Source organism: Burkholderia sp. Bp9012 (genome assembly GCF_003853825.1).
Taxonomy (GTDB): Bacteria; Pseudomonadota; Gammaproteobacteria; order Burkholderiales; family Burkholderiaceae; genus Burkholderia; species Burkholderia diffusa.
Window position 1 is genome coordinate 54,272 of record NZ_QTQA01000010.1, and the last position, 55,718, is coordinate 109,989.

The window sequence follows — 55,718 nt, forward strand, 5'->3', positions numbered from 1 at the left end:
TGATCGATTCGACTCCTGCACGTTCGCGCCGGTCCGCACCTGCCGCTCAGCGCGGCAACGCGGCAGGATCGTAGCGATTGCGCGGATTCCACAGCATCCAGCCGTCCGTGCCCGCCGCATCGGCCGCATCGACCTGTGCGCGGATCTCGTCGGCATCGAACGGCCGGCGATCGAACGCATAGTCGCGAAACGCCTGGAGCCACGGCCGAAACCGGACACCGTCCAGTCCGGTCCGGCGCTTCGCCTCGGCCAGCGACCGTGCGACGATCTCGCCGGAATGTTCGGTGGGCTTCCGGCAGCCGGGCAAACCCCACGTAAAGCCTGATGGATAGAGCATCGGCGACACATAGTCGACGACCGGTCCGAGCGCATCGAGCCGCTGCCCGATCGAGGTGTCGTCGCTGTTCCAGCAGACGTACCCGAAAATGTCCGCCGACACGTAGAGGTTGTACGGACGCAGCCGTTCCCGCGCACCGATCAGGAATCCGGTGATCGCCGCGACCCGGTTGGCCTCGGTATTGGGCTCGGCGAACCGGAGGCCGTTGGCGTCGGGAAAACGCAGGTAGTCGAACTGGATTTCGTCGAAACCCATGCGGGCGGCCTCTTCCGCGACGTCGTAGTTGTGTTGCCAGGCCGCGCGCGACGTCGGGTCGATCCAGCGCTGATGCTCGCGGTCCTGCCAGATCTCGCCGGCTGCATCGCGCACGGCCCACTCGGGATGAGCGCGAGCCAGCGGGTCGTCCTTGAACACGACGATGCGGGCAATCAGGTAGAGACCGCGCGCGTGGAACGTCCGCAGCAGATCCGGCAGATCGGGCGGACGAACGATGGCACCGGCGACATTGCTCGCGGCACCGGAGATCTCACGCGCCAGGCTGCGATATGGCGTCACGCCGCTGTCGCCCTTCACGTCGATGACGAGCGCGTTGATCGCCGTCTTGTCCTGAAGGGACAGCGCCGCCTCGCGCAGCGTGCGGTCCGCGACGCCGTAAGCGGACAGATAGACGGCTTTCGGACGCATCGGGGTCATGCGGATCGTTTGTGCGCCCACGGCGGGTGCCAGTGTGACTTCGGTTCGCGCGTAGCCCGGCGCACGCACGCTCAGGCGTGTAACCGCCGCGTCGATCTCCAGTGAAAACGCGCCATCTCGATCCGCGGTACGGTTCGCGCCCGACGCATGGCCGATCGCGCCGGCCAGCGGGTGCCCGTTCGTCGCATCGACGACGGTGATCGTGACGGGCGCCGCGTGGGCGGCGAATCCGGCGAGCGACACGAGCAGACAGGCGATCAGGCGTTCAATCATGACTTCCCCCGGCGGTTCTCAGCAATCCGTTCATGCATCGTGTGTCGCAGGCGTCCGTCATCAGATATCGTGGCAGCGCCATTGCCCGGTCGGTGACGCGCACGGGGCGCGCATCGAGCGTGAATGCCGCGATGTAGCCCTGGCGAGCGGCCAACTGGTCGGTCTGCGCATCATGGACGCCGAACGGCCAAGCCAGCATCCGGATCGGCTGGCCGGTTTCGGACTCGAGCCGTTCGCGGGACCGGCTCAACTGGATCGACACGAAGCGCAGATAGTCGTCCGGCGTGAGTCGGGCGCGTTCGGTGCGGAAATTCGGATGCCAGTACGTGTGGGACTCGATGTCGAACCCGCCGGACTGCCCGAGCACGCGCAACTGGTCCCATGTCATCGCATAGCTGGCGTTGGAAATGGCCGAGGGATAGATGAACAGCGTGACCGGCACGGGATGTGCAGCCAGCAATGGGCGCAGCACGTCGTAGACGGAGCGATGGCCGTCGTCGACGGTGATCGCGACCGCTCGCGCCGGCACGGCATCGGCCTGGCCGCTGTGCCAGCGCACGACGTCGGCGAGCGGCACGATGCGGTAGCCGTTCGCCTCGATCGCCTGCAACTGGTGGCGGAACGTTTCGGTACGGACCGTCATCGAATCCAGTCGCGCGGTGGCGAACCGGTGGTAGACCAGGATCAGCACACGCTGGGATGGCGAATCGACGGTCGCGACGTCGGCGGACGAAACCGGCGGCACGCACGACAACAGGAGCAGGCAGGCGAGCAGGCGAAAGGCCATGGAAGATCTCGTGGAATGGCTGCCCCATTTTTCGCGATCGCGGCGCGAAAACCGCTGAGCCAGATCAACGATTGATCGTACGGGGACGCGATCGTGCTCGCGTCAGGCCACCTGGTCGTCAGCTTGCCTGCGCAACCAGTTCGGCATGAATCCGTTCGACGTCGTCGCGCGTGCACAGCGCCGTGCCCGGGTGCTCGACCGACGCAGCCGATGCCGCCAGCGCATAGCGGCACGCTTCGTCGAACGGCACGCCGCGCGCCAGCGCCCAGACCATGCCGCCGACGAAACTGTCGCCGGCGCCGACCGTGCTGCACACCGCAGCCGGCCTGCCGGGCAGGCGCAGCGCGCCGTCGCGCGTGACGACCCATGCGCCGCGCGCACCGAGCGTCAACGCGACGATGTCGGCTTGCCCGCGCGCCACGAGTTCGCTCGCCTTCCGGCATGCCGACGTGTCGTCGAGCGGTTCGCCGGCCAGCGCGCTCAGTTCGCCGAGACTGGGCTTCACGAGATGAACACCGGCCTCGAGGGCCGCTTGCAGCGCCCGGCCCGCCGCATCGACCACGACCCGGCTGCCCCTTGCCCGGGCCGTCCGCGCGAGCGTTGCATAGAGGTCGTCGGGCGCGCCGGGCGGCAAGCTGCCGCTCAGCACGAGATAGCGCGGCGCAGGTTGCATGGCGTCGATGCGGGCTGCGCAGTCGCGCCACTCGGCCTCTGTGACCAACGGCCCCGGCATCAGGAACCGGTATTCGCGCCCGGTCGCGGTCTCGGTCACGCAGACGTTCTCTCGCGTCTCGCCGGCGATCCTGATGCGCACGGCCGGCAGGCGCTCGGCTTCCAGCAGCAGCGTCAATACGTCGCCGGTCGGCCCGCCTGCCAGGTACAGCGCGACGCAGTCGCCCCCGAGGCGGTGAATGGTTCGGGCGACGTTGATCCCGCCGCCGCCGGGGTCACGCCGCGGGCGTGCGCAGCGCAGCTTGTGCGTATCGACGATGTGCTCGACGGACGTCGCGACATCGACGGCTGGATTCAAGGTAACGGTAACGATATCGGTCATGTGCGTGGTTCGCAGTCGATGGCTGGCGCGACGGCGCGGCGATTCGCGGCAACCGCCGCGTGCCGGCCGTGGCTCTACCTTACGTTCGACGCCGGTTAAGGCGTTGACCGCCGTCAAGCGATGTCGCGAAGGGACACGGTTGCGCTCGATCAACGACACGTTCGGGCAGGCTCCTACAGTGAGTCATTCATCGTCGCCGAGCCCCGTCATGGACGAGCAGCCGCTTTGCACCACCGTGTTCGCCGAACGCTACGCGCAGCCCGGCGAGACGTCCCGCGCGGCCGTTTTCCATCGCGTCGCCCGTGCACTGTCGCTCGCCGAGCCGGCCGAGCTCCGTGCACAGGTGGAGCGCGCGTTTTTCGTGAACCTGCAGCGTGGCGCGATCGGCGCGGGCCGCATCCTCGCGAATGCCGGCGCGCATACCGGCGGCACGATGATCAATTGCTTCGTCCATCCGCTCGCGATTCCGGCCGACACGCCCGTTCATGGCCTCGACGCAGCGCTCGCGCATGCACTCGACGACGCACGGGTCACGCTGGCGATGGGCGGCGGCATTGGCTACGACTTCTCGCCGGTACCGCCCGCCGACGCGTACGAACGGCACCTGTCATCCGGGCGCGGCGCATGCGCGGCGATTGACCGCTTCGATACGATGTGCCGGGCGCTGCCGTTTTCCGGCCCGCGCCGGGGCGCGCAAATGGGTGTGCTGCGCTGCGATCATCCGGACCTCGTCGCATTCGTCGCGGCCAAGCGCGGGCGCTCGCGCTGGCCGACGTTCAACCTGTCGGTCGGCGTCACGGACGCGTTCATGCAGGCGGTCCGGCACGACCTGCCATGGGCGCTCGTCCATCACGCACCGCCAGGCTACGTATCCGGCACACCGCCGCGGCGGCCGGACGGACGTTACCTTTACGCGACGGTTCAGGCCCGCACGCTCTGGCACGAGATCGTCAACGCCGCGCGCGACAGCGCCGAACCCGGGCTGCTGTTCCTCGACACGATCCGCGACGCGAATCCGCTGCGCGAGCACGAGCGGATCGACGCGACGAACCCGTGCGGCGAACAGCCGCTGCCGTCGTACGGCAGCTGTGTGCTCGGGCCGATCGACCTGTCGCGGTTCGTTCTACATCCGTTCGGTGTCGACAGGAAGCCGCGCTTCGACTTCGCGACACTCGCCGACGCGGTGCGCATCCAGGTCCGCATGCTCGACAACGTGCTCGACCTGACCGCGTGGCCGCTCGCCGCGCACGAGCACGAGGCGCGGCGGACACGGCGCATCGGGGTCGGCGTGACCGGGCTGGCCGACGCGCTGACGATGCTGCGGCTGCGCTACGACAGCGTGGAGGCACGCACGCTCGCACGCGGGATCGTGCTGACGATGCGCGAGCATGCGTTTGCCGCATCGGCCGCGCTTGCAGCCGAGCGCGGCGTGTTTCCGGCCTACGACCCGGCCGCCTATCTGACCGGTCCCGCATATCGCACGCTGTTGCCGCTGAAGGTGCATCACGCGATCGCGCGGCACGGGCTGCGCAACAGCCATCTGCTGTCGTTCGCGCCGGCCGGCAGCGTGAGCCTCGCGTTCTGCGACAACTGCTCGAACGGGATCGAGCCGGCCGTCGGCTGGACGCAGCGTCGCATGGTCCGCACCGCCGACGGGCAGGTCCGGTCGTTTCGTGCGGAGAATCACGCTTACCGGCTGTTCCGCGAGCTGCATGGCGAGAGCGTCAAGCTGCCGGGCTATTTCGTCACGGCCGCGGACATCGCGCCGGAGGATCATGTCGCGATGCTCGCGGCGCTGCAGCCGTGTGTCGACGCCGGCATCTCGAAGACCGTGACGATGCCCGGCCAGTGTTCGCTCGCGGAGGTCGACGCGTTGTTCTTCCAGGCGTGGCGCGACGGGCTCAAGGGCATCACGGTTTTCCGGCCCGATCCGCGGCTCGCGTCGGTCGTGACCGATGACGCGGCGCACGCGCGGCGCGACGGCCCTGTCTGCATCGGTTGTTGAACGATAACGATAGCCGACGGCAGGCGTCGGGCGCGATCGCGGCGGTCGTTCCTTCAGGCGGAGACGCCCGTGGTCGTTTCCGAGTCGGTTTCCGCCGGCCGGGGCATGTCGCCGGCATCGTCCGCCGGCGCGATGAGCGCCACCAGCATGTCGTGATCGATCGATTCGTGCTGCAGCAAGCTGCGCGCGATCCGTTCGAGCGCATCGCGCTGCTCGCCGAGCGTTACCGTGACCCGCGCATGCGCATCCTCGAGCAGCGCGCGCACCTCTTCGTCGATCAGTTGCGCCGTGTGCTCGCTGCAGTGACCGTCGCCCGGCGTCCACACGCCCGGCGCCGCGCCCTGGCGCGCGCCATCGTCGAGCGTCGCGAGGCCCACCTTCTCGCTCATTCCGTACTGCATCACCATGTGACGCGCCAGCGCGGTCGCCCGTTCGAGATCGTTCTGCGCGCCGGTCGACACGTCGCCGAATATGATCTCCTCGGCCACGCGTCCGCCGAGCAATACGTCGAGCCGGTCGAGCAATTCGCTCCTGCGCAGCACGTAGCGATCCTCGGTCGGTACCTGCTGTGTGTAACCTAGCGCCGCGATTCCGCGCGGGATGATCGACACCTTCTTCACCGGATCGCAGTGCGCGCGGCTTTGCGCGACGAGCGCATGCCCCGACTCGTGGTACGCGATGGTCCGCTTCTCCTGTTCGTTCATCACGCGGCTCTTGCGCTCCATGCCGGTCATCGCGCGATCGATGGCTTCGTCGAAATCGGCCATCCCGATCGCGGGCTTGCCCAGTTCGGCCGCACGCAACGCGGCTTCGTTGACGACGTTCGCGAGATCGGCGCCGACGAAGCCCGGCGTGCGCTGCGCCAGCTCGGCCAGGTCGACTTCCGGCGCGAGCTTCACGTGCTTCGTATGCACGGCCAGGATCTGCTTGCGCCCGGTCAGGTCCGGCCGGTCGATCGCGATGTGACGGTCGAAACGCCCGGGGCGCAGCAGCGCGGGATCCAGGATCTCCGGCCGGTTGGTCGCGGCCATGATGATGACGCCCGAATTGGCCCGAAAGCCGTCCATCTCGACGAGCAACTGGTTCAGCGTCTGCTCACGCTCGTCGTTGCCCGACATCAGGCCGACACCGCGCGCCTTGCCGAGCGCATCGAGCTCGTCGATGAACACGATGCACGGCGCGCTCTGCTGGGCCTGCTCGAAGAGATCGCGCACGCGCGCCGCGCCGACGCCGACGAACATCTCGACGAACGCCGAGCCGCTGATCGTGAAGAACGGCACCGCGGCCTCGCCGGCGACCGCACGGGCCAGCAGCGTCTTGCCGGTACCGGGCGCACCGACGATCAGCACGCCCTTCGGGATCTTGCCCCCGAGCCGCTGGTAGCGTTCGGGGTTGCGCAGGAACGCGACGATCTGCTGCAACTCGGCCTTCGCCTCGTCGATGCCCGCGATATCGTCGAACGTGATGCCGGTTTCCTTCTGCACGTACACGCGGGCGCGGCTTTTGCCCATGCCGCTCAGGTCCCTCATCCCGCCCGGCCTTCGCATCATGAAATTCCAGATCAGGACGAAGCCGATCAACGGGAAGATCCATGACGCGAGCGTCCCGATCCAGCCCGTATCCGTCGCGCCGCGGTAGCGAATCCCGGCAGTCGTCAGCGTGGCGACCAGGCCTTCGTCGCTCACCCGGTTCGTCGTGAAGCGCCACGGCGGGCCGGCTTCCTTCACCTCGGCCGCGTCGGACGCGGGCAGCGCGGCGCCGGCCGCCGGCATGCGGAGCGTGCCAGAGATCGACGATTGGCCGATCTCGAGATCGTCGACGAGCCGTGCGTCCACCAGGTGGTGAAAATCGCTGTAGGAAATCGACGTCGCCGCCGGCTGGCGCGCCAGCAGTTGAACCGCCACCAGCACGGCGAACGCGATCGGGATCAGCAGCCCGGAGTAGTCGAATGATTTTTTCATGGGATCGAACCTGACCGGTGGACTACCATCCGCTCACGCGTCGTCGCGCTTCCAGTGCGCTCGCAGCACGTCCTCGCCGTCGCGATAGTTGATCTTGAGATCGCCGTGGTGCGCATGCAGCAACGCTTCGCCGAGGCGCCGGACCATATGCACGCCCGTCGTTCGAACGATGAGCGAGTCGGCGGATTTCTCGATGTCCATGATGCGTTCGAGCGCGTGCTCGCTCGTCTCCAGATCGGCCTGACGCTCCAGCAACTCGAGAATCGTCGACCGGTGCGCGCGCAGATACTCGCCGTTCAACACCAGCTCGCCCGCTGGCACGTTTTCCCGCATGCGCTTGCAGGCCGGGCATTCGAGCTGGCGCCGGTCGAGCGTGGTCGCGGACCAGGTCCAGCGGCCCGCCTCGCAGACCGCGCCGCAGCCTTCGCAGATGTGGTCGCCTGTCGGCCGCTTCGGATCACGGTAACTGTCCTTCGTATGCGGCTGCATGCGCTTGTCGCGGCGCAGATGGTTTCGGCCGGGGCCGGTATGCGAACGGTTCATCGCTGTTTCTCCTGGTAGTAGACAGCACGTGCAAGCGGGTCAGGAAACGGTCAGCCGGTCGACGACCTGCCGGACCCCCTTCACCGACCCGGCCGCGCCGCATGCGGCGCGCTTTTCGGCCAGCGACGCGACCGTGCCCGTCAGCGTGACGATGCCGTCGGTTGCGTCGATCGAAATTCCCGCTGTTTCGCGCTGCGCACGACGCGCAAGCGCCTCGGCGATCCGGACGCCGACGTCCGGCACCGTATGGTCGGCGCGCACCCGGATGCGGTTCGCCACGCCGACGACGCCGATCATCCGGCTCACCATCGCTTCCGCTGCCCGGCTCTGATACGCATGATCGACTTCGCCGTCGAGCGTCACGCAGCCGTGATCGACCTCGACGCCGATCTTGTGATCGCGCAGCGCATCCTGCCATCCGAGCGCGAACGTGATTGCGATCGCCAGTTCCTGGTCCGCGCAGGCGTTCTCCGGCGGGTCGACATTCAGCTCGAGCACCAGCGCACGCGCATCGGCGATGTGCAGTGCCGTTTTCTGCGCCTCGAGCTTCTGGGCCCAGCTGTCGACCGTGCCGCGCAACGTCACGATCCGGTCGCGGACCTCGACGTCGATCCGGCGCGCATCGATCGCCGGATTCCAGAACAACGCCTGCTCGACATCCTGCTTGAGTACTGCATCGGACTTCATGTCGGTCTCCCGTCGGCCCGTGCCGGCCGCAAAGCTCGCGAGCGAATGCGTGCGACACCGTGTTCAGCATCGCCCACGGCCGCGCCGGCGGCTTGACGAGGATCAATCAAAGGCGGGCTGGCGGCAGAGTCTGGCGGGCAGGCGATGGCCGGTTTGCCCGTTGACGCAGATCAACCGCGCGACGAGGCGCGACGCGATCATGAATCCGCCGGCGTCGCGAAAACCGCAGCAACACGGACGTTTCGCATTCGTATGACCGTCGACGTCCACCGCTTTCCGGGAGACCGTCATGATCCACAAGCAGTACCGCATCATGCTCGCGACGCTCAGCGTGTTCATCGCGATTGCGTCGCTGGTCGGCATCGTTCACGGGATGCTGTTCGACGAGGAAGTGTTCAGGTACTCGATCGTCACGCTGATCTCCAGCATCCTCGCGTTCGTCGTGCTGCTCAATCTCAGGCCGGGCGACCGCCCGTGACGGGCACCGCGTGGTTCGGTCCGGCACGCCATCACGAAACCGGCCGAGGCACGCGGCGACCCGCGCGTCAAGCGAGGGGCCGCTCGAAACGCATTCCCGCCCAAGTGACACAGATCAAGGGGAAACCCGGCATTCGTCGGATATAAGTGAATCCGAATCGGCGACGCCTGGAGGGCTGCGCCATCCCGTATTCCTGCATTTTCGTATTCGACGAGGCATCCCATGCGCGCTGCCGCGCCTCCCGTTCGCTTTCATCCTGCCGCCGTGCGGCGCCTGCGTGCCATTGCGCTCGCGGCGGGCATGGGGCTGCTGTCGGGCTGCCTGTCGCTTGCGCCACCGGACGAGCGTCCGGTCGCGCCGATTCCCGCATCCTTTCCGGATCCTTCCGCCGACGCGACAGCGGCGGCGCCCGTGCCCGAGTGGCAGGCTTACTTCGTCGACGCGCGCCTGCGCGCGTTGATCGGGCAGGCGCTCGCAAACAACCGGGATCTGCGCGCGGCGGTTGCACGCGTCGAGCAGGCTCGCGCGGTCTACGGCATCCGCAGCGCGGATCAATGGCCGACGATCGGTGCGGGCGCGGCCTATGCACGGTTTCGCACGCCGGGCGGCTTCCTCTCCCCGGCGCCCGTCATCGGCCAGGTCTATGAAGTCCAGCTGGCCGAGACGCAATGGGAAATCGATTTCTGGGGCCGCGTGCGCAACCTGAAAGCAGCGGCGCTCCAGCGCTACCTCGCGAGTGATGCAGCCCGGCAGGCGGTGACGCTGAGCGTCGTCACCGGCGTAGCGGACGCGTATCTGACGCTGTGCGAGATCGACGAACGCATCGCGCTGACCCGCGCGACGATCGACACACGCCGCGAATCGCTGCGGATTTTCCGGCTCCGTCACGCGGCCGGCGCGATCTCGCGCCTCGACCTGACGCAATCGGAGATCCTGCTGCAGCAGGCGGAATCGCTCGGCGTCCAGTTGCAGCAAGCCCGCGCGGCGGCGGCCGATGCGCTGGCGTTGCTCGTCGGTGCGCCGCCCGCGCTGGCCGCCACGCCGCTCGCGCTGGACGACGGTGCGGTGCTGCCGTCGCTCGCCCCCGGCCTGCCTTCGTCGCTGCTGACCCGGCGTCCGGACGTGATCGCGGCGGAGCATGAACTCGAGGCGACCCGCGCGAACATCGGCGCGGCGCGTGCGGCATTCTTTCCGCGCATCGCATTGACGAGCGCGATCGGTTCGGGAAGCAGCGCGCTGCATGACCTGCTGTCGTCCGGAGCGGGCGTGTGGTCGGTGATTCCCAACGTCACGCTGCCGCTCGTCGACGGCGGCCGCAATCGGTCGAATCTCGCGCTCTCGCACGCGCAACGCGACGAGGCGCTCGCGCAATACGAGAAGACGCTCCAGCGCGCGTTCCGTGACGTGTCCGATGCGCTCGCGGCGCGCCACTGGCTGGCCGATCAGGTCGCCATCGAGCGCGCCACGCTGGCGTCGCAGGCCGAGCGGGCACGCCTCGCGAAGCTGCGCTACGACAGCGGGGCGACCCGCTTCCTCGAAGTGCTCGATGCGCAACGGGACCTGATGAACGCCGAGCAGCAACTGGTCATGACCCGTCGTGCGCTGCTCTCGAGCCGCGTCGCGCTGTACGGCGCGCTCGGCGGCGGCGTGATCGACACCGGCAAGACCGCCGCGGCAACGGCTCCCCTTTCGACAGACTCGGACAACACACCATGAAAACCATCCCGCGCCCTCTTCTGATCGGTGTCGGTGCGGCCGTGCTCGCGATCGGCCTCGCGTACTACGGGTGGACGCGCTGGCGCGACGGCCAGACGGATGCGGGGCTCGTCAGCGGCAACGGCCGCATCGAGGCGACCGAAATCGACGTCGCGACCAAGCTGCCGGGGCGCGTCACCGCCATGCTCGTCGACGAAGGCGACTTCGTGACGGCCGGCCAGCCGCTCGCCCGCATGGACGTCGTCGTGCTGCAGGCGCAGCTCGACGAGGCACGGGCGCGGGAGCAACAGGCCGTGAACACCGCGGCGAGCGTCGACGCGCAGGTCGCGCAGCGCCGCAGCGACAAGGCCGCGGCCGCGGCCGTCGTCGTGCAGCGGGAAAGCGAGCTGGACGCGGCCTCGCGGCGGCTCGCGCGGTCCGAAACGCTGTCGCGCGACGGGGCGTCATCGATGCAGGAACTGGACGACGATCGCGCGCGCGCCGGCAGCCTGCGCGCGACGGTGAACGCCGCACGCGCCCAGGTGGAAGCGGCCCAGGCCGCTGTCGACGCAACCCGGGCCCAGCTCGTCGCGGCGCGCTCGGCCGTGACGGCCGCGCAGGCGACCGTGGCGCGCGTGCAGGCCGACATCTCGGACAGCGAACTGACGTCGCCGCGCGACGGGCGCGTCCAGTACCGGATTGCCGAGTCGGGCGAAGTCCTGCCGGCAGGCGGCAAGGTGCTCAACGTCGTCGACCTGTCCGACGTCTACATGACGTTCTTCCTGCCCGAAGCGGTCGTCGGCCGGGTCCCGCTCGGCGCCGACGTGCGGATCGTGCTCGATGCGGCACCGGAATACGTGATTCCCGCACGCGTGTCCTATGTGTCGAGCACCGCGCAGTTCACCCCGAAGACGGTCGAGACGGCCACCGAGCGGCAGAAGCTGATGTTCCGGGTCAAGGCGCGCATCGATCGCGATCTGTTGCAGCGCCACCTGAAACTCGTGAAGACCGGGTTGCCGGGCGTCGCGTGGCTGAAGACCGATCCGCACGCGGGCTGGCCGGATCGCCTCGCGATCAGGGTGCCGCAATGAATGCGACGACGCCCGTCGAGACGGATGCAGGATCGATCGACGGTTCGCCGGTGTCGGCCGAGCCGCGCATGGTCGCCCGGCTGTCCGGCGTCTCGCTGCGCTACGGCGACAAGTACGCGCTCGACGACGTGACCCTCGACATCCCCGCCGGCTGCATGATCGGGCTGATCGGGCCGGACGGCGTCGGCAAGTCGAGCCTGCTCGCGCTCGTGTCCGGCGCGCGCGCGATCCAGCAGGGCCGCGTATGGACGCTCGACGGCGACCTGTCGTCGCGCCGTCATCGCGCACGCGTATGCCGGCGCATCGCCTACATGCCGCAAGGCCTCGGCCGGAACCTGTACGCGACGCTGTCGGTCGAGGAAAACCTGCAGTTCTTCGCGAGACTGTTCGGCCACGATGCCGCGGAGCGCCGCCGCCGGATCGACGCGCTGACACGCAGCACCGGCCTGCAGCCGTTCCTGGATCGCCCGGCCGGCAAGCTGTCCGGCGGCATGAAGCAGAAACTCGGCCTGTGCTGCGCGTTGATCCATGATCCCGACCTGCTGATCCTGGACGAACCGACGACCGGCGTCGATCCGCTGTCGCGCGCGCAGTTCTGGGAGCTGATCGGACGCATTCGCGCCGCCCGCCCGGCGATGAGCGTGCTGGTCGCCACCGCGTACATGGACGAGGCTCGACGTTTTGACCGGCTGATCGCGATGGACGCGGGCCGCGTGCTGGCAACCGGCAGCCCCGGCGAGCTGCTCGAACGCACCGGTTGCGACACGCTGGAAGCCGCGTTCATCGCGTTGCTGCCGGAGGCCCGCCGGCGCGGACACCAGCCGGTCGTGATCGAGCCGTTCCAGCCCGATCAGGCGGCCGGCTACGCGATCGAGGCCGACGCGCTGACGATGCGGTTCGGCGATTTCGTCGCGGTCGACCACGTGAGCCTGCAGATCCGCCGCGGCGAAATCTTCGGCTTTCTCGGCTCCAACGGCTGCGGCAAGTCGACGACCATGAAGATGCTCACCGGCCTGCTGCCCGCGTCTGAAGGTACGGCGACGCTGTTCGGCCGGCCGATCACCGCGAACGACATCGACACGCGCAGGCGCGTCGGCTACATGTCGCAAGGGTTTTCGCTCTATGGCGAACTGACCGTCCGGCAAAACCTCGTGCTGCACGCGCGCCTGTTCGGCGTACCGGAACCGGATGTGCCCGCACGCGTGACCGAAATGATCGCGCGCTTCGGGCTCACGGACGCACTCGACGCGCTGCCCGAGCGCCTGCCGCTCGGGATGCGGCAGCGGCTGTCCCTCGCGGTGGCGATGGTGCACAAGCCCGAGCTGCTGATCCTGGACGAGCCGACGTCGGGCGTGGACCCGGTCGCGCGAGACGACTTCTGGCGGCTGATGATCGAGCTCGCGCGCAACGATCGCGTCACCATCTTCATTTCGACGCACTTCATGAACGAGGCCGCGCGGTGCGACCGCATCTCGCTGATGCATGCGGGCCGCGTGCTCGCGAGCGCCGCGCCCGAGGAACTGGTGCGCCTGCGCGGCGCGGCCACGCTCGAGGACGCGTTCATCGGCTACCTGAGCGACGCGCAGAAAGCGGATGGCGCGGGCGCTTCGGACGGCACGACGGCCGATGCGCCGTCCGACGCCGGCTGGCTCGCCGCGCCGCCCGCCGCGGCCGGCGCCGGCCATGCGGCCGCATGGTTCAGCCCGGCGCGCGCCGGCAGCTATCTGTGGCGCGAAGTGCTGGAACTGAGACGCGACCCGTTGCGCGCGACGCTGGCGCTGTTCGGCTCGCTCGTGCTGATGTGCGTGATCAGCATCGGGATCAGTCTCGACGTCGACAACCTGACGTTCGCGGTGCTCGACCGCGATCAGTCGATCCTGAGCCAGGACTATGCGCAGAATCTCGCCGGTTCCCGCTATTTCGTGCCGCGCGCACCGCTCGCGGACGACCGCGACATCGAGCGCCGCATGCGCAACGGCCAGCTGTCGCTCGCGCTCGAGATCCCGCCCGGTTTCGCGCGCGACGTCGCGCGGGGCCGCCGCGTGGAGATCGGCGCATGGGTCGATGGCGCGATGCCGATGCGCGCGGAGACGATCCGCGGCTACGTGGCCGGCATGCACGAAAACTGGCTGCGCGACCAGGCGAAGCGCCGGCTCGGCGTGTCGCTCGTCCCCGCCGTGGACATCGCGATCCGCTATCGCTACAACCCCGACGTCAAGAGCCTGCCGGCGATGATTCCGGCGATCATGCCGATGCTGCTGCTGATGCTGCCCGCGATGCTGACCGCGCTCGCCGTCGTGCGGGAACGCGAGCTCGGGTCGATCGTCAACCTGTACGTGACCCCCGTCACGCGGGCCGAATTCCTGCTCGGCAAGCAGGCGCCGTACGTCATGCTGGCCATGTTGAACTTCCTGCTGATGGTCGTGCTGGCCGACGTCGTGTTCGGCGTGCGGATCAAGGGCAGTTTCGCGACGCTGGCGGCCGCGGTGCTGATATTCAACGTCGTGGCCACCGGCATCGGGCTGTTCGCGTCGACGTTCACCCGCAGCCAGATCGCCGCGATCTTCATGACGATCGTCGGCACGCTGATTCCCGTCGTGCAGTTTTCGGGCCTGCTCACGCCGCTGTCATCGCTCGAGGGCAGCGGCAAGTGGATCGGCACCGTCTATCCGGCCACCTACATGCTCGCGATCAGCCGCGGCGTCTACAACAAGGCGCTCGGGCTGGCCGACCTGTCGTCCCAGTTCTGGCCGATGCTCGCGGCCGTGCCGGTCATCCTGGTCATGACCGGCGTGCTGCTGCGCAAGCAGGAGCGCTGACCATGTCCCGCCTGCTCGTCGTTTTCCGGCTCGGGGTCAAGGAACTGTGGAGCCTCGCTCGCGACCCGATCCTGCTCGCGCTCATCGTCTATACGTTCAGCGCGTCGATCTACGTCGCCGCCACCGCCCGCCCGGAAACGCTGCACAAGGTGCCGATCGCGATCGTCGACGAGGATGCGTCGCCGCTGTCGGCGCGCATCGCGGCGGCGTTCTTCCCGCCGCAATTCGCACCGCCGCCGATCGTCGACGCCGGCGCGGCCGATCGCGGGCTGGACAACGGCGACTACACATTCTCGCTCGACATTCCGCCCGACTTCCAGCGCGACGTGCTCGCCGGCCGCCACGCGACGGTCCAGCTCAACGTCGATGCGACCCGCATGACGCAGGCGTTCACCGGCGGCGGTTACGTCCAGCAGATCGTGGCGGGCGAGATCGATGCCTTCGTGCGGCGCCATCGCGGCACGTCCTTGCCGCCCGTCGATCTCGCGATGCGGATGCGCTTCAACCCGAATCTCGACGAAGTCTGGTTCGGCGCGCTGATGGAGCTGATCAACAACGTGACGATGCTGTCGATGATCCTCACCGGGGCCGCGCTGATTCGCGAGCGCGAGCACGGCACGATCGAGCATCTGCTCGTCATGCCGGTGACCGCGGCGGAAATCATGCTCGCGAAGGTCTGGTCGATGGGGCTCGTCGTCGCGACGGCGGCAGTCGCGTCGCTGACGCTCGTCGTGGGCGGCGCGCTACACGTGCCGATTCCCGGGTCGGTGCCGCTGTTCGTGGCCGGCATGGCGTTGCACCTGTTCGCGACCACGTCGATGGGGATCTTTCTCGCGACGCTCGTGCGCAGCATGCCGCAGTTCGGCATGCTGCTCGTCCTCGTGCTGCTGCCGCTGCAACTGCTGTCGGGCGGACTGACGCCGCGCGAAAGCATGCCGCCCGTCGTGCAGGACATCATGCTGGCCGCGCCGACCACCCATTTCGTCGAGCTCGCGCAGCGCATCCTGTATCGCGGCGCCGGGCTCGATGCGGTGTGGACCCAGTTTGCCGCGCTGTTCGCGATCGGCTGCGTGCTGTTCCTGCTGTCGCTCACGCGATTCCGCAAGACGATTGGTCAGATGACTTGATCGACGCGTCGCGCCCGTGACACCGGAATTTGTCCGTTGATACAGATCAATCGTGCCGGAGCGCGGCACGCGATCATGACGCCATGTCTTGCGCAACCAGTGGCAGCTACGTTGACGGCAACGCCGTCCACGGCGGCCGCTTCCCGGGAGAACGTCATGATGGGTCTGCCATACCGAAGCGCGCTTGCGACGCTCTGCGTGTTCATCGCGCTCGCTTCGCTGCTGGGCGTCGTGCATGCGATGCTGATCGACGAGACGGTCGTTCCGTACGCGATCATTGCGCTGGTGTCGGGCATCGTCGCGTTCATCGCGCAGCTCGATCCCGCGTCGTCCGGACATCAGCGGCACGGACCGGACGCGCTGGATTCGTCATCGTGAACGGTATCCTCCGTCTCGCGTTCAAACTGCTCGTCAACGACAGTGCGAAATTCACGGCGTTGACCGTCGGCATCACCTTCTCGGTACTGCTGATGATCGAGATGACGTCGCTATTCGCCGGCATCCTGAACAAGTCGTCGGCGTCGGTCATCAATATTGGCGCGAAGGTCTGGGTAATGGACCCGGCCGTGAAGACGATCGCGAACAGCATCGGCATGCCCGACTACGTGCTCGACGCCGTGCGCAGCATCGACGGCGTCAAGTATGCGGTGCCGCTCTATTCCGGCGGCGCGCTCGTCAAGCTGCGTTCCGGCACCTACCAGGCCGTGACGGTCGTCGGCCTCGACGACGCCAGCCTGTTCGGCCGCCCGTCGATGCTGCAGGGCCGCATCGAGGACATCTACGCGGAAAACGGCTTCATCGCGATTCAGGATCCCGAGTTTCGGAAGCTCGAGAATCCGTCCGTCGGCACCGATTTCGAACTGAACGACCATCGCGGCGTGATCGTCGGCATCGCGAAGGTCGCCGCGAGCGGCCTGTTCGGCACGCCGACGCTCTACACCACGTACGCGCGCGCGATCCGCTACATTCCGTCGCCGCGCTTCACGACCTCGTACATCCTCGTCGAGCCGAAGTCCGATGCGGACGTTGCACACATCAAGGCAGTGGTGACGTCGCTCGGCTATCGCGCGTACACGCGCGACGAATTCATCGCGCAGATCGCGCGCTTCTACAAGTACGAGACGGGCCTCGGCACCAACATCATGCTGATGACGATCATCAGCTTCATCATCGGCCTGTCGATCTCAGGGCAGACGTTCTACGCGTTCATCCTCGAGAACCTGGACAAGTTCGGCGCGCTGAAGGCGATCGGCGCGAAGAGTCGCGAGCTGGTCGCGATGATCCTGTTCCAGGCGACCTTCACCGCGCTGACCGGCTACGGTATCGGCGTCGGGCTGTGCGTGCTGATGATCACGGTCGCCAAGCTGAGGATTCCGGACTACGCGGCGCTCATCACTTACGGCAATCTGTCGCTCGCATTCGGCATGGTGGTCGTGATCGCAACGATCTCGAGCTATCTCGGCGTGCGGCGCGTGCTGCGCATCGAGCCGTTCGACATCTTCCGGGGCTGACGATGGCCGGCATCGCGATCGACGCGCGCGGCGTCAGCAAATGGTTCGGCGAAGGCGATGCACGCACGCAGGCGCTGCGCGACGTATCGATCCAGGCGAACTTCGGCGAGATGCTGCTGATCGTCGGGCCGTCCGGCAGCGGCAAGACCACGCTGCTCAGCGTGATCTCGGGCATCCTTCGGCCCGACGACGGCTCAGTGTCGATCGACGGCGTCGATCTGTGGGCGCAGTCGAACGATTCGATCGCCGATTTCCGGCTGAACCGGATCGGCTTCGTGTTCCAGGACTACCACCTGTTCCCGCGGCTCACGACCGCGGAAAACGTCGCGATCCCGCTGATCCTGAAGCGCCGGCCGTGGGACGACGCGATCAAGGAAGCGCACACGTACCTGGACGTCGTCGGGCTCGCGAACCGCGCGCAACTCCCGCCCGTCAAGCTGTCCGGCGGCGAGCAGCAGCGCGTCGCGATCGCGCGCGCGATCGTCAGCCAGCCCGACCTGCTGATCCTCGACGAGCCCACCGCGTCGCTCGACGGCGACACGGGCCGCATGATCATCGACTTCGTCAAGCACAAGGTGCTGAGCGACACGCGCTGCATCGTGATCGTCACGCACGACGCGCGGATCTTCGAATACGCGGATCGCATCCTGCGGATGGAAGACGGCAGGCTGAACGGGATCGAGCGCGGAGGTGCGCGATGAAGCACCGCCTCGTGTTCGTGCTGGCCGTGCTCGGCTTCCTGGCAAGCGTCGCCGCCGCGTGGCTCTACAGCCGCCAGGAACCGCCGCAACCGCCGGTATTCAAGCCGGCCGCCAATCCGTACGCGCGCGGCGTCTATGCGAACGGCATCGTCGAGAGCGAGCAACCCGCCGGCGCGAACGTGAACGTCTATCCGGACGTCTCGGGCGCAGTGACGCGCATCCTCGTGCACGACGGCGATCCGGTGAAGGCCGGCGACGCGTTGCTGACGATCGACGACGCGGTACAGCGCGCCACCGCCGCCCAGCTCGCGGCGCAGGCCGACGCGGCCGTCGCCCTGCTCGACGAACTGAAGGCGCAGCCGCGCCGCGAGGTGCTTGACGTTGCCAGTGCGCAGACCGCGGCCGCGCAGGCGAGCCTGAAGCTCGCCCAGGACCAGTACGACAAGCAGCGGCACGCGTACGACATCGATCCGAAGGCGGTGAGCCGCGACGCGCTCGACACGGCCGCAAACGCGGTGCGCGTCGCGGCGGCCAACCTGGACGTCGTCACGCGGCAGTATCGCCTGACGAAAGCCGGTGCCTGGGGCTACGACGTGCGCAACCAGGAAGCGCAGGCCATCGCGCTGCGGCGCGCGGCGGATGCGGCGGCCGCCCTGCTCGCCCGCTACACGCTGCGCGCGCCGGCCGACGGGACCGTTCTGGCGATGAACGCGGCGGTCGGGGCCTACCTGAACTCGCAGGGGCTCTACGACACCTATACGCGCGGCAGCACACCGGTCGTGGTGCTCGGCACACCGGCCGACCAGCTGCAGGTGCGCTGCTACATCGACGAAATCCTGATCCACCAGCTACCCGATCTGCATGCGTTGAAGGCGCACATGTTCGTGCGCGGCACGTCGGTCGAGGCCGATCTCCAGTTCGTGCGCGTGCAGCCGTACGTCACGCCGAAGATCGAGCTGTCCGACCAGCGCACCGAGCGCGTCGACGTGCGCGTGCTGCCGGTCATTTTCCGTATCGTGCCGAACAGGAACGTGCGGCTGTTTCCCGGGCAGATCGTCGATGTCTACGTCGCAGGCAAATAACGGAGCCCGTCGCGCACCCGCGCTGCGCCGCGGAGCCGGCGCGCTGGCCGTCGCCGTGCTGCTCGCCGGATGCACGGTCGGGCCGAATTTCGTCCCGCCGCCCGCGCCGCGCGTCGCGCACTTCGTGCCGCCCGACGATCCGGGCGCGGCGTCCGGCCCCTGGACCGGCGATGGACGGACGCAGGCGTTGTCGGCGGACACGGCGCTCACGCGCGACTGGTGGACGCGCTTCGGCAGCCGCGCGATCGACTTGACCGTCGACGAAGCACTGACCGGCAGCCCGACGCTCGATCTCGCCGAAGCGACGCTGCGGCGCAGCGAGCACGCGCTGCGGGCCGGCCAGGGGATCTTCTTTCCGCAGCTGGATGCACAGGCCGGCGCGTCGCGCCAGCGCGCCACGCCGCTGCGCACCGGCCAGGCATTGCCGGCATCGATCTTCAACCTGTTCACGCTGTCGGCGACGGTCAGCTACACGCTCGACCTGTGGGGCGGCGAACGGCGCCAGGTCGAAGCGCTCAAGGCCGACGTCGATGCGCAACGGCAGGCGCTGGCGGGCGCGTATCTGATGCTGACCGCGAACGTCGTCAATACGATGGTCGCGCGCGCGGCCTATCACGACGAAGCCGCGGCGACGCGCGAGATGATCGGCCTGCTCGACGAGCAGATTCGTCTGACGCGCATACAGGTGGCGGCCGGTGCGGCGGCCTACGTCGCGGTGCTGACGCTGGAATCGCAGCGGGCATCGCTCGAGGCGACGCTGCCCGCGCTCGACCAGAAGCGTGCGCAGGCCGACGATCTGCTCGCGCTACTGGCCGGCCGCTACCCGGTCGACTGGCGGACGCCGGATCTGTCGCTCGACGGGATCGAATTGCCCGCCAGCCTGCCGGACACGGCGCCGTCGTCGCTGGTGCGCCGCCGCCCCGACATTCTGCGGGCCGAAGCCGAACTGCACGTGGCCAGCGCGCAGGTCGGTGTCGCGACGGCCGCGCTCTACCCGAACCTCACGCTGTCCGCATCGGGCGGGTTCGAAAGCGTCGTCGCCGGCACGCTGTTCGCGCCGGCCAGCCGCGCATGGAGTGTCGGCGCCGGGCTCGCCGCGCCGCTCTTTCATGGCGGCACGCTGCTGAACCAGCGGCGCGCCGCGCAGGATGCGTACGACGAAGCCGATGCGACCTATCGGCAGGTCGTCCTGTCGGCGTTCTCGCAGGTGGCCGACACGTTGCGCGCGCTTGCGAACGACGCGGCGGCGCTCGATGCGCAGGCGCGCGCAATGGCCGCGGCCCGTGACGCGCTGAAACTCACGCAAGCCGGTTACGACGCGGGGATCGCCGGCTACGTCCAGTTGCTGGTCGCCGACGTGCAATACCATCAGGCGCGGATTGCGTGGCTGCAAACGGTCGCGCAGCGCCTGCAGGACACGGTCGCGTTCTACGTCGCGCTCGGCGGCGGCTGGGGCGATGCGGGCTGACACGCGCGCCGCACGGGCATTCAGCTCCGTTTCAGGCCCATTCAAGCCCGTCTGGCCCCATTCAGCCCGTCTGCGCCGCGACGTCGGGCCGCTGCCACGGCGGCAATTCCGCCCAGCCGAGCGGCCCGTAGACGGTGCCGCCGGCGGCCTCGATCCTTTCGACGAACGTGGCGAGCGTCGCCCCGGCCGGCACGGTCAGTGTCAACGCATCGACGAAATCCTCGCTGCGCAGCCATGGCGCCGCGCCGTGATTGATCTGCTGGACGCTCCACGCGTGCCCGTGCCGCCCGGCCTCGGGCGGCAAAAGACTCGGCGCGTCGAACGCGACCCGGAGCAATTGCGCGCGCGAATCGCTGTACGGCGGTTTCGCGGCATTCTGGTACGGCACGTCCGCCCAGCGCTCGCCGCATTGCTCGTCGAGCGGCAAGCATGTGAACCACGCCCACGGCGAGCGGACGAAGCACAGCCGGTAAAGGGGCCCGGCGCCATCCAGATTGGCGATCAACGTCATGATGGGTTCATCCCGAAAGACTCGTGATGCCGATACGCATCGCGCGCACGGCATGCGCGGATAACGGGTCACGACACGACACCGCATGCGCGCACGAAATCACTATCCTGCCGCCGCCGCGGCTCGCAGTTGATCGTCGTCAAACCGGGCGCCGTCGGGGATTCTCGCCCGGACGGCATGGTGATCCCTCAATTCCTGATTTCGGTCAACCGCTGCCCGCGCGTTCGGAATCTAATCGACTTACTGTTCCGTCGACTTCCGGTGAGGCAATCCATGAAACTGACATTTCTCGGCGCGACCGAGACGGTGACCGGCTCGAAGTATCTGGTCGAGCACGGCGGCCGGCGCGTCCTGGTCGATTGCGGCCTGTTCCAGGGGACGAAGAACCTGCGGCTGCGCAACTGGGGAGCGCTGCCGCTCGCGCCCGACACGCTGAGTGCGGTCGTGCTCACGCACGCGCACATCGATCACACCGGCTATCTTCCGGTGCTGGTACGCGAAGGCTATCGCGGGCCGGTGTACTGCACGGCGGCCACGGCCGAACTCTGCGACATCATGCTGCGCGACAGCGCGCGGCTGCAGGAAGAGGAAGCCGACTTCGCGAACCGGCACGGTTACTCGAAGCATCATCCGGCGCAACCGCTCTACACGCTGGACGACGCGCAGCGCGCGCTACGCCTGCTGAAGCCCGTCGCCTTCGACGAATGCACGGCGCTGGGCGGCAGCCTGTCGTTCCGCCTGCTCCCGGCCGGGCACATCCTCGGCGCGGCGAGCGTCGTGATGCACTGGGATCACAAGGTGCTCGCGTTCTCGGGCGACCTCGGCCGGTATCACGACCCGATCATGCAGCCGCCGCGCCCGCCCGCGCATGCGGACTATCTGGTCGTGGAATCGACATACGGCGACCGGCTCCATCCGACGTCGGATCCCGAGAACGAACTGGCCGCGATGTTCGACAAGACCTTCGCGCGCGGCGGAGTCGTCGTGATGCCCTGCTTCACCGTCGGCCGCGCGCAGGAAATCCTGCACTACATCGCGCGGCTCAAGGCGTCCGGCCGCATGGCGCGCGTCCCGGTGTTCCTCGACAGCCCGATGGCGACGGACGTGACCGAGATCTATCGTCACCATATCCTCGAGCACCGCCTGACCGTCTCCGACGCGAATGCGCTCGGCCACGCTGCGACGATGATCCGCTCGGTCGACCAGTCGAAGGCGATTGCCGAACACCACGGCCCGATGGTCATCATCGCCGGCAGCGGGATGGCGACGGGCGGGCGCGTGCTGCATCACCTGACCCGCTATGCGCCCGATGCGCGCAACACGATCGCGCTGGTCGGCTATCAGGCCGCCGGCACGCGCGGCGCGGCGCTGGCGGCGCACGAGCCGACGCTGAAGATTCATGGCGAGTACGTTCGCGTGCGCGCTCAGGTCGAGTCGATCACGACGCTGTCGGCCCATGGCGACTACGAAGAGATTCTGAAGTGGCTCGGCACGATGCAGTGCGCGCCCGTGCGGACGTTCGTCACGCATGGCGAACCCGCTGCTGCGGACGCCATGCGCCGGCGCATCTCGGAGAACCTGCACTGGCGGTGCGAGGTGCCGACCTACGGGCAGTGCGTCGATCTGGACGAGGCTGAATCAAGCAACACGCAGGAACCCGCCGCGCTGTCGTCCTGACTGCCGGCGAATTGCCGACGAATCGCGGGCGAAATGCCCGCCGCGCGTGACGGGAGGCGGAGGCCACCGGTTCCCGCCGCGCACGGCCCGGCAATCAGCCGACTTCGATGATGACCTTCAACGCATGGGTTTGCGCGGCGCGCCCGAACGTGTCGTACGCGCGTTCCACGTCGTCGAGCGAGAACCGGTGCGTGATCAGGCGCGCCGGATCGAGGCGTCCGGCGCCCACGGTTTTCAGCAGCATCGGCGTGCTGACCGTGTCGACGAGCCGCGTCGTGATCGAGATGTTGCGATCCCACAGCTTCTCGAGGTGCAGGTCGGCCTTGACACCGTGCACGCCGACGTTCGCGACGACCCCGCCGGGTGCCACGAGCGACGTGCACATCTCGAACGTCGCCGGAATGCCGACCGCTTCGATCGCGCAATCCACGCCCACGCCGTCGGTCAGCTTCATGACTTCCGCCACCGGGTCGCCGCCGCTGCCGTCGAAGCAGTCGGTCGCGCCGAAACGCCGTGCAACCTCGAGCCGGTTGCTGTCCGGATCGATCATGATGACCCGCGCGGGCGAATAGAACTGCGCGGTCAGCAACGCGGCCAGCCCGATCGGCCCCGCGCCGACGATCGCGACCGAGCAGCCCGGCTGCACCTTGCCGTTCAGCACGCCGCATTCGAATCCGGTCGGCAGGATGTCGGACAGCATCACGAGCGCGTCCTCGTCCGCACCGGCCGGAATCCGGTACAGGCTGGTCGGCGCATGCGGGATGCGCACGAACTCGGCCTGCGTGCCGTCGATCCGGTTGCCGAGTATCCAGCCGCCGGTCGTGCAATGCGAATACAGTCCGCGACGGCAATACTCGCAGCGGCCGCACGACGAGATGCACGAAATCAGCACGTGATCGCCGGGCTTCAACGAATCAACCGCGGCGCCGACCTGCTCGACGATGCCGACGCCTTCATGACCGAGAATTCGGCCCGGTTCGCACGTCGGCACGTCGCCCTTGAGAATGTGCAGATCGGTGCCGCAGATCGTCGTGCGCGTCACGCGGACGATCGCGTCGGTGGGCGACTGCAGTTCCGGTTTGGGCCGCCGTTCGAGCGCCTTGCGCCCTGGGCCGTGGTAAACGAGTGCTTTCATCGCGATTCCTCCATCGAAAGGGGGGCCTGTTCAGGCATGGGGGCGGCGTCAGGCCGGACCTGTGCCAGCAACACCGCGAGCGCACACGAGGCGACCCGGACGGCGACGCCGTCGGCGCGGCTCGTCAGCACGATCGGCACGCGCGCGCCCACGACGACGCCCGCGTTGGCGGCACCGCCCAGGTATTCGAGCTGTTTCGCGAGCATGTTGCCCGCTTCGATATCGGGCACGACCAGGATGTCGGCACGGCCGGCAACCGGCGAGTCGATTCCCTTCTCGCGCGCGGCCCGCAGCGATATCGCGTTGTCGAACGCGAGCGGGCCGTCGACGATCGCCCCCGTGATCTGCCCGCGCTCGGCCATCTTCGCCAGCGCCGCCGCGTCGAGCGTCGAGCGCATCGCCGGATTGACGGTCTCGACCGCGCACAGCACGGCCACGCGCGGGCACGCAACGCCCAGCGCATGCGCGACGTCGATCGCGTTCTGCGTGATGGCCGCCTTCTGCGCGAGATCCGGTGCGATATTGACGGCCGCGTCGGTCAGCAGGAACGGGCGCGGATAGGCGGGCGCCTCGATCAGGAAACAGTGAGACATGCGCTTGTCCGTGCGCAGGCCCGATTCCGCGGCGACGACCGCGCCCATCAGCTCGTCGGTATGCAGGCTGCCCTTCATCAGCGCGCCGACGCGGCCCGACTTCGCGAGCTCCACCGCCCGGGCCGCCGCCGCGTGGCTGTGCGGCACGTCCTCGATCGTCCATTTCGACAGATCGACGCCCGCCTCGTCCGCCACGCGCAACACCTTCGCACGCGGCGCGACGATCAGCGGCTCGATCGACGCGCCCAACGGCGACGCATTGATCGCGGCAAGCGCGACGAGACTGGCCGTGTCGCACGGATGCACGACGGCCACCGTCAGCGGCGGCGCGTGGCGCGCACGCTCGATCAGTTCGGGAAGTTCGCCGTCCGCGCGCGGCAACAGCCCGGGCAGGCACGCGCCGACGGACACATCCGGATGCAGGTTCATGTTCATGTCTCGAGCACGTAGGTGCCGGGTGCGGCGCCGAAGCCGGCGGCCGGCATCCGCGCCGGCACGTCGCCGGACGAATGCGCGCGCAACCAGTCGCGCCAGCATGTCCACCACGATCCGTCGACCGCGGGTGTTTCGCTCACGAAGTCGTGCCGGCTGCGGTAAGGTGCGCCGGGCGCGCGCGTCGCGCAGCGATAGTGGCGCCCCGGATGCCCGGGCTCGGACACGATGCCGGCATTGTGGCCGCCGGAGGTCAGCACGAACGTCAGCGCGTGATGCGTGAGCAGATGCAGCTTGTAGACGGAATGCCAGGGCGACACGTGATCGCGTTCGGTTCCGACCACGAACGTCGGCACGTCGATATCCGACAGCGCGACCGGTCGCCCGTCGACGCAGTAGCGGCCGGCCGCGAGATCGTTGTCGAGAAAGAGCCGCGTCAGGTATTCCGTATGCATGCGATACGGCATGCGCGTGGTGTCCTCGTTCCACGACATCAGGTCATTCGGCTTGGTGCGCGTGCCGAGCAGGTATTCGCTCATCATGCGCGACCAGATCAGGTCGCGCGCGTTCAGCAGCTGGAACGCGGCGGACATCTGCGCGCCGTCCAGGTAGCCCTGCCGCCACATCAGCGCATCGAGCGCGGACAGTTCGCTCGCGTCGATGAAGAGGCCGAGTTCGCCGGGTTCGCTGAAATCGGTCTGGGCCGCCAGCAACGTGACGGACCGCAATGCGTCGTGCTGCCGCCCGTCGCGCGCGAGCGCCGCCGCAGCGATCGCCAGCAGCGTGCCGCCGAGGCAGTAGCCGACCGCGTGGACGGCTTCGCCGCAGGTCGACCGGACGGCGTCGAGCGCCGCCATGCACCCGTCACGCAGATAATCGTCGAGCCCGAGCTCGCGCGCCTCCGCGCCAGGATTGCGCCACGACACGGCAAACACCGTGTGGCCGGCATCGACCAGGAAGCGGATCAGCGAATCGTGCGGCTGCAGGTCGAGGATGTAGTACTTCATGATCCACGACGGCACGATCAGGATCGGCTCGCGTGCCACGGTGGGCGTCGTCGGGTCGTATTGCAGCAACTCGCACAGCGCGTTGCGCCACACGACGCGGCCCGGCGTGATCGCCACGTCGCGCCCCGGCAGATAGCTGCGAGTGTCGCGGGCCCGCGTGCCGCTCGTGCGATCGAGCAACGCATTCGCGTCGTCGAGCCAGTTCCGGAAGCCTGCCGCGAGATTCGCGCCGCCGCTGCGCATCGTCGCGTCGAGCACGACCGGGTTGGTCGCCAGGAAATTGCCCGGCGAGCACGCGTCGAGCCACTGTCGCGCGATGAACCCGACCAGTTCCTCGTGGTGCCGTTCGACACCCGGCACGCCGCGCGTCGCGTCGCGCCACCAGCGCTGGATCGACAGGAAGCCGTCGCGATACGCGCGAAACGGCCATCCGGCCCACGCGGGGGCGGCGAAGCGCGGATCGGCCTGCCCGGCGTGCACGGCCAGGCCGCTCGTGTCGGCCTCGTCGGCCTCGCCCTCGCCCCGGCTTGCGGCCGGTGCAGCGGCAGCCAGCCACGCCTGCGTCGCGAGCTCGAAGCATTTTCCCGGCGACACGGCCAGATGGGCGCCCCAGTCGAGCATGGCCAGCGCCATCGACACGGGCGACAGCCCGAAGGTCATCGCGGCCACGTTCGCATGCGCGGCGCGGTTCCATTGTTCGGCGGGCGACGTGCGGACCGGCGTGCATTCGGCCGCGCGCGACGCCGGTTCGCTCGTACCCGTTGGCCGCATCGATTCGTGCTCGATCGGCAAGTGCATGACGGATGCTTTCATCGCATGTGCATGCCGCCGTTGACGTCGAATTCCGCGCCCGTCGCGAAAGCCCCCGCGTCGGAACACAGGAAGGCGACGAGCTCGGCGATTTCGTCAGGATTGCCAAGGCGGCCGACCGGAATCTGCGGCAGGATCTTCGTGTCGAGCACTTCCTTCGGCACCGTCTCGAGCATCGCGGTCGCCAGATAGCCAGGCGCAACCGTGTTGACCGTGACGCCGTGGCGCGCGAGCTCGAGCGCCAGCGCCTTCGTGAAGCCGTGGATGCCAGCCTTCGCGGCCGCGTAGTTCGCCTGCCCGTATGCGCCGCGCGAACCGTTCACCGAGCCGATGTTCACGATCCGCCCGAAGCCGGCCTCGATCATTCCCGGCACGAACGGCTTCGTCATGTTGAACATGCCGTCGAGATTGGTGCGCAGCACCGCATCCCACATGCTCTTGGTCATCTTCACGAAGGTGGCGTCGTGCGTGATCCCGGCGTTGTTGACGAGCACGTCGACGCGCCCGAACTCGGCCAGCACGCGGGCCCCGCAATGCTGGCACGAATCGTAGTCGGCGACGTCGACCTCGAACGCGTGGAACGTCCTGCCCGCCTCGCGTTCGTGCGTGAGCCACGTCGCGACGTGGTCGTTGCCTTCGGTGTGCGACACCGCCACCGTCATGCCGGCATCGTGCAGGCGACGGCTGATCGCGGCGCCGAGCCCGCCCATGCCTCCCGTGATGAACGCGACACGTTCAGCGCGCATGGCCGTTCTCCCGTGCGCCGGCCATGCCGTTCAGGCGGCGGGGGGCACCCGGCGCCGCGCCGGCCACGTCCTCGATCCCGCGTTCCAGTGCCGTCATCCAGTCTGCCCACGGCATGCTGGCTTCGTTGACCACGGCCAGTCGTTCCAGATCGGGCAACCAGTCGGTCTGATAACGCGACAGCGCGCCTGCGCCGCATTCGCGCGCCCAGGTGCGCCATGCGCCGGCGCTCTCGTATTGCGCTCGCATGCACAGCTCGGTGGCATCCTGCCAGATCGCGACGCTCGCGATCGCGTAGTCGCTCATCACCTGCCGGGCCGCCTCGCCGAAGGCCGTCCACTCCTTCGTGTCCGCAAGCGCCTGCTGCAGATGACGAACCGCGTCGCGGTCGCGCTCGATGCGCCGCCCTGCCAGCGCATGCCATTCATGCTGCCAGTCGCGGTTCTGCGCGACCATGCGCAACGCGAGATCGCAGCCCGCGCGGCAAACGTCATTCGGTGTCGTCAAAGCGTACGTACTCATCGGCTTTCCTCTTTCGATCCGGTCAATGGGTTGGCATTCCGCCACATGCCGCCTGCCCGGGATCGGCATCGCGACCGCTTCACTGTGCGGGCATCGCGCAAGGGGGCCGTTGATCTGAGTCAAGTACGCGGAAACCCTGCTCCGTAGACTGGATTGCACTGGCGGTTCCCCCGTCGATGGAGCGATCCCGATGAGCTACAAGAGCATAGTCGTGCACCTCGATTCGAGCGCCCGCGCGCATTCGCGGCTCGAGCTCGCGTTGCGTCTCGCCCGGCGCTTCGGTGCGCATCTGACCGGCCTGTACGCGGTCTACACACCGGAACCGCATTCGTTCTACGTGATGGCCGGGTCCGCCGATTACTTCCGTGAACACCGCGAACAGCGCGACGAACGGCTCGCCGCGCTGGAACGCCTGTTCCATGCGGAGACGGCCCGCGCGAAAGTGCAGGCCGCCTGGGTGCGTGCCGACGATCGCGCGAACCTGGCCGTGCCGCGCGCCGCACGCCTGGCCGACCTCGTGATCGCGGGCCAGAGCGACCCGAACGATCCCGAGACCTTCATCGACGACCAGTTTCCTGAAAACCTCGTGTTGTCCGCCGGTCGCCCGGTGCTGTTCGTGCCGTACACCGGCGAATTCCCGTCGATCGGCGAACGGGTGTTCGTCGCGTGGGACGGCAGCCGGGAAGCGGCCCGCGCCGCGCAGGACGCGATTCCCTTTCTCGAACACGCGAAGCGCACGACGGTCGCTGCCGTGATCGACGGCAATTCGGAAGCGGCAACCACGCGTATTCCGGCCGCCGACGCCGCGCTGATGCTGGCGCGCCATGCACGCGACGTGAACGTGCTCGATATCGACGCCGGCGCCGGCTCGGCGATCGGCGACACGTTGCTGTCGCGCGCTTATGAAACGGGTTCCGACCTGCTCGTGATGGGCGCCTACGGCCATCCGCGCTGGCGCGAGCTGGTGATGGGCGGCGCCACGCGCACGGTGCTGGCGTCGATGACGCTGCCAGTGCTGATGTCGCACTGAGCCGGCCGATGCGTACGCTCGCACTGCTCGTCGTGAATGCCGGTTCGTCGAGCGTCAAGTTCTCGATCTTCGCGTATCCGCCGCACGGCGATCCCGTGCGGCAGCCGTTGCACGGCGGCGAAGCGGTCGCGGCCGGCAACAGCGTGTCGATCCGGTTCGATGCCGATTCGGACGGTTCGTTGCCGCTGGTCGGCGGCGATCCCTACCGCGCCGTGCTCGCGCAGATCGCGATGTGGATTCGCGTACGGTTGCCGCACATCACGCTGGGTGCGATCGCACATCGCGTCGTACACGGCGGCGCGCGATACGTGGAGCCGATGATCGTCGACGGTGAAGCGCTGGACGCGCTGCGCACCCTGACGCCGCTGGCACCCTTGCATCAGCCGCACAGCCTGGATGCGATCGACGCGCTGCGCGACGCGTTTCCGGATGTCCCGCAGATCGCCGTGTTCGACACGGCGTTTCATCGCACGCTGCCGCGCGTCGAGCAGCTGCTGCCGTTGCCGCACGCGTGGTTCGACCAGGGTGTGCGCCGCTACGGATTCCATGGGCTGTCGTACGAATACCTGTCCATCGCGCTCGCCGAATCGTTCGGCGCACGTGCGCATGGCCGCGTGATCGCCGCCCATCTCGGCAGCGGCGCGAGCCTGTGCGCGCTGCGCGACTGCCGCAGCGTCGCGACGACCATGGGCTTCTCCGCGCTCGACGGATTGATGATGAGCACCCGCTGCGGGACGCTCGACCCTGGCGTCGTCCTCCACCTGCTCGAGGTCGGCAAGCTGTCCGGCGACGCACTGGGACACCTGCTGTATCACGAGTCGGGGCTCAAGGGCGTGTCGGGGGCATCCGGCGATCCGCGCGTGCTGCTCGCTTGCGAAGCGGCCGGCGACGAGCAGGCCCGCGACGCGCTGGCGCTGTACGTCCATCGCATCGTGCGTGAAACCGGCGCGCTGACCGCGCTGCTGGGCGGCCTCGACATGCTGGTCTTCACCGCCGGCATCGGCGAACACTCGGCGGAACTGCGCGAGCGGATCTGCGCGTCGCTCGGGTGGCTCGGCATCGCGCTCGACGCGCGCGCGAATGCCGCCCACGCGCATGTCGTGTCGTCCGCGTCGAGCGCGGTCACCGTGGTCGTCGAACCGACCAACGAAGCCTGGGTCGCGGCGCGCGCCGCGGTGCGCGTGCTGCGCGGCAACCGCGACGGTTGATCCAGATCAGCGCGATCGGCGTGCGCGCGCCGATGATGATTGCATCAACATCCGTTCAGGGGACACGTCATGTACTCGAACATTCTGGTTGCGCTCGACGGCAGTGATACGTCGTCCCGCGCACTCGACGCCGCGCTGAACCTCGCGTCGGAGACGGGTGCACGGCTGACTCCCGTCTATGTCGTCGATTTCCTGGTGCCGGCCTACGACACGTACGGATACGACCCGTCGATCCTGATCGATGCATTCCGCGAGGAAGGGCTGCGCGTCACGGACGACGCGGCGAAACGCATGAAAGCGCGCGACGTGGCCGGCACGCCGCGGATCTCCAATGTCGCGCCGGCGGGTGAAGACGTCGCGCAACACATCGTCGGTCTCGCCGGCGAGATCAACGCCGACCTGATCGTGATGGGCACGCACGGCCGGCGCGGTTTCCAGCGCCTCTTCCTCGGCAGCGTGGCCGAGCGCGTGCTGCGTCAGGCCAAGTGCCCGGTCCTGATGATTCCGGCGAGCAGCGCGGCGAAGGCGTCCGCCAGGACCACCGCGGCATCAACCGAAAAGGAGCCGTCATGAGCTACAAGACCCTGCTCGTTCATCTCGACGACAGCGAGCGCTGTGCGACGCGCGTCGACCTCGCCCTCGAACTCGCGGGACGCTGGAACGCCCATCTGATCGGCCTCTACGTGGTTTGCCAGGACCTCTTCGAGCCGTTGCGACGGCCCGACGAACCGCTGAAGCTGGCGGTCTACGAACGCCTGTGCGACCAGCGGCGCAAGGACGCGGAAGAAAGGTTCCTGATCGCCGCCGAACGCGCCGGGCGCAGCGTCGAATGGCAGGCGCCGACCGGCAACGTCACCGAGGCCGCGGTGCTGCATGCGCGCCACGCCGATCTGCTGGTGCTCGGCCAGGAGAACCCCGACGACCGCATGACCTACGTCGCACGGCATTTCGTCGAGGACGTCGTGATGGGCAGCGGGCGCCCGGCGCTCGTCGTGCCCTACGCGGGCGACGTGCGCACGCTCGGCGAGAACGTGCTGATCGGCTGGGACGGCGGGCGCGAGGCCGCGCGCGCGATGGCCGACGCACTGCCGCTGCTCACCCGCGCGCGCTTCGTCAACGTCGAGACGGTCGCCCGCGGGCAGCCCGATCCGGACAAGACGCCGGCGGGTGTGGACGTCGCCGCGTATCTCGAACGGCACGGCATTCGCGCGTCGTTCTCGACCACGCCGCGCGAACGGTCGGTGAGCGTGGGTGCGACGCTGCTGAACCGGGCGACCGACCTGCACGCGGATCTGCTGGTGATGGGCCTGTACAGCCATGCGCGCATGCACGAACGCGTGCTGGGCGGCGCGACGCGCACGATCCTCGAGACGATGACGGTGCCGGTCCTGCTGTCTCACTGAGCGAACCAAAACGGGGGCAGCCACTTGCGGCTGCCCCCGTTTCCTGCTCCGACCGTCACAACATGCTGGTGCAGGCGCCCGGCCCCTCCCGTACGACCAGCACCGGCCGATTTGCGATTCGCACCAGCGATTCGGCGACGCTGCCGAGCAACGCACGGCGCACGCCGCGCCGGCCATGCGTGCCCATCACGATCAGATCCGCATCGCATTCGTCGGCGGCTCGCGCCAGCACGTCCGAGATGTCCTCTCCGCACGCGTCGATCGTTTGCGCGATGCCACGCACGCCGGACAGCTGGAACGCGGTTTCCGCGTCCGAGACCGCGATAGCGGCCTTGTCCGCGTCCAGTCCTGCCGGATCGCGCTGGTCGATATAGCCGCTGTCGACGTCGGCCAGCCGCGGCGCATCCGATACCACGCACATGGCGATGACCAGGCTACCCGAATCACGGGCGAGCGAAATCGCCTCGTCGAGCGCGAGCCGCGCACTGCGGCTGCCGTCGAGTGCCACAAAGATCCTTTGGTACATGGTGCCTCCCTGCCGCCGTCCGGGTTCGACCGGTTCGTGAAACCAGTCTGATCCCGGCGGGCGCCTTTCCGTTGACGCGGGTCAAGCACGCACGTTGCCGCCCGTACGAATCGGTCCCGATTGGCGAACGTCAGGAAAACGCGCACAATCCGGGGCGATATCGCAGTTGCGGCCCGCCCCGCTGTTCGTGCCTCGCGTCCGGCCCGCCGCCAGCCAGCCACCGACGAAGTCCGTCAGGATCAACGGCAATGACAACGAATTCGCCCCCCTCCAGGGCCGGGCCGGCGTCGCACCGGACTCGGCCCGCGCGATATGCAGCCATGGCCGCGCTACTGACGCTGGCGCTTGGCCTGACTGCAACGTTTGCGGCGTCCCGGGTACTGCAGAACGGGGCACGGCACGTCGCCCAGGCGAGGTTCGAGCAAACCGCGATACTCGCGACGGCCGACCTTCGGCGCACCCTCCTCGGCGCGGCTGCCGTATTGCGCAGCGCGCGCGGCTTTGCGTCAACCCTGCCCGCGCCGCAATCCGGGGCTGCGTGGCGCCGCTATCTCGCCAGTCTGAATCTGGACGGATTGCAGTCGCCCGTCCGCAGCCTCGGGAGAATCGAGCCGAGCGCGGCGGAGGACAATCAGGCGACCCGGCAGGCGCTGCAGCGCACGGCGGAAACCGGCAGGGTCGCGCTCGCCGCGAACGCGATCCAGGACAGCACTGATTCGATGATTGCCCGGACGGACCTGACGCTGTACCTGCCGATTTATGGGAACACTCAAGATATCGCTTCGTCCGGGCCGCAGCACGCGACGGCCACCGGGTACGTTTTTGCGGCGCTGAATCCGGATCGCCTCGTCGATTCGTCCGTTCTCGACCGCTTGCACCTGGAAATTACGGCCGACAATCCGGCCGCGCCGGTGTACTCCGGAGGCGTCGGCGTCGGCGACTCGACTGCCGCACGCGACATGCTCCAGCGAACCGATTCGCTGACGTTCGGCGGCACGCCGCTCTCGCTGCGCTACAGCGCGCCGCGCGCCGACACGTCCGGCTTCATGATGGCCGTCCTGCTGGCCGGCACCGCGCTCTCGCTGACGCTGGCCGCGCTCGTGCAGCAGGTCGTCGCGAAGCGAGGGCTCGCCGCTCTACCCGCCGGCGACAGCCAACCCACCGAGGCGCGGATGATGGGCATCATCCGGTCGTCGATGGAGGCCATCATCACCGTCGACGAAAGCCAGACGATCGTGATCTTCAACCCGGCAGCCGAACGCGTGTTCGGCGTCTCCGCGATGGAGGCGGTCGGTGCGCCGCTGTCCCGCTTCATCCCCGAGCGCTTCCGCGCCGCGCATGCGCGACACGTCGAGCAATTCGGCGTGACGGGCGTGTCGGAGCGCCAGATGGGGCGGCAGCGCGTGCTGTTCGGCTTGCGCGCCGACGGCACCGAGTTTCCGATCGAGGCGTCGATCTCGCAGATTCGCGACGGCACCGGCAAGCTATACACGGTCATGCTGCGCGACGTGACCGAGCGCATGCGCGCGGAAAATGCCCTCAAGCAGTCACGCGAGGAACTGCGCGACCTGTCCGCCAACCTGCAGAACGTGCGCGAGGAAGAGAAGACGCGCATCGCCCGCGAGTTGCACGACGACCTCGGCCAGCAACTCACCGCGCTCAAGATGGATCTCTCGGCCGTCGAGCTGGGGCTCGGTGGTGTTGTCGCCCCCAATACCGGTGTGCGCGAGCAGTTGGGCGGCATGCATCGCCTGATCGATTCGATCGTTGCGTCCGTCCGGCGCATCGCGGCCGATCTGCGGCCGGTGATGCTCGACGACCTGGGCCTCGTCCCGGCGATCGAATGGCTTGCAAACGATTTCACGCGCCGCTACCGGATCACGGTCGACCGGGACATCGCGCCCGTCGATACCGCGTTCACCGGCACCGGCGCGACCACGCTGTTCCGCATCGTGCAGGAGGCGCTGACCAACGTCGCGCGACACTCGGACGCGACGAACGTGAAGCTGGCATTGAAAGTGGAAGGCGGATATTGCATGCTGCGCATCGCGGACAACGGTCACGGCGCACCGGAGCACACCCGCGATGCGCAGGAACGCCCGTCGTTCGGCCTGATCGGCATCCGCGAGCGCGCGCACATGCTCGACGGGACGGTGACGATCGACAACCGGCCGGGCGCGGGATTCACGATCACCGTGGCGCTGCCGCTTCACGCCATCCAGCAAGGAGATGTGCTGTCATGATCAGGGTACTCATCGCCGACGACCACGCACTCGTCAGGGAGGGTCTTCGACACATCCTGCAGAGCGCGAGCGGTTTCGAGGTCGTCGGGGAAGCGCACGACGGTGCCTCGACGATCGCGCTCATGCGCGACAGGGACGCCGACGTGCTGGTGCTCGACCTGTCGATGCCCGGCCGCAACGGTGTCGAACTCATCAAGCAGGTCAAGGACGAGAAGCCGGGATTGCATATCCTCGTGCTGACGATGCATGCCGAACAGCAATATGCGGTGCGTGCGTTCCGGGCGGGCGCCTCGGGCTACATGACCAAGGAAAGTGCCAGCGCCGAACTGGTCGCTGCATTGAGCAAGATCGCGGCCGGCGGCGTCTACGTCAGCCTGACGATGGCCGAGCAGTTCGCGCAGAGTCTGAACGAGCCGACCGATCTCCTGCCGCACCAGCGCCTGTCCGACCGCGAGTTCGACGTCTTCCGGCGCGTCACCACCGGCGAGTCGATTTCCGAAATCGCGCAGGCGCTCTGCGTCAGCGTCAAGACCGTCAGCACGTACAAGACGCGGATCCTCGAGAAGATGCAGATGCCGAACGACACGGCACTCGTGCGCTACGCGATGCGCCACAAACTGTTCGAGGACCCGGACGACCTCTGACGGCGGCATCCGGCATGGCCGCGCCCCGGTCTTGATGCCCCGAAAGTATCGCTGACGACGGCCATGCGGGCGCGGCGACGCTCGCGACAAGTTGCCGCGCCTTTGTAGGAACCCCCCTACAAGACTTCCATCTCACCTACGCCAACTTCAATTCCGGCTGATTTTCTTGACGTTGCGCAACATCCATACTGCACATCAAGAAAAGCGAACACACGTGCCTCCCGGAGCCAAGGCCGCATCATCGACGAGACCGGCATATCGGTCTCCCGGCGCGTCCGGTGGGGTTTTCCCGACAGGAAGGCGGCAGAGACCAAGGCCGCCGGTACAACGGTCAGCGCACCCCGCCCGACGGCGAGCCGCCGCTGCCCCCGAACTGGAGCCGATCATGCAGAGCAGTGCAGAAGTCTTGACGACCATGCCGTTACGCCCGTTCATCCCGCTGCACGCCGTCGAACCGACGGATCAGCCCAAGCGCGCCGCGTCCCGTTGTTCGACGTGTGCATTGCGTACCGTCTGCCTGCCGCCCGATCTTTCGCCCGACGATTTCGTGCGCGTCGACGCGATGATCTGCACGACGCGCCACGTCAGGCGCGGCGAAACGCTATTCCGCGCGGGCGACGCATTCAACAGCATTTATGCAGTGAGAACCGGATCGTTCAAGACCATCGTGATGCATCGCGACGGCGACGAGCAGATCACCGGCTTCCAGATCGTCGGCGAATCGCTCGGGCTCGATGGCGTGCACACCGGGCACCACAACGGCGACGCGATCGCGCTCGAGGACAGCACGGTCTGCATCATCCCGTTCGGCCAGCTCGAGCAGATGTGCCGCGAAGTGCGTCCCATGCAGCATCACGTGTATCAAATGATGAGCGGCGAGATCGTGCGCGAATCCTCCCAGATGCTGCTGCTCGGCACGATGAGTGCCGAGCAGCGGGTGGCCGCGTTCCTGCTGAATCTTTCCGCGCGCTTCAAGGCGCGCGGCTACTCGGCCGCGGAATTCGTGCTGCGGATGACGCGCGACGAGATCGGCGAATATCTCGGCATGAAGCTCGAAACGGTCAGCCGCATGCTGTCGAAGTTCCAGCACAAGGGGCTCGTCGCAGCGCAAGGCAAGCAGATCCGGATCGTCGATTCGGACGGCCTGCGGCAGATCTGAGCGCGCCGCGAAGCCGTCGAGGCGATCAACCGCGCATGCCCAGCACGGCGGCGCCCGATACGCGCCCGCCGCGCAGGTCGTCGAGTGCGCGGTTCGCATCCGTCAGCGCGTAGCGCACCGCCTCGACCCGCAGCGGCATCGCGGCGGCGATCCGCATGAATTCGACTGCGTCCGCACGCGTCAGATTGGCCACCGATGCGATGCGGCGCTCGCCCCACAGCCACGCGTACGGAAAGCCCGGGATGTCGCTCATGTGAATGCCGCCGCACACGACGATCCCGCCTTTGTCGACCGCGCGCAGCGCGGCCGGCACCAGAGCGCCCACCGGCGCGAAAATCAGCGCGGCATCGAGCGGCTCCGGCGGCGCTTCGTCGCTGCCGCCGGCCCACGCGGCACCCAGCGACAGCGCGAGCTGCTGCGCCGCCACGTCGCCGGGCTTCGTCAGCGCGAACACCTTGCGTCCTTCGAAATGCGCGACCTGCGCGACGAGATGAGCCGCCGCCCCAAAACCGTAGATGCCGATGCGGCGTGCGCCGCCCGCCATGCGCAAGGTTCGATAACCGATCAGGCCGGCGCACAGGAGCGGCGCCGCCTCCAGATCGGAATAGCGTTGCGGCAGATGCACGCAATAGCGGTGATCGGCGACCGCGCACTCGGCATAACCGCCGTCGATCGTATAGCCGGTGAATCCGGGGCTGTCGCACAAGTTCTCGCGGCCGGACGTGCAGTACGCGCAATGCCCGCACGTCGACCCTAGCCAGGGAACGCCTACCCGGTCGCCTACGGCGAAGGCCGTCACGCCTTCGCCCAGTCGGCGCACCGTTCCGACGATTTCGTGCCCTGGAATCAGCGGCAGCTTCGGGTGCGCGAGCTCGCCGTCGACGACGTGCAGATCGGTCCGGCACACGCCGCACGCATGTACGTCGATCAGCAGCTGGCCCGCCGCGGGCGACGGATCCGGCACGCGTGCTTCGCGCAAATGCGGTGTCGTGCCGTCAAACATCATCGCAAGCATGCTCGCCTCCCTGCGCGACCGGTTTCGCGCGCTTCGCTCCCCAAGCGTAGTCGTCGGGGACCGCCTGCGTTGGCCCCGATGAAGGGCGCTTGACGTGGGTCAACGGCTGCGGGACGGTTGCTGACACGATGAAGTGGCGTATCGCCGCCCGCGCGGCAACCTGGAGATGATCGATGATATCCGTTCCCCCGCTTGCCGCAAGCGCCCATCCCGACCATCAGTTGAGGGAGTTGCTGGGCTACGCGGTGCTGGCTCCGTCCAGCCACAACTCCCAGCCGTGGCGCTTCCTGGTCAACGGCGCCACGATTTCCTTGTGCGCGGATCGCGTTCGCGCGTTGCCCGTGGTCGATCCGTTCGATCGCGAACTGATCATCAGCTGCGGCGCGGCGTTGCTCAACCTGCGTGTCGCGCTCGATCACGCCGGGCTCGCCCACACGATCAGCACGTTCCCTTCCGAAGTCGACCCCGATCTCCTTGCGACGGTCCGGATCTGCGACGACGGCTATTCCGATGCATCCCTCGGCGCGCTGTTCGACGCGATTCCTGACCGCGTCACGACGCGCGCCCCTTTCGAATCGACGGCCGTGCCGGACGAAATCCAGCAAGCGCTGATCGCGGCCGGTGTCGCGGAAGGCGCCGACGTCGCGTGCGTCGACTCGATCGCGCATCGCGCACGCGTCGCGGAGCTGGTCGCCGAAGCCGACCGTCAGCAGTTCGCGGACCCGCGCTTCAGGCGGGAGCTGGCGAGCTGGATCGATCCGCGCCGGCACGTCGACGGCATGCCGGCATTCGCGGCAGGCGTGCCGACGTTGCTGGACTTCGCCGCGCCCGTCGTGACGATGGCGGTACGGACCTTCGATCTCGGCAACGGGCTGGCCGCGCTGCATCACCAGCTCGTCGGCGCATCGCCGTTGATCGTGTGCATCGCGACCGTGCGCGACGATCGCGAAGCGTGGCTCGCCGCCGGCCAGGCGCTGGAGCGCATCCTGCTCGTTGCGACGCGCGCGGGCTATACCGCGTCGTACCTGAACCAGCCGATCGAGACGGCCGGGTTGCGTGCCCATCTATGCCATATGCTCGGACTGCGCGGCCAGCCGCAGTTGCTGCTGCGCGTCGGGCGCGGTCCGCATACGCCGCATTCGCCGCGTCGCCCGCTCGACGAAGTGGTCTCCTTCTCCTGATCTCGACGAGGAAACGAACATGAGCATCATGCGTTGCGCCGCCCTCTGCGCGATCGCCGTGACAACGGGAATGGCCGGCATGGCCGCCGCGCAGACGACCGTGCCCGAGCCGACCGAACTCGTCAACGCGCAGCACTGCATGTTCTGTCATACGCAAGACATGACGTTCCTCGGGCCGTCGTTTCACGAGATCGCCGAGCGGTACCGCGACGATCCGCACGCCGCCGCGGAGCTGGAGAGCAAGCTGCGCGTCGGCGGTCGTATGCATTGGGGCGACACGCCGATGCCGTCGGCCATCGATCGCGGCGGGCCGCTGTCTGCCGACGACGCGCACCAGCTCGTGCAATGGGTGCTGAGCCAGTGACCGTCGCACGGCGCTTCCGTTGATGTCGACCACCGTCAAACGCGCTCCGGCCGGCATGGCAAAAGGCAACGCACGCCGCCGTCCCGCCCCCGTCGCGACCATCGCGAAGGCGCCTGGCAAACGGCTACGCACGAGGCCCGATGCCGTCGTCCGCAAGGATGGCATCCAGCGCATCTCACGCCGCGCGCGGCGCACCGCCAAAATCCCGAACCGCGCCCGGGCCAACGACGATGCGACCGTTCTGGAAGGTTCCGGCATGCGCGGTATCCGGCTGCAATTCGATTACTGGAAGGCCGAGGAGCGCCTGCAGAACGAGCGGATCGGCCATGCGGTCGTGATTTATGGCAGCACGCGTATCGTCGCGCCGTCGGTCGCCAACGCGCGGCTGGACGAAGCGAATCGCCTGCTCGCGGAGCGTCCGCACGACCCGAGCCGGCGGCGCGCCGTCGCGATTGCGAGCCGGCTCGTCGAATACGGCGTGTATTACCGCGTCGCGCGCGAGTTCGGGCGCATCGTCGCCCATGCCGACCGGTGCACGCGCACCGCGCGGCTGGCCATCGTCACCGGCGGCGGCCCCGGCATCATGGAAGCCGCCAACCGCGGCGCCTACGAGCGCGGCGCCCCGAGCATCGGCTTCAATATCGAGCTGCCGCGCGAGCAGGCGCCGAATCCGTACATCACGCCGGATCTCTGCTTCCGGTTTCACTATTTCGCGATCCGCAAGCTGCACCTGCTCGAGCGCGCGAAAGCGGCCGTCTTCTTCCCTGGCGGCTATGGCACGTTCGACGAGCTGTTCGAGGTGCTGACCCTGTTGCAGACGCGCAAGATCGCGCCGCTGCCGGTCGTCCTCGTCGGCGAGGCGTACTGGCGCCGCGCGGTCGACTTGGCGTTTCTCGCGGACGAAGGGATGATCGACCGCCGCGATCTGGAACTGTTCACGTATTGCGAATCCGCCGCGGCGATCTGGCACGCGATCGGAAGCTGGTATGCGCGGCGTCGGGAACGCGCGCCGGCACGCTGCAAGGCGTCTGCGAAGCCCCGCGCAGTGTAGGAATCCGCCGACGACGCGGGCGTGTTTCCTACCGCGACTTCAGGGCCGGCTGATTGAATCGGGGGTGCGCGGCAACGATACTGAAACTACGGATACCGGCCGACCGGCACACCGATCGCACAACAACCTGGGAGAGACGTCATGTCACACGCCGACTATCGTTCCGATTCGGAGATGCGGGCCGCCACATCTGACACGTCCGACACAGCCGCGCTCGACACGGTGGCACTCGTCGCGCTCGCTCGAGACGCCGGCATGCTCGTGATACTCGACGGGCAGATCGGGCGCGAGCGGTACGAAAGCGTGACGGGATCGATCGCCACACTGGCCCGCTTCGCCCAGGCGCTGCAGCTTTCCACGCTCAAGGTGGCGTGATGCCCGGCGTCGTGGCGTCGTGCCTCGGCCTCCGTCGGCGCTGCGACGGTCCCTGTTGCTGCGCGGTTTCACGCGTCTATTCGGGGGTGGCCGCATTCCGATGAACGCCTGCCTGTCGGGGCAAGGCACCCCTTTCGTCCCGACCTTTCCGCGATGAACCGCCCGTTATCCGGACGGATCACCCGCATGCTCCCGGGTGTAGCGCTGCTCGCGCACTATCGTCGTGCGTGGCTTTCGCGCGACCTGTACGCGGGGATCGCGCTTTCGGCCGTCCTGGTGCCGGTCGGCATGAGCTACGCGCAGGCAGCCGGGCTGCCCGCCATCACGGGCCTCTATGCGTCGATTGCTGCATTGCTCGCCTATGCGCTGCTCGGCCCGAGCCGGATTCTCGTTCTCGGCCCGGATTCCGCGCTGGCGGCGCTGATCGCGGGTGCCATCGCCCCACTTGCCGCCCATGATCCGCAGCGCGCGATCGCGCTTTCCGGCGCGCTGGCGCTGTCGGCCGGCGCGATCTGCATCCTGCTCGGCGCGCTCGGTCTCGGCTTCGTCACCGATCTGCTGTCGCGCCCGATCCAGTACGGTTACCTCAACGGCATCGCCATCGCGCTCGTGGTCGGGCGGCTGCCCGAACTGTTCAGCATGCCGGTGTCGGGCAGCGACGTGTTTTCCAGCGTGCCGCACATCGTGCATGCCTTCGTCGACGGTCGTTTTTCCACCGCTGCCGGTTTGCTCGGCGTCGCGGTGCTGGCGACCATCATCCTGATCAAACGCGTGACGCCGCGCTGGCCCGGCATATTGATCGCCGTGCTGGCGGCAACGCTCGCCGCTCGCCTGCCGTCGTTGCACGGCGTCGCCACGGTCGGCGCGTTGCCGGCCGGCATGCCCACCCCGCACCTGCCGGCCGTCTCGCTTGCCGACGTGGGCGCACTTGCGTCCGGCGCGATCGCCGTCGCACTGGTGTCATTCGCCGACATCAGCATGCTGTCGCGCGCGCTTTCCGCACGGGCAGGCGATGCGCCGGACCGCAACCAGGAGCTGATCGCACTGGGCGCGGCCAATCTGCTCGCCGGCGTGACGCAGGGCTGCGCGGTCAGCAGCAGCGCGTCCCGCACACCGGTCGCGATCGCCGCGGGTGCGCAAAGCCAGGTCACGAATGTCGTCGCGGCCGCGTGCATCGCGATTCTGCTCGTTGCCGCGCCGATGCTGCTCACGTTCGTCCCGCGCACGGCGCTGGCCGCTGTCGTGATCTACGCGGCGTTCGGCATCGCCGACGTGCGCAGCGTCGTGCGGCTATACCGGATGCGCCGCGGCGAATGTCTGATTTCGATGCTGTGTTTCGCCGGCGTGATCGGCATGGGCGTCGTACCCGGCATCCTGCTCGCCAGCGCGCTGTCGCTGCTGTCATTCGTCTGGCGGGCCTGGCATCCGCACGACGCGTTGCTGGGCCGGCTGACGGGCGTGCGCGGCTATCACGACGTCGCGCGGCATCCGGACGCGGTGCAAACGCCCGGGCTCGTGCTGTTCCGCTGGGATGCCCCGCTCTTCTATGCGAACGTCGAGATCTTCTGCGAGCATCTGCTCACGGCGATCGCGCGAGCGGCGGATCCGGTCACGCGAGTCGTGGTCGCCGCCGAGCCCGTCACCGACATCGACGTCAGCGCCGCGGATCGGCTCGTGGCACTCCACAAGGAACTCGGGGAACGCGGCATCGCGATGAATTTCGCGGAGATGAAGGGGCCGGTGAAGGACCGCCTGCGCGCCTACGGCCTGTTCGACGTGTTCGGTGAGACCAGCTTCTTCCCGACCGTGACCGATGCGGTTGCCAGGCATGTTCGACGGCCGGAGCGACATACGCGTGGCTGCAGGAGAAAGCGCGCGCAGCGCCGGCGCGTCTCGCACAAGACGCGCTAGACGACTGCGGCGCGAATCGATGTGGCGCTCGCCGCATCGCGCGACGGGACCGACGCGTTCGTCGACCTGCCCCGCCCACCGGTTCAGAACGTGAAGGTGTTCGACTTCTTCATCTCGATCCACGTCATCCCGGCTCGCAGCGCGTCGATCGCGGCTTCGCGCTCGGTTGCATGCGTCCTGCTGTGCGAGAACGTTCGCTCGCAAGCGCCGTCCGGCGATTTGAGCGTGACGTGGATCCGGCAACAAAAGCCGCCGGATTCGGCCGCGACCGTCTCGATCGCGACCGACCAGTCCGCTTCGTGAAGTTCACCCGAAAGTGTCATCCGACCGCCCTCCTGGCCCGCCGCGAATCGCACATCCGCCAGCGGGATTTACTCGACCACCAGATCATCGACGACGGCACGCACGCCGCGCGCCGACCACGCGGCACCGCGCACGGCCTTGCGCTCGGAAAACGAGCCGACCTTGCCGGACAGCCGCACGGTGCCGTCATGCACGTCGATGGCGATGTGCTTCGCCTCGCGCTCCGCGTGACGCATGATCGCGCGCTTGATGTTCCCGCCGATGTCGTCCGCACCGACCGTCCCCTGTACCGCGATGTGGTCGGTCACGCCCGTCACGCTGCGCATCTGCGAGATCGTGCGCACGGCCAGGTGGCTCTGGTACGCCCAGTCGACCTTGCCGGACAACGTGATCCAGCCGCGTTCGACCTGGACCTTGACCGCGTCGTCATGCAGCCCGACCGTCCAGTGCAGCACCGAGCGCACCGCTTTCGCGATGTCCTCGTCGGTGCGCACGTCGTCGTCCGGCAGATGCACGGTCATGTCGACGACGAGCGCCTTGACACCGGCCACGCGGTTCGCCGCGCGCTCGATCGCCAGTTTCTCCGCGTAGCTCGGCGGGTGCCCCGAAAGCGTCACGATCCGGTCGGTCACCTCGACGCCGATGCGTGTCGAATCGATCGACGGGTCGGACTCCAGTTCGTCCTCGACATCCTGCTTCAACTGCTTGTCGGTTTTCATCGTCTGCTCTCCTGTGAGCCGCGGCGTGCCTGTCCGCCGCACCTAGCCAGATTTGCACACGTGCGGCGCCCGATCGCTGATACAGGTCAACGGATGCCGCGCGCCGCACATCGTGGCCGGCCGGTGCGCCACTTGACGGAAGTCAAGCCGCTACGGCCCGGCCGTCTTATCGTGAAATCGCCGATGCGCGCCGTTCCAGGCACGCGCAATCACGCTTCAAGGAGACTCGAATGACCGAACAGCAGCTGTTGACCTATTCGCCGGCGCCCGTGATGCAGCCGGCATCGCCCGAGGGCGACTCGCCGGCGATCGTCGATCTGCCGCGCCCGATGCTCGACAACGACGTGCCGCTGATGGCGGCGCTCGCGACCCGAATGAGCACCCGCGAATTCGCCTCCACACCGCTCCCGCCGATGACGCTCGGCACGATGCTGTGGGCAGCGGACGGCATCAACCGCCCGGCGAGCGGCGGTCGTACCGCGCCGTCCGCGCACGCATTCAATGAAATCGACATCTATGTCGCGCTGCCGTACGGCGTCTATCGCTACGATGCGCCCGCGCATCGGCTGGTGCTGAAACACGCGGTCGATGCGCGCAACCTCACGGGCTATCAGGACTTCGTCGGCCGCGCGCCGCTGGATCTCGTCTACGTCGTCCGGACGGGCGCGATACTCGACATGCCGCCGCAGCAACGCGACGTGTTCTCGGCGATCGCGGCCGGCGCCATCGCACAGAACGTCTCGCTGTATTGCGCGGCGGCCGGCCTCGGAACGGTCGTGCGCGGCTGGATCAATCACCGCACGCTCGCCGACGCGCTGCGGCTGAACGAGGACGAGCTGCCGATCCTCGCGCAGACGGTCGGCTATCGGCCCGGCAGTACGCCATCGCATGCGTGAGGGAAAATGCTTGCGTTCCAACGAAACAGCGCGCGGATCGCTCCGCGCGCCGGGTTCTCCCGATGGGCGATGCGTGCCTGCATCGCCCGTTGCCCGTCGTCCGATCAGCTGATCGTGAGTTTCTTCTGCCCGACCTGCGCCTTCTTCGGCAGCGTCAGCGACAGCACGCCATCCTGATACGTCGCCGTCGCGCTGGCGTCATCGATGTCGCCGGGCAGCGAGAACGTGCGGCTGATCGCACCGCTGTAGCGCTCGCGCCGGATCACGCGTTCGCCGTTCTTCTGTTCGGTGTTGCGCTCGATCTTCGCGTTGATCGATACGGTATTTCCCGTCACCTGGACGTCGATGTCGTCCTTTGCGACGCCGGGCAGTTCCGCGTTGACCGTATACGCCTTGTCGTTTTCGGAGACGTCGATCTTCATCGACGCAAGATCGGGCTCGTCTGCCAGTGCCATGCCGCGTAGCGGCCTGAACAGCCCCTGGAACAGATCGGACACGGGTTCCATCGAAAACGGATCGTAACGCGTCATGTTGCTCATGGTTCGTACTCCTCATACGGTGACATGCGACCGGCGCTTTCGTCCCGACAGCATCGGCCGCAATGAAGATCGGATGGCGCGACACCGACACCACATGCCGCGCATGGGACGAATGATCTTTCGAAATCCAGCGTACCCGCACGCCCCGGCACGCGCTTGATGCGCGTCAAGGGTGGCGGTCGATTACGTACAGAACCGGAAATGGCCGCTGTGGAGCAGGATCGGCCGTCCGCCGATTTCCTCGAGCAGCCAGCGGGCAGTGCGCTCGATGGCGGGACGATGTCGCGCAAAGGCCTCGACGAGATCCTGCTCGCGAGGCGACGCCGCGCGGAAGTGGTCTTCCAGCGCGGCCGAGGTGATCGCGCAGCGCACGCGGCGACCTTCGACGAGCGCCGGAAAGCTCAGCGCGGAATCGAGGTCGCAATACGTCGGATGTTCGGAAGGAAACGATATCTGCATGATGATCACCTGCACAGGTGGCGCACTGGCCCTAGGCCGCGACCGTGGCGTGTGAGGTGTCCTCGCCGCGCACGAGCATGACCGCGCAACTCGATGCGCGAAGGAAGCGTTCGGCGACGCTGCCGAGCACCAGCCGCCGGACACCGCGTCGACCGTGCGTGCCGACCACGGCCAGATCGATCGAACGATCGACGACGTAGCGCTGCAGGCGCTCCGCGACGTCCTGACCCAGATCGGTCTCGATGATTTCCGTCTCGCCGTTGACTGCGGCGCGCGAGATCGTCCGGTCGGCGTCTCGCAAGATCGCGGCGCCATGGCGCCGGATCTCGTCGAGCAAGGCTTCCGGCTCCATGCGGCCGCCGTAGGCGAACAGCGTGGATTTGTCGACGACGAACACGGCAAACAGGCGGGCGCCGCATAACCTGGCCATCCTGAGGCCTTCGTCGAGCGCCTGATTCGCCGAAGGACTACCGTCCGTGGCGACCATGATATTCGTGTACATGCGAACCTCGCGGAGAAGCGACGCGCCGGCGGCGTCCGGATTCGCTTCCATCATCGGTGCTCGCCGCAAGCAGGCGTTGACCGAGGTCAACGGTTTGGAGCCGCGGCGAAACCGGTACTAGAAGAAACGAGCGCCGTTGGCCGGCATCCGGCCGACCGAGAGGCGAGACGCCGCATTACCGACGGCTGACGGAATCTGTCGCTAGCCCGGCGGTTTCTCGTCTGACCGGAAGTCTTGCTCGATTTGAAGGATTTTCCTGGCGCACACATCGTATTGCCATCCCGGGCCGCCGTTGCTGTCATACATGCCCTTGCACATCGCCTTGAGCCGGATCACCGAGCCGCCGCCCGATTCCGCGCGTGATGCCCACAGATAGACTTCTCCAGCCAGATACGGTTGCGCCGTTTCGATCCGGTCCGCACTGAATTGCGTGATTCGGGTTGACGAATGATCCTGGACGTAGCGCCGCGTGCGGCTCCACGCGCGGTCGCATTCGGACGGGGTCGAACACTGCAGCGATGCGGCCTGACGCATCGCAAGTAGCTGCGTCTCCGTCGACCTGAAGGTCGCGAGCCGGTCCGGTCCTGCACACGCGCCCAGCGCAAGCAGCACGCCAACCATCAACATCCGTCGTTTCATCGCCAATGCCTCGCGAGGCTGTGAGTTCCGCTCGCAACGGAACGGCATGATCGCGCTCGGCATCGAGCCGACCGCATCGCGACTGGCATGCGGCATTTCGCATGCAGTCACGCGCCACCATTGCGCAAGCGCTGAATTCAACTGTATTGCCACTCCGCCGAACGCGGTTGATGTGTGTCATCAGACGCGTTCGCGCGCGACGGACAGCGCATCATCGCGGCCGGTGTGGAGGCGGCGGGCGGCCGACGCAGGCCGCCCTCCCAGTCAGCCCTGCTTGACGGACATCAAGTCGAAACATGCGTGGGTCGGCTGCAATAGGGGGCGTCGAATCGGCAATCCTTGGCCGGTCAACCCGATCCAGTGACATCGAGCTGGCGAGAACATGCCATGCCCGATGCTCGTTTCGAACCCACTCCAGCGGGTGCGGCAACCCGAACGCGCGCCCCGTATAACCGATCCGTTCATCATGCCCCGATCGCCGCATGTTCCGTTCGCGCTGAGTCGCGGAGATGCCCGACGAAAGTCGACGCAATTCGATCGCGCAATGCGCCGACCCGCCACCTATCCCCACCCCGCGGGCCGGATCGAGCGGATCGAAACCCATCTGTCCGTCATTTATCTGGCCGGGCGCTACGCGTACAAGCGCATCAAGCCGGTGCACTTCGCCTTCGTCGATCTCATGCGGCCCGCACTGCGGCGCCGCTGCGCGCTCGCGGAGTGCACGCTCAATCGGCCGTTCGCCGGCCCGCTGTACCTGGGTGTCTGGCCGCTCGTCTCGCACGGCCGGCGATGCGCGTTCGCTGCACCGGTGCCGACCGGCGGGCGCCGGCGCCGGCAGCAGACGGTGCCTGGCGAGTACGTGGTGCGCATGCGCCGGTTCGACGCGCGGGCGATGTTGTCGGTTCGCAGCGCATCGCACGACGACGGTCTGGCGGATGCGGACGCCCTCGCCGATACGCTGGCCCGCCATCATCTGCACGCGTCGCGCCGTGCGCCACGCGGCCGTGCCGGCAGCGCAGCGAGCGTCGCCGCCCAGTGCCGGCCCTTGCTCGACACGCTCGACGTCACCGTGCCGGACGAAGCCGCGCTGCGCGCCTGGTACGAAGCCGAACTGACCCGCATCGCACCGCTGCTCGCCGATCGGCATGCGCTCGGTTTCGTGCGCGCGTGCCATGGGGACCTGCATCTCGACAACATCGTATGCTGGCGGAACCGGATCCTGATGTTCGACTGCATCGAATTCGACGACACGCTGCGCTGGATCGACGTGGCGAGCGATCTTGCGTTCGCGCTGATGGATTTCTCCGCTCATGGACGTGCGGATTGTGCCCACCGCCTCCTTTCCGGCTGGCTGGCACGCACGGGCGACCATGCGGCACTGGGCGTGCTGCCGTGCTACTTCGTCTACCGTGCGCTGGTACGCGCGCTGACCGCCCGACTGCGCGGCGACGAAGCGGCGCGCGCCGGCTACTTGCGCATTGCGTCGGCGATGGCCGATGCGCGACGCGAAGCGCAACCGGTGTTGCTCCTGTGTCACGGGGTTTCCGGCTCGGGCAAATCGCTGGCCAGCCGGGCGCTGGCCGCGCAACTCGGCGCCATAAGGTTGTCCAGCGACGTCGAGCGCAAGCGCCTGGCCGGTGCATCGACCGACACCCGCCTGTCCCCCGGCGCGTATTCGGACACGGCGATCGACGAGGTTTACGAAAGACTGCTTTCGGAGGCGCGTGTGGTCCTCGACAGCGGCTACACGGCGATCGTCGACGCGACGTTCCTGCGCCAGCACAACCGTTCGGCGTTCGTCGCCCTCGCCGCACGGCTCGGCGTGCGCGTCGCAATACTCGATTTCACCGCGAGTCGGGCAACGCTCACCGCGCGCGTCGCTGCCCGCGCTGCACGCGGACACGATGCCTCCGATGCCGACACCGCCGTGCTGGCCCGGCAGATCGGGCATGCCGACCCGCTCACCGAAGCCGAAGCCGCGATCGCGATTCGTTTCGACACCGATTGCGATGCCGCGGCGTACGAAAGCCCCGCGTTCTGGGCGCCGTTGCTCGCCACGCTGCGCACATGAGCGCGCGGGGCGCATGCCTCGGGCAAGCGGCCCGGCCGCGCCGGGCGCCGGCCCCGCAACGTCACGCGCGGAAACGCTGCTCCTCGATCTGCTGCAGCTTGCCGACTTCCACGACGCCGCTGAGCAACCCCGCGAGATGCTCGACGATATCGTCGAGCGTCACGATACCGACGAGGCGGCCTGCATCGTCGACGACCGGCAGTCTCCGAATGCCCGACCGGCGCATCTCTTCGAGCGCGACGCCGATCTCGTCCGTGTCGGACACGACGACGAGACCCCGCGACATGATCTGGCCGGCCGTCACGTCGCCCGGATCGTCGCCGCGGGCCATCACCTCGATCACCAGGTCGCGGTCGGTAATCAGGCCGATCGGAATGGCTTCGCCATTGCGGTACTCGATCACGACGATGTCGCCGACATGCGCGTGCCGCATGCGATCGGCCAGTTCAAACGCACTGCATTCGGCCGTGCACGTTTCGACCGGTTGGGTACTGATTCTTCCGATGTGCATGATGAAGCTCCCATTGCCCTTTGCATGGACGATACGCATGCGCACCGCCCCGCGGCGACGCATGTTTCCCGAGTTCAGGGTAAGCGCGGCGCCCCGGGCAGGCTTGACGCACGTCAACCTGCCGCTCGCCGTCGGTGCCTGACGCGGCGCGGACGGCGAGGCGGCGAGGCTGCGAGGCTGCGACCGTCCATGATCTGCCTCAACGGCCACGCACGTGCCACCGATAACGTGGCGGTATGTCGTGAAATTCGATTCCGGTCGCACCGCTGGCCGGCAACGCCACCTCCGTCCCGCGGATTCCGTCGCCATGACCTACGCATTGATTCTGGTGAACTTCGCCGTGTTCATCGCCGAGGCGAGCGGCGGGCCGGTGCTCATCGATCTGTTCGCGCTATGGCCGCCGGCACGACCGGGCGTGCCGGCGGCACCGGGTTTCCACGTCTGGCAGTTGCTGACCTACAGCGTGCTGCATGCCAGCCTCGCTCATATCGCGTTCAACATGTTCGGGCTCTACATGTTCGGACGCGACGTCGAACGCGTGCTCGGGCGCGCGCGCTTTCTCGCGCTCTATCTGGCGAGCGTGCTGGCCGGCGCGATCACGCAGCTCGTGGTGATCCGGGCCCTGCCGCCCAGCGACGCACCGACCGTCGGTGCGTCGGCCGGCGTTTTCGGCGCGCTGATCGCCTATGCCGTACTGTTTCCGAAACGACGCGTCATGCTGCTGTTTCCACCGGTACCGATGCCCGCATGGCTCTTCGCGACCGGCTATGCGTTGACCGAACTGCTGTCCGGCCTCAGCGGCGACACGAGCGGTGTCGCGCATTTCGCCCATCTCGGCGGAATGCTCGGCGCGCTCGCGTGCCTCGCCTTCTGGCGAACACGCGCGGACGAGCGCGCGTGACGCCGGTTCCCGCCGATGGCGGGAACGCACTCTAGATGCTGAGATATCCCTGGAACAGCCACGGTGGACCGGCTTTCTCGCCGGTCGCGCAACCGCTCGCGGCGGGCGCGCAGACGCCCGAGAAACCGGGCGACCCGTCCTGCCAGAACGACGGCACGAAGGAAAATTCGCCGTTGACCGTCACGACGAAGTCGCAATTGAACTGCGACGGCGCGAAAATCGTTACCTCGCGGAAGAACGACGTGGCCTCGTCATGCGCCGTGCTGCGCGCGGCAAGCAGCCCCCTGGAGTCATAACGTGCCGGCAGCGTATAGATCTTCCCGCCGCGCTCGACCGCCTCCGCCGGTGTGAAAACGAGTTCCACGCCCGGGTACGGCAGGCGGTAAGGCTCCCGACAGATCGGGCCGTCGGGCCCGAGCGCGAGCGGCGGATGGACCCAGAGCGAAAGCGCCAGCGGGCTCGTGCGCTGGGCGAAGTATTCTGAAAGCCAGTTCATGGTCAGTCCTCCCGTGAACGGTCATTGACGTCGAGTTGCGGAGCGTGTCTGCCGGATCGACGCGGTTGCGTCGACGGTTCGTCCAGCGTCGCACGCCCCGCCGTGAGACGCTTGATGCCGATCAAGCACGCGACCGACATGCAGCCCGAGCGGTCAGCGGCCGAACGTGCGGGTATGGTCGTCGTAGTCGAACAATCCCGCGTAGCGGCCCCAGTCGATCACGCCCCGCAGCGCCTGGTCCGCGCTGCGCGGATCGAGATGATCGTCGAGTTCGAGCTCGAAACGCTCGCGCGGCGCGCGATGCCCTTCGCGTTCGCCCAGCACTTCGTCGATATGCTCGGCGAGCGGCACGAACCGGACGACATGCTCGCGAAACAGACACCGCCGGGCATCGTCGTCGCTTTGCGCGAGTACATGGCCCGCGGCACTTAGCCGGATGGACCGGTCGCGCCATTCGGCAAACGCGAGCAGATCGAGCGCGGCCGCCGTCGAATACAGCGCGTCGGTCCGGAGCGCGAGCGCCGATGCAATCGTGCCGAGCAGCGCCCGCCGCGCACTACCTCCGCATGGTGCTCCACGACGCCTCTCCCCGCCGATGATGGCGGCTCGTCTTCCCGGGCGGGGCGGCCGGCAGGCTTGACCTGCGTCAACCGCCCGGCAATGCGCGGCGCCACGATTGCAGCGAGTCCTGCCGCGCAACGGCCACCGTTCAGGAGCGTCCCGATGACATCCGTTCCGGCTACGCCGTACCGCACCGACGAGCGCGCCTGCGTCGGCTCACGCGGCGGGGTACGCGTTCGCGAGCGCCTCGACGAACGCGTCGAGGCGCTCCGGCGCGAGCCGGTTGATGCCGGCCGCCCCTTCCCGGCCACCGCCTTCCGGAAATGCGCGACAAAGACGATCGGCGCCATACGGCGCGGCGACGGGCGCGCGAACGCTGACGGTGTACCCACCCGAGACCGCCAACGTCAGCACCGCGTGAGCGCGTGCCGCGTCGCCACGCGCGAGCCGATTGGCGAAAACGCCGCGCACGCGACGCGCCCAGCGCGTGGCGGGGAGGATATAGACGTCCGCCCCCGGCAGTGCGATGTTCGCGCGCTGTCGCTCCGCCCGCGCGATATCGCGTCGCCGGTTGGCGTCGAGCCGCCGCGCGAGGGGCGACCTCGCGAACTCGAGCGGGTTCGCATATTGCCGCACCGCCGCATACACGGCCAGCGGTGCCATGAAGAGATCGTCCGGGCGATCGCCGTACCCGTTGTAGTTCACGGATTCGCCAAGCACCTGCAGACGGTAGGCATCGGCATCCGTCAGGCCGCAGGCGGCGGCGAGCTTGCCGGCCGCGCCGACGAGATTGTCGCCATAGGCGCCGACCACCGCCCAGAGTCGCTGCCGGCCCGCCAGGTACCGGTCGACGATGATGCTCGTACAGGTGTCCGGCGCCGTGTCGATATGCGCGCGAAGGTGCGGATGAGTGGGCACGGCGCCGGGCATGTGGTGATCGAAATAGTCGACGTCGACCCCGCGCGCCAGCAGCGCATCGAGTGCCGCGCGGTTCGCGTCGAGCGAAACGTCCAGGACGGTGACGATGTCGCCTCGGGCGGCCGGCACGCGCGCGAGCAGCGCGATGTCGCGCTTGGGCCCCGTCACGAGCACCGACTCGGCCGGCATCTCGAGCCGGAGCTGCTGAAGCGAACAGATGCCGTCCGCATCACCGTTGAACACGTCAAAGCGCGTCATGATTCGCAACGCCCGATAACTGCATGAATCGAGGTAGCCATGCCATGGAACGACTCCCTTTCAGCCTGTTTGCCTTCGCCTCGTGTCGCGCCTTCGGTGAACGAATCGCGGCCCGTCTCGGCGTCACGCTCGCCGCGCACGAGGAACGTCCGTTCGAGGACGGCGAACACAAGACGCGTGCGCTTGTCAGCGTGCGCGGACACGATGTCTACGTCGTGCAGTCGCTGCACGGCGAGCCAGGCAGTTCCGTCAACGACAAGCTGTGCCGGTTGCTGCTGTTCATCGGCGCGTTGAAGGACGCGTCGGCCGCACGCGTTTGTGCGGTGACGCCCTACCTGTGCTACTCGCGCAAGGACCGCCGGTCCCAGCCGCGCGACCCGGTATCCACGCGCTATGTCGCCACGTTGCTCGAAGCGGTGGGCGTCGATCGCGTCGTCACGATCGACATCCACAACATCGCGGCGTTCCAGAACGCGTTTCGCTGCCCGACGGAGCATCTCGAGGCGAACGGCATGCTGGTCGAATGGTTCGCCGGGCAAGCCGGCGACCGGCCGGTCGTGGTCGTATCGCCCGACGCAGGGGGCGTGCGGCGAGCCGAGGACTTCCGTGCACGGCTGGAAGCGCGCACCGGGCGCCCGGCCGACGCGGCGTTCGCCGGCAAGCTGCGCAGCGGCGGCATCGTGACACCCAAGCCGATCGTGGGCGAGGTCGCCGGCCGTTGCGCCGTCATCGTCGACGACCTGATCGGCACCGGGACGACATTGGCCCGCACGGCTGAGGATTGCCGCACGCTCGGCGCGCAATCCGTCTACGCGGTCGCGACGCATGGGATGTTCTTTGAAGACGCGGCCGACCTGCTCGGCGGCGACGCGCTCGCCGGCATCGCCGTGACCGACACGGTGCCGCCCTGGCGCGTGCCGGCCGGGCCGCTCAGGGACAAGCTCGCGATACTCGACAGCGCGCCGCTGTTTGCCGAGGCGATTGCGCGTATCCATCGCGGCGGCTCGCTCACGGACCTGTTGCGGCGCTGACATGGCTTGCCACCCAAGCAAGCTCGCAGTCGTCGGCGTGCCGCCGGGCGAGCGCGACGTACGTGCTCGCGCGATCGCGCCAGACCGGCGTCACCCTGAATGCGGGCTCGCGCAGGTGCCACGCGGCGAGCCGCGCGCGCGTCATGGCCCGGCAGCTCTGGTAGAAATTCACGCATCCGTCATCGACATCGTCGCCGCTCGCGGAGCGATAGGCATTGACGAGCGCGTCCGCGAAACCCGGTGTGCCGAGACGCTCGCATTCGAGCGCGAGAAAGCCGACCTCGTCGGCCGCATCCTGGACTCTCAGTCGTCTGCAGAATTCGAGGCAATCGATGATCGCGACCGGATCGTCGATGCAGACGTGTTCGGGACGCAGATCGCCGTGCCCTTCGACGACATGCCCCTGTCGCACACGCAGGTCGAAGCGCGCGGCTTCACAGACGAGCAACGATCGCTGCCGCGCGCAGAGCGTCCGCACGGTATCGGCGGACTGGCCCGCGAGTGGCTTGCACAACGCGCGTTCATTGGCGTCGATCGTGCAACGCAGCGCTTCGCGATAAGCCGAACCGTCGATTCGCGCGGGTGCCAGGGTATGGTAGAACGCGCTCAGGCGAGCCGCGATGCGACACGCATCACCTGCCGTAGCCATGCCACGCGACAACACGCGGTCGAGCATGCGTGCAGCCGGCAGGCGCCGCATCCTGACCAGCCAGTCGACTATTTCGCCAGGTCCGCCCGCATGCAAGCAACCGCGGGCGTCGATGACGAGCGGCACCACGTCGAGATAGACGTCGGCCGCGAGCCGACGGTTCAAACGCACCTCCTCGCAACAGAAGCGATGCCGCGCGGCCAGCGTTCGAAAATCGAGTTGCGGCGCGCGCACGGGCTTCTTGAGCTTCCACGCGTACCGGTCCGTCAGGAATACCCATGACATGTGCGTCTCCACGGCCTCGACCGATCCCGTGCCGTCTGGCCAGGCTGCGGGCATGCGCAACGCGGCCACCTTGTCGCTCAGCGTGATCGCGCGGCCGGCCGGGAGATGGGCATCGATCATGCCGCTTGCTGCCCAGCGGGCGTGTCCAACCTGGCATTCTCCTGCGCGACGAGTGCCGACAGCGCCGGAGAAATCGCCGGCTGCAGCGGCATGACGGGCATCAGCGCATGCATCGGATCGGGTAGCGTGGACAGTTCGCGCATTGCGTGAATGCGGCTCTCGCCGAGCGTGGGGGCAGCGAGTCGCGCCCCTCCGATCATGACGGGCCGCAACAGCGGGGTTCCGTCGATGTGTTCGCCGTCGAGTCCGATGCTGTCGGCGGTGATTCGCCCGTCCGGGCCGTATTCCCGAAACACCTGCTTGCGGCCGGGCAGCGTGGCCTTGCCCTCCGAGCGTTTGCAGCGCGCCCGGCCCGCATACTCGACGAGCTTGTACGCGCAGTCGAGGCACGGTGCGTCCGCCGACGTACTCATCTGTGTGCCGATTCCGAAACCGTCGATCGGCGCATGCTGGTGAACAAGTTCCTGCAGCCGGTGTTCGTCGAGATTGCCGCTCGCGAAGATCGTCGCGTCCGTCAGGCCGCCGTCGTCGAGAATCGCGCGCACGTTGCGCGCGTGCGCCGCCAGATCGCCGCTGTCGATCCGGACGCCCTTGATGCGCACGTTCTCGGGCGCAAGCCGCCGCGCCAGTTCGACTACCTTGTGCGCCGCGTGCTCCGTATCGTACGTATCGATCAGCAGCAACGCGTTATCCGGCTGCGACCGCGCGAAATGCTCGAACGCAAGCGCTTCGTCGTCATGCGCCTGGACGTATGAATGCGCCATCGTGCCATAGACGGGAATGTCGTAACGCAAGCCGGCGAGCAGGGTCGCCGTGCCGGAAAATCCTGCAAGGTAACTGGCCCGCGCGGACAGCATCGCCGCCTCCGCGCCATGCGCGCGCCGCAGGCCGAAGTCGACCAGCAACCTGCCATGCGCGACGAGCGTGGCGCGTGCGGCCTTGCTGGCAACCAGCGTCGCGTAATGGAGCAGGTTCATCACGCGGCTCTCGACGAACTGCGCCTCGCGAAGCGGCGCCGTGATCCGCAGGATCGGTTCGTCGCCGAAAAACACCGTGCCTTCCGGCATCGCGTCGACGGTGCCCGTAAAGCGGAAGCCGGCGAGCGACGCGAGGAAATCCGCTCGCAAGCGCCCGGTCGCGGCCAGTCGCTCGAGGGTGGCGGCCGTAAAGCACAGGCCCTCCAGATAGTCGAGCACGTGCTCCAGTCCCGCCGCCATCAGGAATGCCCGATGCTCGGGCAGCGCCCGCACGAAGAACTCGAAGCTGGCCGTGTCGTTCATTCCGGCATCGAACGCGGCCTGCATCATCGTCAGTTCATACCAATCCGCCAGCAGCACGTCGTCGACGTCAGCGTCCGGCCAGAATCCGTTCATCATGTGCCCTCCCGCGTCGCTCGTGCGCAATCGTGCAGCCGGTATCCGGCCGCTTCGTTGCGGACAAGCGTCGCTTCCGTCATTGCGGCGCGGGGCCCGGGGTCGACGGAACCGCGGTCCACACGCCATTGCACGACGCGACATACGGATAGTATCCGCGCGGGTCGTTGCAGTAGTACCACGTGCGTGCCGGCGGCAGCCGGGCCGGGGTCGGTGGCGGCCGCTGAACGACGATCGCCGGCGGAATGTAGGTCGGATACGGATACATCGGTTCAGGATAGATGTACCAGTAGCCGTCGACGATCCACCACCACGCGTAACGCCCGCCGTGCCAGTCCTGCACCCATCGACCGCCCTGCCATCGCGCACGCTCCCTCGGCGCGAAGTGGCGAAAGTCCCGCCCGTGGAAATCCCTGCGGTGAAATTCCTGGCGGGGGACATGACGCCCATGCTGGGCATGTGCCGGCTGCGTCGGAACGCAGCACGCCGACGCGCACAGCACGAGCACGCGGCATGCGCGTCTGAGCCTGTTCATGGTTGTCATTCTTCGCGGAGATGCGATCCATCGTATTGAGGCCGTGCCGCGCGGCTTTGATCGGGATCAACGCATGCCCGCGGCCCGGCGGAATGCCGG

General features: G+C 67.9%; 56 protein-coding genes (1 of these 56 cut by a window edge). 28 read left to right on the forward strand and 28 right to left on the reverse strand.

The window, feature by feature from the left end; translation table 11 throughout:
* From DIE11_RS15435 to DIE11_RS15450, 4 genes are all read right to left on the reverse strand, one after another.
* On the reverse strand, position 1 holds a 1-nt sliver of the coding sequence (locus DIE11_RS15435; protein ID WP_124625214.1) for a hypothetical protein. Its footprint begins 188 nt before the window's first position; a 1-nt sliver of its 189-nt coding sequence is all that appears in the window; the start codon is cut by the window's left edge — 1 of its three bases falls inside, at position 1; its stop codon lies off the left edge, out of view.
* Between the two features lie 45 nt (positions 2-46).
* The gene (locus DIE11_RS15440) at positions 47-1,303 is read right to left on the reverse strand and encodes a putative glycoside hydrolase (protein WP_124625217.1); all 1,257 of its coding nucleotides are present in this window, start codon (positions 1,301-1,303) and stop codon (positions 47-49) included.
* Entirely contained in the window at positions 1,296-2,090 is a 795-nt protein-coding gene (locus DIE11_RS15445; protein WP_124625220.1) for a polysaccharide deacetylase family protein, read from the reverse strand. The genes DIE11_RS15440 and DIE11_RS15445 overlap by 8 nt, the downstream gene beginning before the upstream one ends.
* A 118-nt stretch (positions 2,091-2,208) precedes the next feature.
* Complete coding sequence (locus DIE11_RS15450) at positions 2,209-3,144, reverse strand: 1-phosphofructokinase family hexose kinase (protein WP_124625222.1); 936 nt, start codon at positions 3,142-3,144, stop codon at positions 2,209-2,211.
* Positions 3,145-3,352: 208 nt separating this feature from the next.
* On the opposite strand from DIE11_RS15450, the gene DIE11_RS15455 reads away from it, so the two are divergent.
* The gene (locus tag DIE11_RS15455) at positions 3,353-5,149 is read left to right on the forward strand and encodes an adenosylcobalamin-dependent ribonucleoside-diphosphate reductase (RefSeq protein ID WP_124625226.1); all 1,797 of its coding nucleotides are present in this window, start codon (positions 3,353-3,355) and stop codon (positions 5,147-5,149) included.
* 53 nt (positions 5,150-5,202) lie between these two features.
* Here DIE11_RS15455 and ftsH read toward each other — a convergent pair whose 3' ends face one another.
* The 3 genes from ftsH to DIE11_RS15470 are packed head-to-tail and all read right to left on the reverse strand — an operon-like array spanning position 5,203 to position 8,340.
* Positions 5,203-7,110: an ATP-dependent zinc metalloprotease FtsH gene (gene ftsH / locus DIE11_RS15460; protein ID WP_124625229.1), complete on the reverse strand. Its 1,908-nt coding sequence runs from the start codon at positions 7,108-7,110 to the stop codon at positions 5,203-5,205.
* A gap of 33 nt (positions 7,111-7,143) precedes the next feature.
* Positions 7,144-7,653: a BCAM0308 family protein gene (locus tag DIE11_RS15465; protein WP_124625232.1), complete on the reverse strand. Its 510-nt coding sequence runs from the start codon at positions 7,651-7,653 to the stop codon at positions 7,144-7,146.
* Between the two features lie 39 nt (positions 7,654-7,692).
* Positions 7,693-8,340 (reverse strand): BON domain-containing protein, encoded by a 648-nt coding sequence (locus DIE11_RS15470; protein WP_124625235.1) that lies wholly within the window; start codon positions 8,338-8,340, stop codon positions 7,693-7,695.
* Between the two features lie 289 nt (positions 8,341-8,629).
* Here DIE11_RS15470 and DIE11_RS15475 point away from each other — a divergent pair, with 289 nt between their 5' ends.
* From DIE11_RS15475 to DIE11_RS15520, 10 genes are all read left to right on the forward strand, one after another.
* Positions 8,630-8,818 carry a DUF2964 family protein gene (locus DIE11_RS15475; RefSeq protein ID WP_059602737.1) on the forward strand — a complete coding sequence of 63 codons (189 nt, stop codon included), beginning with the start codon at positions 8,630-8,632 and terminating at the stop codon, positions 8,816-8,818.
* A 222-nt stretch (positions 8,819-9,040) separates the two neighbouring features.
* A complete protein-coding gene (locus DIE11_RS15480; RefSeq protein ID WP_124625240.1) occupies positions 9,041-10,534 on the forward strand; it encodes an efflux transporter outer membrane subunit in 1,494 nt (497 codons plus the stop codon).
* Positions 10,531-11,604, forward strand: coding sequence for an HlyD family secretion protein (locus DIE11_RS15485; protein WP_124625243.1), 1,074 nt, complete (start codon positions 10,531-10,533; stop codon positions 11,602-11,604). Before DIE11_RS15480 ends, DIE11_RS15485 begins: the two co-directional genes overlap by 4 nt.
* The gene (rbbA, locus tag DIE11_RS15490; RefSeq protein WP_124625246.1) at positions 11,601-14,423 is read left to right on the forward strand and encodes a ribosome-associated ATPase/putative transporter RbbA; all 2,823 of its coding nucleotides are present in this window, start codon (positions 11,601-11,603) and stop codon (positions 14,421-14,423) included. The genes DIE11_RS15485 and rbbA overlap by 4 nt, the downstream gene beginning before the upstream one ends.
* 2 nt (positions 14,424-14,425) lie before the next feature.
* A complete protein-coding gene (locus DIE11_RS15495) occupies positions 14,426-15,550 on the forward strand; it encodes an ABC transporter permease (protein ID WP_124625249.1) in 1,125 nt (374 codons plus the stop codon).
* A gap of 156 nt (positions 15,551-15,706) precedes the next feature.
* Positions 15,707-15,928, forward strand: a complete 222-nt coding sequence (locus tag DIE11_RS15500; RefSeq protein ID WP_059602720.1) for a DUF2964 family protein — start codon at positions 15,707-15,709, stop codon at positions 15,926-15,928.
* Positions 15,925-17,061 (forward strand): ABC transporter permease, encoded by a 1,137-nt coding sequence (locus DIE11_RS15505; protein WP_124625252.1) that lies wholly within the window; start codon positions 15,925-15,927, stop codon positions 17,059-17,061. The genes DIE11_RS15500 and DIE11_RS15505 overlap by 4 nt, the downstream gene beginning before the upstream one ends.
* Positions 17,058-17,762, forward strand: coding sequence for an ABC transporter ATP-binding protein (locus tag DIE11_RS15510; RefSeq protein ID WP_174919943.1), 705 nt, complete (start codon positions 17,058-17,060; stop codon positions 17,760-17,762). Before DIE11_RS15505 ends, DIE11_RS15510 begins: the two co-directional genes overlap by 4 nt.
* Positions 17,759-18,844, forward strand: a complete 1,086-nt coding sequence (locus DIE11_RS15515; protein ID WP_059602711.1) for an HlyD family secretion protein — start codon at positions 17,759-17,761, stop codon at positions 18,842-18,844. Before DIE11_RS15510 ends, DIE11_RS15515 begins: the two co-directional genes overlap by 4 nt.
* Positions 18,822-20,312, forward strand: coding sequence for an efflux transporter outer membrane subunit (locus DIE11_RS15520; protein ID WP_124625258.1), 1,491 nt, complete (start codon positions 18,822-18,824; stop codon positions 20,310-20,312). Before DIE11_RS15515 ends, DIE11_RS15520 begins: the two co-directional genes overlap by 23 nt.
* A 61-nt stretch (positions 20,313-20,373) precedes the next feature.
* On the opposite strand, the gene DIE11_RS15525 is transcribed toward DIE11_RS15520, so the two are convergent.
* Entirely contained in the window at positions 20,374-20,823 is a 450-nt protein-coding gene (locus DIE11_RS15525) for a hypothetical protein (protein ID WP_124625261.1), read from the reverse strand.
* Between the two features lie 273 nt (positions 20,824-21,096).
* Between DIE11_RS15525 and DIE11_RS15530 the strand changes: the two genes are divergently transcribed.
* Positions 21,097-22,500, forward strand: a complete 1,404-nt coding sequence (locus DIE11_RS15530; protein ID WP_124625264.1) for an MBL fold metallo-hydrolase RNA specificity domain-containing protein — start codon at positions 21,097-21,099, stop codon at positions 22,498-22,500.
* Between the two features lie 94 nt (positions 22,501-22,594).
* Here the strand turns inward: DIE11_RS15530 and DIE11_RS15535 are convergent, their stop codons facing one another.
* The 5 genes from DIE11_RS15535 to DIE11_RS15555 are packed head-to-tail and all read right to left on the reverse strand — an operon-like array spanning position 22,595 to position 27,743.
* On the reverse strand, positions 22,595-23,635 hold the full coding sequence (locus tag DIE11_RS15535) for a zinc-dependent alcohol dehydrogenase family protein (RefSeq protein WP_124625266.1): 1,041 nt from the start codon (positions 23,633-23,635) through the stop codon (positions 22,595-22,597).
* Entirely contained in the window at positions 23,632-24,663 is a 1,032-nt protein-coding gene (locus DIE11_RS15540) for a bifunctional enoyl-CoA hydratase/phosphate acetyltransferase (RefSeq protein ID WP_124625269.1), read from the reverse strand. The genes DIE11_RS15535 and DIE11_RS15540 overlap by 4 nt, the downstream gene beginning before the upstream one ends.
* Complete coding sequence (locus tag DIE11_RS15545) at positions 24,660-26,480, reverse strand: alpha/beta hydrolase (protein ID WP_124625272.1); 1,821 nt, start codon at positions 26,478-26,480, stop codon at positions 24,660-24,662. Before DIE11_RS15545 ends, DIE11_RS15540 begins: the two co-directional genes overlap by 4 nt.
* Positions 26,477-27,223, reverse strand: coding sequence for a beta-ketoacyl-ACP reductase (locus tag DIE11_RS15550; RefSeq protein ID WP_124625275.1), 747 nt, complete (start codon positions 27,221-27,223; stop codon positions 26,477-26,479). The genes DIE11_RS15545 and DIE11_RS15550 overlap by 4 nt, the downstream gene beginning before the upstream one ends.
* Positions 27,213-27,743 carry a hypothetical protein gene (locus DIE11_RS15555; RefSeq protein WP_124625278.1) on the reverse strand — a complete coding sequence of 177 codons (531 nt, stop codon included), beginning with the start codon at positions 27,741-27,743 and terminating at the stop codon, positions 27,213-27,215. Before DIE11_RS15555 ends, DIE11_RS15550 begins: the two co-directional genes overlap by 11 nt.
* A gap of 190 nt (positions 27,744-27,933) precedes the next feature.
* Here DIE11_RS15555 and DIE11_RS15560 point away from each other — a divergent pair, with 190 nt between their 5' ends.
* The 4 genes from DIE11_RS15560 to DIE11_RS15575 all read left to right on the forward strand — a co-directional run bounded on the left by DIE11_RS15560 (position 27,934) and on the right by DIE11_RS15575 (position 31,384).
* Positions 27,934-28,773 carry a universal stress protein gene (locus DIE11_RS15560; protein WP_059602684.1) on the forward strand — a complete coding sequence of 280 codons (840 nt, stop codon included), beginning with the start codon at positions 27,934-27,936 and terminating at the stop codon, positions 28,771-28,773.
* 8 nt (positions 28,774-28,781) lie between these two features.
* The gene (locus DIE11_RS15565; protein WP_124625281.1) at positions 28,782-29,981 is read left to right on the forward strand and encodes an acetate/propionate family kinase; all 1,200 of its coding nucleotides are present in this window, start codon (positions 28,782-28,784) and stop codon (positions 29,979-29,981) included.
* Positions 29,982-30,050: 69 nt separating this feature from the next.
* Positions 30,051-30,554 carry a universal stress protein gene (locus DIE11_RS15570; protein WP_124625284.1) on the forward strand — a complete coding sequence of 168 codons (504 nt, stop codon included), beginning with the start codon at positions 30,051-30,053 and terminating at the stop codon, positions 30,552-30,554.
* Entirely contained in the window at positions 30,551-31,384 is an 834-nt protein-coding gene (locus DIE11_RS15575; protein WP_124625288.1) for a universal stress protein, read from the forward strand. The genes DIE11_RS15570 and DIE11_RS15575 overlap by 4 nt, the downstream gene beginning before the upstream one ends.
* A gap of 55 nt (positions 31,385-31,439) precedes the next feature.
* Here DIE11_RS15575 and DIE11_RS15580 read toward each other — a convergent pair whose 3' ends face one another.
* On the reverse strand, positions 31,440-31,910 hold the full coding sequence (locus DIE11_RS15580; protein ID WP_124625291.1) for a universal stress protein: 471 nt from the start codon (positions 31,908-31,910) through the stop codon (positions 31,440-31,442).
* Between the two features lie 248 nt (positions 31,911-32,158).
* Here DIE11_RS15580 and DIE11_RS15585 point away from each other — a divergent pair, with 248 nt between their 5' ends.
* The 3 genes from DIE11_RS15585 to fnr all read left to right on the forward strand — a co-directional run bounded on the left by DIE11_RS15585 (position 32,159) and on the right by fnr (position 35,956).
* Positions 32,159-34,153, forward strand: coding sequence for a PAS domain S-box protein (locus DIE11_RS15585; RefSeq protein WP_124625296.1), 1,995 nt, complete (start codon positions 32,159-32,161; stop codon positions 34,151-34,153).
* Positions 34,150-34,797 carry a response regulator transcription factor gene (locus tag DIE11_RS15590; protein WP_124625299.1) on the forward strand — a complete coding sequence of 216 codons (648 nt, stop codon included), beginning with the start codon at positions 34,150-34,152 and terminating at the stop codon, positions 34,795-34,797. Before DIE11_RS15585 ends, DIE11_RS15590 begins: the two co-directional genes overlap by 4 nt.
* 385 nt (positions 34,798-35,182) lie before the next feature.
* Entirely contained in the window at positions 35,183-35,956 is a 774-nt protein-coding gene (fnr, locus tag DIE11_RS15595) for a fumarate/nitrate reduction transcriptional regulator Fnr (protein ID WP_124625303.1), read from the forward strand.
* A gap of 25 nt (positions 35,957-35,981) precedes the next feature.
* On the opposite strand, the gene DIE11_RS15600 is transcribed toward fnr, so the two are convergent.
* The gene (locus tag DIE11_RS15600; RefSeq protein WP_124625305.1) at positions 35,982-36,971 is read right to left on the reverse strand and encodes a zinc-dependent alcohol dehydrogenase family protein; all 990 of its coding nucleotides are present in this window, start codon (positions 36,969-36,971) and stop codon (positions 35,982-35,984) included.
* A 173-nt stretch (positions 36,972-37,144) separates the two neighbouring features.
* Here DIE11_RS15600 and DIE11_RS15605 point away from each other — a divergent pair, with 173 nt between their 5' ends.
* The 5 genes from DIE11_RS15605 to DIE11_RS15625 all read left to right on the forward strand — a co-directional run bounded on the left by DIE11_RS15605 (position 37,145) and on the right by DIE11_RS15625 (position 41,853).
* Entirely contained in the window at positions 37,145-38,152 is a 1,008-nt protein-coding gene (locus DIE11_RS15605; protein WP_124625309.1) for an Acg family FMN-binding oxidoreductase, read from the forward strand.
* Between the two features lie 19 nt (positions 38,153-38,171).
* Complete coding sequence (locus DIE11_RS15610) at positions 38,172-38,516, forward strand: c-type cytochrome (protein WP_124625312.1); 345 nt, start codon at positions 38,172-38,174, stop codon at positions 38,514-38,516.
* Positions 38,517-38,538: 22 nt separating this feature from the next.
* Positions 38,539-39,567, forward strand: coding sequence for an LOG family protein (locus DIE11_RS15615; protein WP_124625315.1), 1,029 nt, complete (start codon positions 38,539-38,541; stop codon positions 39,565-39,567).
* 174 nt (positions 39,568-39,741) lie between these two features.
* Positions 39,742-39,942 (forward strand): hypothetical protein, encoded by a 201-nt coding sequence (locus DIE11_RS15620; protein WP_226117513.1) that lies wholly within the window; start codon positions 39,742-39,744, stop codon positions 39,940-39,942.
* Positions 39,943-40,095: 153 nt separating this feature from the next.
* Entirely contained in the window at positions 40,096-41,853 is a 1,758-nt protein-coding gene (locus DIE11_RS15625) for a SulP family inorganic anion transporter (protein WP_124625321.1), read from the forward strand.
* Between the two features lie 83 nt (positions 41,854-41,936).
* Here DIE11_RS15625 and DIE11_RS15630 read toward each other — a convergent pair whose 3' ends face one another.
* A complete protein-coding gene (locus tag DIE11_RS15630; protein ID WP_124625324.1) occupies positions 41,937-42,176 on the reverse strand; it encodes a hypothetical protein in 240 nt (79 codons plus the stop codon).
* Positions 42,177-42,224: 48 nt separating this feature from the next.
* Positions 42,225-42,875 carry a BON domain-containing protein gene (locus tag DIE11_RS15635; RefSeq protein ID WP_124625327.1) on the reverse strand — a complete coding sequence of 217 codons (651 nt, stop codon included), beginning with the start codon at positions 42,873-42,875 and terminating at the stop codon, positions 42,225-42,227.
* Between the two features lie 230 nt (positions 42,876-43,105).
* Here DIE11_RS15635 and DIE11_RS15640 point away from each other — a divergent pair, with 230 nt between their 5' ends.
* The gene (locus DIE11_RS15640) at positions 43,106-43,771 is read left to right on the forward strand and encodes a nitroreductase family protein (protein ID WP_124625330.1); all 666 of its coding nucleotides are present in this window, start codon (positions 43,106-43,108) and stop codon (positions 43,769-43,771) included.
* 104 nt (positions 43,772-43,875) lie between these two features.
* Here DIE11_RS15640 and DIE11_RS15645 read toward each other — a convergent pair whose 3' ends face one another.
* The 4 genes from DIE11_RS15645 to DIE11_RS15660 form a co-directional block, all read right to left on the reverse strand.
* Positions 43,876-44,310 (reverse strand): Hsp20/alpha crystallin family protein, encoded by a 435-nt coding sequence (locus DIE11_RS15645; RefSeq protein ID WP_059602634.1) that lies wholly within the window; start codon positions 44,308-44,310, stop codon positions 43,876-43,878.
* A gap of 183 nt (positions 44,311-44,493) precedes the next feature.
* Entirely contained in the window at positions 44,494-44,769 is a 276-nt protein-coding gene (locus DIE11_RS15650; RefSeq protein WP_059602631.1) for a DUF1488 domain-containing protein, read from the reverse strand.
* 31 nt (positions 44,770-44,800) lie between these two features.
* Positions 44,801-45,271 (reverse strand): universal stress protein, encoded by a 471-nt coding sequence (locus DIE11_RS15655; RefSeq protein WP_059602627.1) that lies wholly within the window; start codon positions 45,269-45,271, stop codon positions 44,801-44,803.
* A 201-nt stretch (positions 45,272-45,472) separates the two neighbouring features.
* Positions 45,473-45,973, reverse strand: coding sequence for a hypothetical protein (locus tag DIE11_RS15660; RefSeq protein WP_260436488.1), 501 nt, complete (start codon positions 45,971-45,973; stop codon positions 45,473-45,475).
* 403 nt (positions 45,974-46,376) lie between these two features.
* Between DIE11_RS15660 and DIE11_RS15665 the strand changes: the two genes are divergently transcribed.
* Positions 46,377-47,981, forward strand: coding sequence for a bifunctional aminoglycoside phosphotransferase/ATP-binding protein (locus DIE11_RS15665; RefSeq protein ID WP_124625333.1), 1,605 nt, complete (start codon positions 46,377-46,379; stop codon positions 47,979-47,981).
* 61 nt (positions 47,982-48,042) lie between these two features.
* Here DIE11_RS15665 and DIE11_RS37380 read toward each other — a convergent pair whose 3' ends face one another.
* Positions 48,043-48,492 (reverse strand): CBS domain-containing protein, encoded by a 450-nt coding sequence (locus DIE11_RS37380; protein ID WP_059602622.1) that lies wholly within the window; start codon positions 48,490-48,492, stop codon positions 48,043-48,045.
* A gap of 307 nt (positions 48,493-48,799) precedes the next feature.
* On the opposite strand from DIE11_RS37380, the gene DIE11_RS15675 reads away from it, so the two are divergent.
* Positions 48,800-49,393 (forward strand): rhomboid family intramembrane serine protease, encoded by a 594-nt coding sequence (locus DIE11_RS15675; protein ID WP_124625336.1) that lies wholly within the window; start codon positions 48,800-48,802, stop codon positions 49,391-49,393.
* Positions 49,394-49,424: 31 nt separating this feature from the next.
* Here DIE11_RS15675 and DIE11_RS15680 read toward each other — a convergent pair whose 3' ends face one another.
* The 3 genes from DIE11_RS15680 to DIE11_RS15690 form a co-directional block, all read right to left on the reverse strand.
* Positions 49,425-49,889, reverse strand: a complete 465-nt coding sequence (locus tag DIE11_RS15680) for a hypothetical protein (protein WP_124625339.1) — start codon at positions 49,887-49,889, stop codon at positions 49,425-49,427.
* A gap of 153 nt (positions 49,890-50,042) precedes the next feature.
* Positions 50,043-50,588 carry an AAA-associated domain-containing protein gene (locus tag DIE11_RS15685; RefSeq protein ID WP_260436484.1) on the reverse strand — a complete coding sequence of 182 codons (546 nt, stop codon included), beginning with the start codon at positions 50,586-50,588 and terminating at the stop codon, positions 50,043-50,045.
* A gap of 78 nt (positions 50,589-50,666) precedes the next feature.
* A complete protein-coding gene (locus tag DIE11_RS15690; protein WP_124625342.1) occupies positions 50,667-51,626 on the reverse strand; it encodes an acetyltransferase in 960 nt (319 codons plus the stop codon).
* 44 nt (positions 51,627-51,670) lie between these two features.
* Between DIE11_RS15690 and DIE11_RS15695 the strand changes: the two genes are divergently transcribed.
* Positions 51,671-52,657, forward strand: coding sequence for a ribose-phosphate pyrophosphokinase (locus DIE11_RS15695; RefSeq protein ID WP_185633767.1), 987 nt, complete (start codon positions 51,671-51,673; stop codon positions 52,655-52,657).
* Here the strand turns inward: DIE11_RS15695 and DIE11_RS15700 are convergent.
* The 3 genes from DIE11_RS15700 to DIE11_RS36885 all read right to left on the reverse strand — a co-directional run bounded on the left by DIE11_RS15700 (position 52,635) and on the right by DIE11_RS36885 (position 55,427).
* Positions 52,635-53,711, reverse strand: a complete 1,077-nt coding sequence (locus tag DIE11_RS15700; RefSeq protein WP_124625348.1) for a hypothetical protein — start codon at positions 53,709-53,711, stop codon at positions 52,635-52,637. The genes DIE11_RS15695 and DIE11_RS15700 overlap by 23 nt on opposite strands.
* Positions 53,708-55,084, reverse strand: coding sequence for a nicotinate phosphoribosyltransferase (locus tag DIE11_RS15705; RefSeq protein ID WP_124625600.1), 1,377 nt, complete (start codon positions 55,082-55,084; stop codon positions 53,708-53,710). Before DIE11_RS15705 ends, DIE11_RS15700 begins: the two co-directional genes overlap by 4 nt.
* 79 nt (positions 55,085-55,163) lie before the next feature.
* Positions 55,164-55,427: a hypothetical protein gene (locus DIE11_RS36885; protein WP_260436482.1), complete on the reverse strand. Its 264-nt coding sequence runs from the start codon at positions 55,425-55,427 to the stop codon at positions 55,164-55,166.
* Positions 55,428-55,718: the final 291 nt, after the last annotated feature.

Coding starts and splice junctions, on each gene's coding strand:
- DIE11_RS15440 (WP_124625217.1), bottom strand. CDS start 1,303: ATGATTGAACGCCTGATCGCCTGTCTGCTCGTGTCGCTCGCCGGATTC.
- DIE11_RS15445 (WP_124625220.1), bottom strand. CDS start 2,090: ATGGCCTTTCGCCTGCTCGCCTGCCTGCTCCTGTTGTCGTGCGTGCCG.
- DIE11_RS15450 (WP_124625222.1), bottom strand. CDS start 3,144: ATGACCGATATCGTTACCGTTACCTTGAATCCAGCCGTCGATGTCGCG.
- DIE11_RS15455 (WP_124625226.1), top strand. CDS start 3,353: ATGGACGAGCAGCCGCTTTGCACCACCGTGTTCGCCGAACGCTACGCG.
- ftsH (WP_124625229.1), bottom strand. CDS start 7,110: ATGAAAAAATCATTCGACTACTCCGGGCTGCTGATCCCGATCGCGTTC.
- DIE11_RS15465 (WP_124625232.1), bottom strand. CDS start 7,653: ATGAACCGTTCGCATACCGGCCCCGGCCGAAACCATCTGCGCCGCGAC.
- DIE11_RS15470 (WP_124625235.1), bottom strand. CDS start 8,340: ATGAAGTCCGATGCAGTACTCAAGCAGGATGTCGAGCAGGCGTTGTTC.
- DIE11_RS15475 (WP_059602737.1), top strand. CDS start 8,630: ATGATCCACAAGCAGTACCGCATCATGCTCGCGACGCTCAGCGTGTTC.
- DIE11_RS15480 (WP_124625240.1), top strand. CDS start 9,041: ATGCGCGCTGCCGCGCCTCCCGTTCGCTTTCATCCTGCCGCCGTGCGG.
- DIE11_RS15485 (WP_124625243.1), top strand. CDS start 10,531: ATGAAAACCATCCCGCGCCCTCTTCTGATCGGTGTCGGTGCGGCCGTG.
- rbbA (WP_124625246.1), top strand. CDS start 11,601: ATGAATGCGACGACGCCCGTCGAGACGGATGCAGGATCGATCGACGGT.
- DIE11_RS15495 (WP_124625249.1), top strand. CDS start 14,426: ATGTCCCGCCTGCTCGTCGTTTTCCGGCTCGGGGTCAAGGAACTGTGG.
- DIE11_RS15500 (WP_059602720.1), top strand. CDS start 15,707: ATGATGGGTCTGCCATACCGAAGCGCGCTTGCGACGCTCTGCGTGTTC.
- DIE11_RS15515 (WP_059602711.1), top strand. CDS start 17,759: ATGAAGCACCGCCTCGTGTTCGTGCTGGCCGTGCTCGGCTTCCTGGCA.
- DIE11_RS15520 (WP_124625258.1), top strand. CDS start 18,822: ATGTCTACGTCGCAGGCAAATAACGGAGCCCGTCGCGCACCCGCGCTG.
- DIE11_RS15525 (WP_124625261.1), bottom strand. CDS start 20,823: ATGACGTTGATCGCCAATCTGGATGGCGCCGGGCCCCTTTACCGGCTG.
- DIE11_RS15530 (WP_124625264.1), top strand. CDS start 21,097: ATGAAACTGACATTTCTCGGCGCGACCGAGACGGTGACCGGCTCGAAG.
- DIE11_RS15535 (WP_124625266.1), bottom strand. CDS start 23,635: ATGAAAGCACTCGTTTACCACGGCCCAGGGCGCAAGGCGCTCGAACGG.
- DIE11_RS15540 (WP_124625269.1), bottom strand. CDS start 24,663: ATGAACATGAACCTGCATCCGGATGTGTCCGTCGGCGCGTGCCTGCCC.
- DIE11_RS15545 (WP_124625272.1), bottom strand. CDS start 26,480: ATGAAAGCATCCGTCATGCACTTGCCGATCGAGCACGAATCGATGCGG.
- DIE11_RS15550 (WP_124625275.1), bottom strand. CDS start 27,223: ATGCGCGCTGAACGTGTCGCGTTCATCACGGGAGGCATGGGCGGGCTC.
- DIE11_RS15555 (WP_124625278.1), bottom strand. CDS start 27,743: ATGAGTACGTACGCTTTGACGACACCGAATGACGTTTGCCGCGCGGGC.
- DIE11_RS15560 (WP_059602684.1), top strand. CDS start 27,934: ATGAGCTACAAGAGCATAGTCGTGCACCTCGATTCGAGCGCCCGCGCG.
- DIE11_RS15565 (WP_124625281.1), top strand. CDS start 28,782: ATGCGTACGCTCGCACTGCTCGTCGTGAATGCCGGTTCGTCGAGCGTC.
- DIE11_RS15570 (WP_124625284.1), top strand. CDS start 30,051: ATGTACTCGAACATTCTGGTTGCGCTCGACGGCAGTGATACGTCGTCC.
- DIE11_RS15575 (WP_124625288.1), top strand. CDS start 30,551: ATGAGCTACAAGACCCTGCTCGTTCATCTCGACGACAGCGAGCGCTGT.
- DIE11_RS15580 (WP_124625291.1), bottom strand. CDS start 31,910: ATGTACCAAAGGATCTTTGTGGCACTCGACGGCAGCCGCAGTGCGCGG.
- DIE11_RS15585 (WP_124625296.1), top strand. CDS start 32,159: ATGACAACGAATTCGCCCCCCTCCAGGGCCGGGCCGGCGTCGCACCGG.
- DIE11_RS15590 (WP_124625299.1), top strand. CDS start 34,150: ATGATCAGGGTACTCATCGCCGACGACCACGCACTCGTCAGGGAGGGT.
- fnr (WP_124625303.1), top strand. CDS start 35,183: ATGCAGAGCAGTGCAGAAGTCTTGACGACCATGCCGTTACGCCCGTTC.
- DIE11_RS15600 (WP_124625305.1), bottom strand. CDS start 36,971: ATGCTTGCGATGATGTTTGACGGCACGACACCGCATTTGCGCGAAGCA.
- DIE11_RS15605 (WP_124625309.1), top strand. CDS start 37,145: ATGATATCCGTTCCCCCGCTTGCCGCAAGCGCCCATCCCGACCATCAG.
- DIE11_RS15610 (WP_124625312.1), top strand. CDS start 38,172: ATGAGCATCATGCGTTGCGCCGCCCTCTGCGCGATCGCCGTGACAACG.
- DIE11_RS15615 (WP_124625315.1), top strand. CDS start 38,539: ATGTCGACCACCGTCAAACGCGCTCCGGCCGGCATGGCAAAAGGCAAC.
- DIE11_RS15620 (WP_226117513.1), top strand. CDS start 39,742: ATGCGGGCCGCCACATCTGACACGTCCGACACAGCCGCGCTCGACACG.
- DIE11_RS15625 (WP_124625321.1), top strand. CDS start 40,096: ATGAACCGCCCGTTATCCGGACGGATCACCCGCATGCTCCCGGGTGTA.
- DIE11_RS15630 (WP_124625324.1), bottom strand. CDS start 42,176: ATGACACTTTCGGGTGAACTTCACGAAGCGGACTGGTCGGTCGCGATC.
- DIE11_RS15635 (WP_124625327.1), bottom strand. CDS start 42,875: ATGAAAACCGACAAGCAGTTGAAGCAGGATGTCGAGGACGAACTGGAG.
- DIE11_RS15640 (WP_124625330.1), top strand. CDS start 43,106: ATGACCGAACAGCAGCTGTTGACCTATTCGCCGGCGCCCGTGATGCAG.
- DIE11_RS15645 (WP_059602634.1), bottom strand. CDS start 44,310: ATGAGCAACATGACGCGTTACGATCCGTTTTCGATGGAACCCGTGTCC.
- DIE11_RS15650 (WP_059602631.1), bottom strand. CDS start 44,769: ATGCAGATATCGTTTCCTTCCGAACATCCGACGTATTGCGACCTCGAT.
- DIE11_RS15655 (WP_059602627.1), bottom strand. CDS start 45,271: ATGTACACGAATATCATGGTCGCCACGGACGGTAGTCCTTCGGCGAAT.
- DIE11_RS15660 (WP_260436488.1), bottom strand. CDS start 45,973: ATGCCGAGCGCGATCATGCCGTTCCGTTGCGAGCGGAACTCACAGCCT.
- DIE11_RS15665 (WP_124625333.1), top strand. CDS start 46,377: ATGCCCCGATCGCCGCATGTTCCGTTCGCGCTGAGTCGCGGAGATGCC.
- DIE11_RS37380 (WP_059602622.1), bottom strand. CDS start 48,492: ATGCACATCGGAAGAATCAGTACCCAACCGGTCGAAACGTGCACGGCC.
- DIE11_RS15675 (WP_124625336.1), top strand. CDS start 48,800: ATGACCTACGCATTGATTCTGGTGAACTTCGCCGTGTTCATCGCCGAG.
- DIE11_RS15680 (WP_124625339.1), bottom strand. CDS start 49,889: ATGAACTGGCTTTCAGAATACTTCGCCCAGCGCACGAGCCCGCTGGCG.
- DIE11_RS15690 (WP_124625342.1), bottom strand. CDS start 51,626: ATGACGCGCTTTGACGTGTTCAACGGTGATGCGGACGGCATCTGTTCG.
- DIE11_RS15695 (WP_185633767.1), top strand. CDS start 51,671: ATGGAACGACTCCCTTTCAGCCTGTTTGCCTTCGCCTCGTGTCGCGCC.
- DIE11_RS15700 (WP_124625348.1), bottom strand. CDS start 53,711: ATGATCGATGCCCATCTCCCGGCCGGCCGCGCGATCACGCTGAGCGAC.
- DIE11_RS15705 (WP_124625600.1), bottom strand. CDS start 55,084: ATGAACGGATTCTGGCCGGACGCTGACGTCGACGACGTGCTGCTGGCG.